43 protein-coding genes and 2 tRNA genes are annotated in these 45,775 nt (G+C 45.9%); 26 read left to right on the top strand and 19 right to left on the bottom strand.

The window, feature by feature from the left end; genetic code table 11:
• Window positions 1-104 precede the first annotated feature (104 nt).
• A tRNA-Lys gene (locus HMPREF3027_RS07410) sits at window positions 105-177 on the bottom strand.
• 79 nt (window positions 178-256) lie between these two features.
• On the bottom strand, window positions 257-814 hold the full coding sequence (gene ruvC / locus HMPREF3027_RS07405) for a crossover junction endodeoxyribonuclease RuvC (protein ID WP_070707852.1): 558 nt from the start codon (window positions 812-814) through the stop codon (window positions 257-259).
• Between the two features lie 108 nt (window positions 815-922).
• Here ruvC and HMPREF3027_RS07400 point away from each other — a divergent pair, with 108 nt between their 5' ends.
• Window positions 923-2,161: an alkaline phosphatase family protein gene (locus HMPREF3027_RS07400; protein WP_070707851.1), complete on the top strand. Its 1,239-nt coding sequence runs from the start codon at window positions 923-925 to the stop codon at window positions 2,159-2,161.
• Between the two features lie 36 nt (window positions 2,162-2,197).
• A complete protein-coding gene (locus tag HMPREF3027_RS07395) occupies window positions 2,198-3,280 on the top strand; it encodes an acyltransferase (RefSeq protein ID WP_018027701.1) in 1,083 nt (360 codons plus the stop codon).
• 72 nt (window positions 3,281-3,352) lie between these two features.
• Here HMPREF3027_RS07395 and HMPREF3027_RS07390 read toward each other — a convergent pair whose 3' ends face one another.
• Complete coding sequence (locus HMPREF3027_RS07390; RefSeq protein ID WP_018027700.1) at window positions 3,353-3,982, bottom strand: peroxiredoxin; 630 nt, start codon at window positions 3,980-3,982, stop codon at window positions 3,353-3,355.
• Window positions 3,983-4,622: 640 nt separating this feature from the next.
• Here HMPREF3027_RS07390 and HMPREF3027_RS07385 point away from each other — a divergent pair.
• The 10 genes from HMPREF3027_RS07385 (at window position 4,623) to HMPREF3027_RS07340 (ending at window position 15,347) form a co-directional block, all read left to right on the top strand.
• Window positions 4,623-5,306, top strand: coding sequence for a PASTA domain-containing protein (locus HMPREF3027_RS07385; RefSeq protein WP_246830559.1), 684 nt, complete (start codon window positions 4,623-4,625; stop codon window positions 5,304-5,306).
• Window positions 5,307-5,322: 16 nt separating this feature from the next.
• Window positions 5,323-6,414 carry an RluA family pseudouridine synthase gene (locus HMPREF3027_RS07380; protein WP_070707878.1) on the top strand — a complete coding sequence of 364 codons (1,092 nt, stop codon included), beginning with the start codon at window positions 5,323-5,325 and terminating at the stop codon, window positions 6,412-6,414.
• Window positions 6,411-7,406: a D-alanine--D-alanine ligase gene (locus tag HMPREF3027_RS07375; RefSeq protein WP_070707849.1), complete on the top strand. Its 996-nt coding sequence runs from the start codon at window positions 6,411-6,413 to the stop codon at window positions 7,404-7,406. Before HMPREF3027_RS07380 ends, HMPREF3027_RS07375 begins: the two co-directional genes overlap by 4 nt.
• Window positions 7,407-7,408: 2 nt before the next feature.
• Window positions 7,409-8,587 (top strand): 1-acyl-sn-glycerol-3-phosphate acyltransferase, encoded by a 1,179-nt coding sequence (locus HMPREF3027_RS07370; protein WP_083317550.1) that lies wholly within the window; start codon window positions 7,409-7,411, stop codon window positions 8,585-8,587.
• 4 nt (window positions 8,588-8,591) lie between these two features.
• Window positions 8,592-9,149, top strand: a complete 558-nt coding sequence (locus HMPREF3027_RS07365) for an isochorismatase family protein (protein WP_021903504.1) — start codon at window positions 8,592-8,594, stop codon at window positions 9,147-9,149.
• Between the two features lies 1 nt (window position 9,150).
• Window positions 9,151-9,594, top strand: a complete 444-nt coding sequence (locus tag HMPREF3027_RS07360) for a DUF4494 domain-containing protein (RefSeq protein ID WP_018027694.1) — start codon at window positions 9,151-9,153, stop codon at window positions 9,592-9,594.
• The gene (locus HMPREF3027_RS07355; protein ID WP_070707848.1) at window positions 9,591-10,250 is read left to right on the top strand and encodes a YggS family pyridoxal phosphate-dependent enzyme; all 660 of its coding nucleotides are present in this window, start codon (window positions 9,591-9,593) and stop codon (window positions 10,248-10,250) included. Before HMPREF3027_RS07360 ends, HMPREF3027_RS07355 begins: the two co-directional genes overlap by 4 nt.
• Before the next feature lie 108 nt (window positions 10,251-10,358).
• Window positions 10,359-10,721 carry a hypothetical protein gene (locus HMPREF3027_RS07350; protein ID WP_070707847.1) on the top strand — a complete coding sequence of 121 codons (363 nt, stop codon included), beginning with the start codon at window positions 10,359-10,361 and terminating at the stop codon, window positions 10,719-10,721.
• Between the two features lie 20 nt (window positions 10,722-10,741).
• A complete protein-coding gene (locus HMPREF3027_RS07345) occupies window positions 10,742-11,419 on the top strand; it encodes a YiaD family glycine zipper/OmpA-like lipoprotein (RefSeq protein WP_070707846.1) in 678 nt (225 codons plus the stop codon).
• Window positions 11,420-11,540: 121 nt separating this feature from the next.
• Entirely contained in the window at window positions 11,541-15,347 is a 3,807-nt protein-coding gene (locus HMPREF3027_RS07340) for a DEAD/DEAH box helicase (RefSeq protein ID WP_070707845.1), read from the top strand.
• 126 nt (window positions 15,348-15,473) lie between these two features.
• Here the strand turns inward: HMPREF3027_RS07340 and rbr are convergent, their stop codons facing one another.
• The 6 genes from rbr to HMPREF3027_RS07310 form a co-directional block, all read right to left on the bottom strand.
• A complete protein-coding gene (gene rbr / locus HMPREF3027_RS07335; protein ID WP_018027689.1) occupies window positions 15,474-16,076 on the bottom strand; it encodes a rubrerythrin in 603 nt (200 codons plus the stop codon).
• Between the two features lie 196 nt (window positions 16,077-16,272).
• A tRNA-Gly gene (locus HMPREF3027_RS07330) sits at window positions 16,273-16,345 on the bottom strand.
• A 125-nt stretch (window positions 16,346-16,470) separates the two neighbouring features.
• Window positions 16,471-16,953: a 2-C-methyl-D-erythritol 2,4-cyclodiphosphate synthase gene (gene ispF / locus HMPREF3027_RS07325; protein ID WP_070707844.1), complete on the bottom strand. Its 483-nt coding sequence runs from the start codon at window positions 16,951-16,953 to the stop codon at window positions 16,471-16,473.
• A gap of 4 nt (window positions 16,954-16,957) precedes the next feature.
• A complete protein-coding gene (porV, locus tag HMPREF3027_RS07320; RefSeq protein WP_070707843.1) occupies window positions 16,958-18,115 on the bottom strand; it encodes a type IX secretion system outer membrane channel protein PorV in 1,158 nt (385 codons plus the stop codon).
• Window positions 18,116-18,117: 2 nt separating this feature from the next.
• A complete protein-coding gene (locus HMPREF3027_RS07315) occupies window positions 18,118-18,693 on the bottom strand; it encodes a hypothetical protein (RefSeq protein WP_070707842.1) in 576 nt (191 codons plus the stop codon).
• Window positions 18,690-19,340 carry a redox-sensing transcriptional repressor Rex gene (locus HMPREF3027_RS07310; RefSeq protein ID WP_018027685.1) on the bottom strand — a complete coding sequence of 217 codons (651 nt, stop codon included), beginning with the start codon at window positions 19,338-19,340 and terminating at the stop codon, window positions 18,690-18,692. Before HMPREF3027_RS07310 ends, HMPREF3027_RS07315 begins: the two co-directional genes overlap by 4 nt.
• 541 nt (window positions 19,341-19,881) lie before the next feature.
• Here HMPREF3027_RS07310 and HMPREF3027_RS07305 point away from each other — a divergent pair.
• From HMPREF3027_RS07305 to HMPREF3027_RS07270, 9 genes are all read left to right on the top strand, one after another.
• A complete protein-coding gene (locus HMPREF3027_RS07305; protein WP_070707841.1) occupies window positions 19,882-21,156 on the top strand; it encodes a sigma-54 interaction domain-containing protein in 1,275 nt (424 codons plus the stop codon).
• Window positions 21,157-21,160: 4 nt separating this feature from the next.
• The gene (locus tag HMPREF3027_RS07300) at window positions 21,161-21,676 is read left to right on the top strand and encodes an LptE family protein (protein WP_021903511.1); all 516 of its coding nucleotides are present in this window, start codon (window positions 21,161-21,163) and stop codon (window positions 21,674-21,676) included.
• A 17-nt stretch (window positions 21,677-21,693) separates the two neighbouring features.
• Window positions 21,694-22,416, top strand: a complete 723-nt coding sequence (locus HMPREF3027_RS07295) for a hypothetical protein (protein WP_070707839.1) — start codon at window positions 21,694-21,696, stop codon at window positions 22,414-22,416.
• Window positions 22,417-22,506: 90 nt separating this feature from the next.
• Window positions 22,507-22,881, top strand: a complete 375-nt coding sequence (secG, locus tag HMPREF3027_RS07290; RefSeq protein WP_021903513.1) for a preprotein translocase subunit SecG — start codon at window positions 22,507-22,509, stop codon at window positions 22,879-22,881.
• Between the two features lie 124 nt (window positions 22,882-23,005).
• Window positions 23,006-23,263: a 50S ribosomal protein L28 gene (gene rpmB / locus HMPREF3027_RS07285; protein WP_018027680.1), complete on the top strand. Its 258-nt coding sequence runs from the start codon at window positions 23,006-23,008 to the stop codon at window positions 23,261-23,263.
• A gap of 32 nt (window positions 23,264-23,295) precedes the next feature.
• Window positions 23,296-23,484, top strand: a complete 189-nt coding sequence (rpmG, locus tag HMPREF3027_RS07280; protein WP_018027679.1) for a 50S ribosomal protein L33 — start codon at window positions 23,296-23,298, stop codon at window positions 23,482-23,484.
• 49 nt (window positions 23,485-23,533) lie between these two features.
• Window positions 23,534-23,686, top strand: a complete 153-nt coding sequence (locus HMPREF3027_RS09445; RefSeq protein WP_021903514.1) for a DUF4295 domain-containing protein — start codon at window positions 23,534-23,536, stop codon at window positions 23,684-23,686.
• A 188-nt stretch (window positions 23,687-23,874) separates the two neighbouring features.
• Window positions 23,875-25,746: a YgiQ family radical SAM protein gene (locus HMPREF3027_RS07275; protein WP_070707838.1), complete on the top strand. Its 1,872-nt coding sequence runs from the start codon at window positions 23,875-23,877 to the stop codon at window positions 25,744-25,746.
• 184 nt (window positions 25,747-25,930) lie between these two features.
• A complete protein-coding gene (locus HMPREF3027_RS07270; RefSeq protein ID WP_070707837.1) occupies window positions 25,931-27,424 on the top strand; it encodes a Do family serine endopeptidase in 1,494 nt (497 codons plus the stop codon).
• Window positions 27,425-27,569: 145 nt separating this feature from the next.
• On the opposite strand, the gene HMPREF3027_RS07265 is transcribed toward HMPREF3027_RS07270, so the two are convergent.
• The 9 genes from HMPREF3027_RS07265 to HMPREF3027_RS07225 form a co-directional block, all read right to left on the bottom strand.
• The gene (locus tag HMPREF3027_RS07265) at window positions 27,570-30,953 is read right to left on the bottom strand and encodes a glycoside hydrolase family 2 TIM barrel-domain containing protein (RefSeq protein WP_246830558.1); all 3,384 of its coding nucleotides are present in this window, start codon (window positions 30,951-30,953) and stop codon (window positions 27,570-27,572) included.
• Between the two features lie 182 nt (window positions 30,954-31,135).
• Window positions 31,136-32,335, bottom strand: coding sequence for a glycine C-acetyltransferase (kbl, locus tag HMPREF3027_RS07260; protein ID WP_021903619.1), 1,200 nt, complete (start codon window positions 32,333-32,335; stop codon window positions 31,136-31,138).
• A 264-nt stretch (window positions 32,336-32,599) separates the two neighbouring features.
• Window positions 32,600-33,499 carry a DUF4249 family protein gene (locus HMPREF3027_RS07255; protein ID WP_070707835.1) on the bottom strand — a complete coding sequence of 300 codons (900 nt, stop codon included), beginning with the start codon at window positions 33,497-33,499 and terminating at the stop codon, window positions 32,600-32,602.
• 2 nt (window positions 33,500-33,501) lie between these two features.
• Window positions 33,502-35,712 carry a TonB-dependent receptor gene (locus HMPREF3027_RS07250; protein ID WP_070707834.1) on the bottom strand — a complete coding sequence of 737 codons (2,211 nt, stop codon included), beginning with the start codon at window positions 35,710-35,712 and terminating at the stop codon, window positions 33,502-33,504.
• Between the two features lie 11 nt (window positions 35,713-35,723).
• Entirely contained in the window at window positions 35,724-36,854 is a 1,131-nt protein-coding gene (locus tag HMPREF3027_RS07245) for a porin family protein (RefSeq protein ID WP_018028289.1), read from the bottom strand.
• Window positions 36,803-37,405, bottom strand: a complete 603-nt coding sequence (locus HMPREF3027_RS07240) for an RNA polymerase sigma factor (protein ID WP_018028288.1) — start codon at window positions 37,403-37,405, stop codon at window positions 36,803-36,805. Before HMPREF3027_RS07240 ends, HMPREF3027_RS07245 begins: the two co-directional genes overlap by 52 nt.
• 180 nt (window positions 37,406-37,585) lie before the next feature.
• The gene (locus HMPREF3027_RS07235) at window positions 37,586-38,170 is read right to left on the bottom strand and encodes a hypothetical protein (protein ID WP_018028287.1); all 585 of its coding nucleotides are present in this window, start codon (window positions 38,168-38,170) and stop codon (window positions 37,586-37,588) included.
• Between the two features lie 3 nt (window positions 38,171-38,173).
• On the bottom strand, window positions 38,174-39,568 hold the full coding sequence (locus HMPREF3027_RS07230) for a C10 family peptidase (RefSeq protein ID WP_162138135.1): 1,395 nt from the start codon (window positions 39,566-39,568) through the stop codon (window positions 38,174-38,176).
• Window positions 39,569-39,918: 350 nt separating this feature from the next.
• Complete coding sequence (locus HMPREF3027_RS07225) at window positions 39,919-41,361, bottom strand: ATP-dependent DNA helicase (RefSeq protein WP_070707833.1); 1,443 nt, start codon at window positions 41,359-41,361, stop codon at window positions 39,919-39,921.
• A gap of 151 nt (window positions 41,362-41,512) precedes the next feature.
• Here HMPREF3027_RS07225 and HMPREF3027_RS07220 point away from each other — a divergent pair, with 151 nt between their 5' ends.
• A complete protein-coding gene (locus HMPREF3027_RS07220) occupies window positions 41,513-42,220 on the top strand; it encodes a hypothetical protein (protein ID WP_018028284.1) in 708 nt (235 codons plus the stop codon).
• An 18-nt stretch (window positions 42,221-42,238) separates the two neighbouring features.
• On the opposite strand, the gene HMPREF3027_RS09630 is transcribed toward HMPREF3027_RS07220, so the two are convergent.
• Window positions 42,239-42,418 carry a hypothetical protein gene (locus tag HMPREF3027_RS09630; protein ID WP_162138133.1) on the bottom strand — a complete coding sequence of 60 codons (180 nt, stop codon included), beginning with the start codon at window positions 42,416-42,418 and terminating at the stop codon, window positions 42,239-42,241.
• Window positions 42,419-42,477: 59 nt separating this feature from the next.
• Here HMPREF3027_RS09630 and HMPREF3027_RS07215 point away from each other — a divergent pair, with 59 nt between their 5' ends.
• The 4 genes from HMPREF3027_RS07215 to cobA all read left to right on the top strand — a co-directional run bounded on the left by HMPREF3027_RS07215 (window position 42,478) and on the right by cobA (window position 45,436).
• The gene (locus HMPREF3027_RS07215; RefSeq protein ID WP_168165884.1) at window positions 42,478-43,320 is read left to right on the top strand and encodes a DUF3822 family protein; all 843 of its coding nucleotides are present in this window, start codon (window positions 42,478-42,480) and stop codon (window positions 43,318-43,320) included.
• Window positions 43,308-43,862: a 16S rRNA (guanine(966)-N(2))-methyltransferase RsmD gene (rsmD, locus tag HMPREF3027_RS07210; RefSeq protein WP_070707831.1), complete on the top strand. Its 555-nt coding sequence runs from the start codon at window positions 43,308-43,310 to the stop codon at window positions 43,860-43,862. The genes HMPREF3027_RS07215 and rsmD overlap by 13 nt, the downstream gene beginning before the upstream one ends.
• A gap of 13 nt (window positions 43,863-43,875) precedes the next feature.
• Window positions 43,876-44,124, top strand: coding sequence for a GlsB/YeaQ/YmgE family stress response membrane protein (locus tag HMPREF3027_RS07205; RefSeq protein WP_070707830.1), 249 nt, complete (start codon window positions 43,876-43,878; stop codon window positions 44,122-44,124).
• Between the two features lie 82 nt (window positions 44,125-44,206).
• A complete protein-coding gene (cobA, locus tag HMPREF3027_RS07200) occupies window positions 44,207-45,436 on the top strand; it encodes a uroporphyrinogen-III C-methyltransferase (protein ID WP_070707829.1) in 1,230 nt (409 codons plus the stop codon).
• Window positions 45,437-45,775 lie beyond the last annotated feature (339 nt).

Raw genomic sequence — 45,775 nt, 5'->3', positions numbered from 1 at the left:
AACGCCGCAGATCGCCTTCGTGCAACAGTCTCTTTTTGGTATCACTGACGGGCATGTCATACTAAAGGAAAGCGTGGTGAAGTGCTAGCACTTCACCACGCCTGTGACCTCGGAGGGGCTCGAACCCTCGACCCATTGATTAAGAGTCAATTGCTCTACCAACTGAGCTACGAAGTCATTTGCTTTGGGAGGTCGTTACCTCTCGTTTGCGATTGCAAAGGTAACACAAAATATTTATTTGACCAAAATATTGGACTTATTTTTTCACTTTATCCGGATTTCGCTTAATATATTCGCTCCAAGAGCTGCTTCCAGAGCTTTTATGCGGACGAAGTTGCTGCAGATGATGGGTCAATGCCACCGCCACCGCATCTGTAGCATCATTTTTCTCCATCATCGCTTCCGCCGGTATCTTTAGCATATACTGCAGCAGAGCCGCCACCTGCTCCTTGCTTGCATTTCCTTTGCCTGTAACCATACGCTTTATTGTACTCGGCGCATATTCGGTAACTGGGATACCCGCCTTAAGGGCAGCCACCATCGCCGCTCCTTGTGCACGTCCCAGCTTCAAGGTTGTCTGTATATTAACCCCATAAAAAGGGGCCTCTAATGCCATCGCCGAGGGAGCATACCTCGTGATCAGTGCTTCTACCGCCTCTTGTATCTTCAGGAGACGAGAGTAGTGCGACTTATAGCGGTCAAGCCGAAGGATTCCCATCGCCTCTAGTGCTGGCTTATTGCCCGACACTCTTAGCACCCCGTAGCCCATCACGATCGTACCAGGGTCGATGCCTATGATTACTTGTTGATCCATTATCTAATTGTTCTCCTACAAAGTTAAGTATAAATGAGCAATCTACCTCAAAGGGTTTTAGTAACTTTGCCCATATTTAATTGACACCTATTAGATTAATAAAAAGATATGACGCGACGCAAAACAACATTTTGGGCACTTCTAATCCTCACGCTCTCCGCCATCTTTGTAGGGATAAAGCTGTACCAACAGTCTTCAAAAGCAAAGACACAAGAGAGATACGCAGTGATCCTCTCGCTAGATGGCTTTAGGTATATGTACCTAGACGAGATACCCACCCCGTTTCTCGACGCAATGGCAGCAGAAGGGGTATCAGGCTCCCTACAGCCCTCCTACCCCAGCAATACCTTCCCCAACCACTATAGCATGGCCACAGGACTTTATCCCCAAAACCACGGCATTGTCAACAACCGTTTTTGGGTCAATGAACTCAACGACTATTACCGTCTCGGTGATAGCACTCGAGTATACAATCCAGCCTTTTATGGGGGTGAACCCATCTGGAATACCGCCGAGAAACAAGGGATAAAAGCAGGCTCCTACTTCTGGGTAGGCTCTGAGACAGCTGTGCAAAATATGCACCCTAGCTATTGGAAAAAGTATGATGCCAATACCTCCTTTACAGCTCGTGCAGACTCCGTGATAGCATGGTTGCAAAAGCCGATTGAAGAGCGTCCTCGCCTTATCACCTGGTATCTCCAAGAGCCCGATCACACGGGTCACACTTGTGGTACCGAGAGCGACGAACTCAAGGCGATGGTTGCCAAGGTGGATAGTGTAGTAGGCTATTTTAGGAGTAAACTAGCCAAGCTTCCCATCGCTTCACAAGTTGATTTTATTATAGTCTCCGACCACGGGATGAAAGATTATGAGCCCGAAAAACTCGTCAACCTTTGGGACTACCTTCCAGCAGATAGCTTTAGCTATATCGTTGATGGCACCCCCACCCTCCTCTACACCAAGCGCCCAGAGTATATTGACGAGGCTATGTCGGTGCTTGAAAAGATTCCAAATATCACCGCCTATCGAAGGGCCGATGTACCTGCACGCTTCCACTTTAGCGAAGGAGAGCGACTCGGAGATATCGTCGTGATGCCCGAACTCGGAGGCTATATCTTCTTCAGAGAAGAGCCAGAGCTCAAGCTTGCTGCCGGTCACGGGTTTGATAATTCAGTGCCCGAGATGCAAGCCATATTCTTTGGTGTAGGTTCCTCATTTGCCAAAGGCAAAAAGGTGAGTCAAGTCCCCAACGTAGCCATCTACCCACTCCTCTGCCACCTACTCCAGCTAACACCAGCCTCCAACGATGGCACCGAAGCGGATGTGCAGAAGCTCCTAGGCCACTAAGTATCTCATCAACTATTTGCACCACAAAAGAAAGAAATGGATAATACCCAACACAGCAGTCACACCATAAAGGAAAGAATCACCACCCGAGATTCCAATATGGAGCTACTACGTATTGTAGCTACCCTATTGATCCTCGTAGTCCACGCTAATTACTTTAGTCAGGGGTCCCCACAGTGGGAATGCTTCACACAGAACACCTATTATTCCATTTGGATGGTGCTCTGTCAAAGCCTATCCATTGTATGCGTCAATCTCTTTGTACTTATATCTGGATGGTTTGGGATCAAACCCAGGCTAAAAGGGTTCTTCAACTTTATCTTTCAGTGCCTCTTTTACTCCACAGCCATCTATATAACGGCTCTCTTATGTGGGTTTTCCGATCTTACTTTCAAAGGAATTGCACAGGTATTATATGCCACCAAACTTGGTTGGTTTATTAAAGCCTATATTGGGCTCTATATCTTATCTCCAGTTCTTAATCTCTTTATTGAGCATAGCTCTAAACGGGTTTATGAAATAGTACTGATCGTATTCTTCATATTCCAATCCACTTATGGTTGGTTAGGCAATGCTTACTTCTTTAATGAAGGTTATTCAACACACTCATTTATAGGTCTCTACCTACTCGCTAGGTACATTCGTATCTATAAGCCTCGATTTTCTCAGTTACCCAAAAGCATAGACCTCCTTACTTACATTGGCATTTCACTCATCGTCACCACCCTTATCGTCTCTTTGCCCATTATTGGGGAGGGATGGGGCAATTTAGCAAGGGTTGCTAAAGCCATCTATAATAGACACCACTACCTTTTTGACTACTTAGCTCCAACTGTCATTATCTCATCAGTTGCTTTACTGCTATTCTTTTCAAAACTAAATATTCAATCCAAGCTGATTAATTGGAGTGCAGCCTCCTCCTTCTCTGCCTACTTAACTCACGCAAACCCCAATATCACTCCCTACTATACCACCGCTGTTCTTTACTTCTATGCCACCTACAGCCTTCCAGTGGCTATATTATACACTGGACTGATGATTCTTGGCATATACCTTGCTTCCACTCTGATTGATCAGATTCGTATCGTTGCTTGGAATTATATTTCAAGGAGAGTATAAAAAAAGTGGCTAGTGAACAGTGTCCAACACTAATCACTAGCCGCCTACTTTTACCTACTAAATTATTAACGATTAGTGGTGAGATAGATAGTTAGCTACGCTATCGTGGCTCTCCTTGATCGCCTCCTGGCCATCATTCCAGTTGGCAGGGCACACCTCACCATACTCCTCATAGTGCTTCAGGGCATCTACCATACGAAGTACCTCATCCACATTACGTCCGAGTGGCAGGTCATTCACCAGCATATGGCGTACAATACCCTCCTTATCAATCAGGAATAGACCACGGTAAGCTACAGGATTACCCTCAAAGATCAGGTTACCCTCCTCATCATAATCCTCCTCACCAGCCAAAACGCCGAAGTTCTGAGAGATCACCTTTGAGAAGTCGGCAACAATTGGATACTCTACTCCCTTGATACCACCCTCCTTACGATCCTGAGAAAGCCAAGCAAAGTGCGAGAATTGGCTATCCACTGAGCAACCAATCAGCTGCACATCACGCTTCTCAAACTCCGCGAGCTTTGCCTGGAATGCGTGTAGCTCCGTAGGACACACAAAAGTAAAGTCCATAGGGTAGAAGAAAAGGACTACATACTTCTTTCCCTCAAATTGCGATAGGGTAAAGTTCTCGATAAACTGACTACCCTTCACAGCCGTTGCACTAAAATCAGGTGCTTTCTTTCCTACTAATGTAAACATATCTATTTGTAAATCTTAATCCATCACGCACCTACAGAAAGAGCTTTGTGACGGGGTGAATAAAAAAAAACAACTTTCTAAAGAAGGAAAATCTTCTCCTCCTCTATTACCAATAACATTCATCACCCCCGAAATGTTTAGAAAACAAATCTTGACATCGGAAAATTATTATCGCCTGCAAAAAAATACTAGCCACGACACTCCTATACCACTTTTTCCATTGACTATTACCCCATAGTGTAAGTAGCCAAAAGTGGAGTTGCAACTAAGCGATCGGCGAGTTGCAACTAAGCAATTGCCGAGATGCAACTAACCGGTTGCTTAGTTGCAACTCAATTAACGCCATCATATCACACTGAAAAACAATGGGTTACAAAATCACTTCCAACGCCCTAAAATAAGGCAAAAAACACCCCAATCTCCAAGTCAAAAGAAGTACAATAAGCCTATTACTCCGCACGAAACACTCAGCAATTGTGGTTAAATAAAAGCTAAATAACAGACTCCTCAATACACAGGGCTAAGGGTACATCTTTGCTACTATCGTGGAATTGTGGTAATTTTGAATGGTAATTGACAACGTGGCGGCACTATACCTTACGTATGGAAGTGCCAATAATACTACCTTATCACATAGCAAATGAGTAACAAAGAAACCGACGAAAAAGAGCTAAAACTACCATGGAGCAATAAACGACCATGGTGGCTTAGGCTTTTGATACATATAGGACTGATTGTATTAGCTGGATTATTGCTTCTTTGGGGGTCAATGTTTTTCCTCAAAATATACACCCGTCACGGCAAAGCCATAGAGACACCCGATATCATTGGGCTTTCGCAAGTCGAAGCCTCTGAGATGCTGGGGCGGTCGCACCTAAATATGGAGGTGGTTGACTCCGTCTATGTAGAGGGTCAGACCCCTGGCATCATACTAGATACTACTCCCAAGGCGGGCTCACGCATCAAGCCCCACCGCACGATCTTTGTGACGGTCAATACGATGAACGTCAAGAGCATCAAGATCCCTGAGTTTGAAGAGCTATCGGAGCGCTCAGTGGAGATGATGCTAAAGGGTGCTGGTTTTAAGAATGTCACGATAGAATATGTACCAGGGCCACACCATCTACTGGTGTTGCATCTCAAGGATAGCACTGGCAGGTACCTCAGTGCAGGCGAGCGTATCCCCTACAACACCCACTTGATTATGGAGGTCTCCTCGACCGAAGAGTACGAGACAGCGATGATGGATAGCCTTCAGAATAGTTCGCTAGACCTTCCGCTTGACACCCCAATTGAGGAACCCTCTGGAGAAAACTGGTTTTGAGTAAAGCCCCATGGCGATAGATAAGTACATAGACTACGAAGCAACGGAAGAGGAGGACCTTCTAGAAGAGGAGGAGCCGACCCTAGAGGAGCAGCTCTACGAGCACTTCTCTTGCGTGGTAGATAAAGGGCAGACGCCCCTACGCATTGACCGCTTCTTGGTAGATCGTATGCCCAAGGTTAGTCGCAATCGCATTCAGCAAGCCGCTGAGGCGGGTGCCCTCTTTGTGGATGATAGGGCGGTGAAATCTAATTACAAGGTGCGCCCTGGCGAAGTAGTCTCACTGCGGTTAGAGCGACCTCCCTACGAACTAGAGATTATCCCCGAGGATATCCCTCTCAATATTCTCTACGAAGATCCTTACCTAATGGTGGTCAATAAGCCAGCAGGTTTGGTGGTTCACCCAGGTCACGGCAATTATACGGGCACCCTTCTCAATGCCCTTGCCTATTATCTAAAGGACGACCCTAAGTACGACCCCAACGACCCCAATGTGGGGCTCGTCCATCGCATTGATAAGGACACGAGTGGTCTGCTATTGATAGCCAAGGAGCCTACGGTTCGGACAGCTCTTGCACGGCAATTCTTTGAGAAGAGTACTCGTAGGGAGTACCAAGCAATCATTTGGGGGCGTCCAAAGGAGCGGGAGGGGACGATCCGCACCAACCTAGCACGTGATCCTCGGGATAGGATGATTATGACCACCTTTCCCTACGAGGGAGAGGTCGGAAAAACAGCCGTCACCCACTACAAGGTGGAGGAAGAGCTGGGATATGTCTCACTCATTAGGTGCCAGCTAGAGACTGGTCGAACTCATCAGATCCGTGCCCATATGAAGAGTATTGGGCATCCGATCTTCAATGACGAGCGGTACGGTGGGAATGAAATACTTAGAGGCAATCGCTTTGCCAATTACAAGAAATACATTGAGAATTGTTTTGCTCTCTGCCCCCGACAGGCACTACATGCCCAGACACTTGGCTTTTATCACCCTGTGAGGAAGGAGCAGATGGATTTTACTTCACCTTTGCCAGAGGATATGTCGGCACTACTAGAGAAGTGGAGACGATATGTAGAGGCTGGCTCCATTGAACCTATAGAGGTATGAATCAACACCCTAAGATAGCTCTTGTAGCAGGTGGCTACAGTAATGAATATGAGGTCTCCCTCAAGAGTAGAGAGGGCATCCTCCACTTTTTGGAAGGGGCACCACTGGAGATTTTCCCCGTGCTCATCACTCACGAGAAATGGGTGGTACAGCTAGAGGGAAAGGAGTACCCCATTGACCGCAACGACTTCTCCGTTCAGATTGATGGCACCAAGGTAACCTTTGACTACGCCTATATTACCATCCACGGTACGCCTGGGGAGGATGGGCTCTTCACCGGCTACCTAGATATGCTACGGATCCCCTATAGCTGTTGCCCCACAGCCATCGGTGCACTCACCTTCAATAAGTACCTCTGCAAGCACTTTCTCCATAGCTTCGGCATCAAGATTGCGCCAAGTGTAAGGTTGCAGAAGGGCGATCCTATTCGTCCTATTATCCTTGCGGTAGAGCCCGGCTTGCCCGCCTTTGTAAAGCCTAATGCTGGAGGGAGCAGCGTAGCTACTACCCGAGTGGACGAAGTGAATGACCTTCTACCAGCGGTGGAACTAGCCTTTAGCGAAGCCGATGAGGTGCTGATCGAGGGATTGATTACCGGCACTGAGGTTACCTGCGGAGCCTACAAAGATGGTGAGGGACTGCATATCCTTCCCGTGACGGAGGTGGTGCCGAAAAATCAATTCTTCGACTACGATGCGAAGTACAATGGTGCAGTGGAGGAGATTACTCCCGCCCGCATTTCACCCGAGATGACGGCTGAGATTCAGCAACTCACTCGTGAGATCTATGGATATCTCGGGGCGTCGGGAATTATTAGAGTAGACTTTATCATTGAGGAGGGGGTACCAGTGCTCCTCGAGGTCAATACCACTCCCGGCATGACAGCCACCAGCTTTATCCCTCAGCAGGTACATGCCGATGGCAAGAAGGTGGGCGACGTATTGATGAGTATTATCCAGTATCATTTAGAAAACCATAAGAGAGATAAATAGCCATGATGAAGACCGACGACATATATTTTGAGAGCATACGCCCTTATATTGATAGCGAGGTACAGGAGGTGGTAGCACACCTAGTCCAACAAGAGGAGGTTCAGGGTATCCTCCATCACTTCTATGGGGATATCACTAGGGAGCAATTAGATAAGATGGTGGAGAGATCGACCTCCATCTACAACTTCAAGGAGACTTTCCTCAAGCCAGTGATTGAAGCAATCCTCAAGGACTCTACCTTTTCGCTCACTATCTCAGGCAAGAGCAAGTTGGTAAAGCGTGGTGAGGAGAAGCAACTCTTTATCTCGAATCATAGAGATATCATTCTCGACTCTGCCTTTCTCAACTACCTACTCTACAGCTCGGGACTAGGATTTCCCCGCATCGCCATTGGGGATAACCTACTTATTAGCGAATGGATAAGGGTGGTGGTGCGATTGGCCGATGCCTTTATCGTAAAGCGAAGCCCCTCCATGCGTGAGATGCTGATAGAGAGCAAGCGACTCTCTAATTATATCCTAAGCTCAGTGGCTGGTGGTGAGGCTTCTGTATGGCTGGCACAGAGTGAAGGGCGACGCAAAAACTCCGATGACCGCACCCAGACTGCGGTACTCAAGATGCTTACCCTCAGTGCCGATCGAGGAGAGAGTGAAGCAGAGCTCCTCAGCAAACTGCACATTACGCCTGTGGCGATCACCTACGAGTACGATCCTTGTGACTATCTCAAAGCAAAGGAGATGCTGGCTAAGAAGCTGGATCCGTCGTGGAAAAAGGCGCCACTAGACGACCTCATCAATATGCAGACAGGGCTAGAAGGGCAGAAGGGGAGAGTACACTTTGCCATCGGCGAGACCCTCTACGACCTTTCTACTATCACACAAGCAGCTGAGACGAAGCAGGAGGTTCTGAAGCTAGTAGCCGAGGAGATTGACCGACAGATATTCACCCTTTACCGCTTCTACCCCAATAATTACGTTGCTTTTGATGCACTCCATGGCGGTGAGCAGTTTGCCAAAATGTATAGCGAGAAGGAGAAGGCAACCTTTGAGAAGTACCTAGCCCAGCAGATAGCTAAGGTAGAGGCAGCGCCGGAGCATCACCAGTTTTTGAAAGAGAAGATACTGGAGATGTACGCTACACCACTAAAGAATCACTTGATTACCACCAAGCAATATAGATAGCATTATGAAAAGAGCTTTAATTATAGTAGACCCTCAATTGGACTTCATCACAGGTACCCTCCCAGTAGGAGGTGCCTCGGAGGCAATGGATCGTTTGGCTACAGCACTGCCAAAGATCGCAGCCGACCAAGTCTTTGTGACCATGGACGCCCACCCTATCAAGCATTGTAGCTTTGAGCCCAATGGTGGCATCTGGCCTACCCACTGCGTAAAGTATAGCACGGGAGCTGCCATTTGGGAGCCTCTAATGGAGGCACTCATTGCACTTCCCTGCCCTATCAGTTTTATAGAGAAAGGGTGCGATCTAGACCGCGATCAGTACAGTGCTTTTGAGGATAGCTACCCTAAGGAGCTAGAGAGTGCCGAGGAGATTCTACTCTGCGGTCTAGCGGGGAATGTCTGTGTGCTCAATAGCCTAAAGGATCTAGTCCGCCATGGACTAGCGAGTAAGATCACAGTCCTCACGGATGCCTCCCCTAGCCTCGACGATGGCACAGCCCTCAATGAAATCATAAGAGAGACCAAAGTAAAATCTGTAACATTAGAGAATCTAGATAAATAATATGAGTTGGTTTGACTGCAAAATAACATACGAAAAGGAGATTAATCAATCGGGAAAGATGCGCAAGGTAAGTGAGTCTTACCTGGTAGATGCAGAGTCCTTTACAGAGGCAGAGACCCGTATCTCTGAGGAGATGCACAGCCGAGGAAGCTACATTGTAGACAGCGTCCGTAAGGTACGCCTGTACGAGCTTTTCCTTGATGATAAGAGCGAGCGATATTACAAGAGCAAGGTGGGCTTCATCACCCTCGACGAAAAGGCAGGGGTGGAGAAGCGGAAGTTTGTGCAGATAATCGTACAAGCCGATGACCTCGATGAGGCACTTGAGAACCTCCACAAAGGGATGAAGGATACGCTCGGAGACTACGAGGTGGCAAGTATCACAGAGACCACCTACATGGACGTATTTAAGTACCAAATAAATACTGGGGAGGAAGCAAAGTGAGTATCAAAGAGCGGCTAGAGACACTCCGACGAGAGCTCCCAGAGGGTACAAAGCTCATTGCGGTATCTAAGTACCACACCGAGGCAGAGGTGATGGAAGCATACGATGCGGGTCAACGACTTTTTGGTGAGAACCGTGTTCAGGAGCTACTCCCTAAGGAAGAGCACTTACCCAAGGATATAGAGTGGCACCTCATCGGTACGCTACAGAGGAATAAGGTGAAGTACGTGGTGCCCTTTGTCTCTATGATACACAGCATCGATAGCCTTCGACTACTACAGGAGGTGGAGAAGCAGTGTGTGAGACTAGGGCGTGAGACGTTGCCAGTACTTCTACAGATACACATCTCAGGCGAAGAGACTAAGCACGGCTTTACCGAGGATGAGCTTCAAGAGTTCCTCCAGAGTGGTGAGATAGAGGAGCTTAAGCATGCCCAGATTTGTGGGCTGATGGGTATGGCCGCCCTCACCGATGATATGAGTGTGGTGGAGGGGCAGTTCGCACACCTACAGGAGTTATTCCAAAGCCTCAAGGAGGGAGCATTCAAGGGGAGTCCACACTTCTCTGAGCTCTCTATGGGGATGACTCACGACTACCCTTTGGCACTGAAGCACGGAGCTACCTTCATCAGAGTAGGAAGTGGTATTTTTAGTTAAATCAAAGGAAATAAGTGGCTTGTATCATTTATTTACCTACTTTTGTGTAAGAATGTAAAGGGGAAGCACCCCGCTAGGTAATGACTAATTCTATAGAGATAAAGGGCTATGAAGGAGCAAGATTATGACTCAGAGAAAGACCTCGACTTAGAGGACTACGAGGATGATGACGAGCTCGATTGGTACGATGAAGAGCTACTGGACTACGTTCGAGAAGAGACTAAGGATATGGAGCGTATCAATGACCTCCTAGACCAAGACCTCCTATATCTCTTTGAGCTATGGGATGAGTACACCGAGGACATTGAGGGTGATGAAGATGAGGTGGAGATAGATATTGACGACCTCTATCAATTCGTACAAAAGACAGCTGCTGAAGATGAGCAAGACATAGATATCAGTCAGGAGGACTTGGTACTGCTGCTACAGCTACAGCAAGAATTTGATGAATCATTGGGGGAAGAGGATTAACCATTTAACAGAAGAGAATTATGACAAAGTTTCAATCTATTTTAGGAGTAACTACAGTATCATTAGGTCTGCTACTGAGCGGATGCGGGGCATCTAATTCAGTAAAGGGTCTCGGCATTGGTGCTGCCGCTGGTGCAGCTATCGGAGCCGGTATCGGTAAGGTGGCTGGCAATACCGCTATGGGTGCCGCAATAGGTACCGCCCTGGGTGGTGCTGCGGGTGGTATCATCGGCGATCAGATGGATAAGCAAGCTAAGGAGCTAGAGGAGCAGATACCAGAGGCCACTGTAGAGACAGTGAATAATGGTGAAGCGATCCGCGTTACCTTTGATAGTGGCATCCTATTCGCTACTAGCTCTAGCACACTCAACCAAGCATCGCGTGACGCTCTCCGCAAGTTTGCAGAGAATATGAATGCCAATCCTGATACCGATATCAAGATTATTGGCCACACCGATGCCACTGGTAGGTATGAGTACAATATGAAACTCTCTGAGGAGCGTGCCATGAGTGTTCGCAACTTCCTACGTGGCTACAATGTAGATGTCGCTCGTATGACTAGCGAAGGGGTAGGACCAGACCAACCTGTAGTGGACAACTCAACCCCAGAGAATAGAGCTAAGAATCGCCGAGTAGAGATATTCATTCTGCCTAATGCCAAGATGATCAAGGAGGCAAAAGAGGCAGCCGGTAAGTAAGTAGTCGTAAAGACAATATGTCCCGAGGGGTAGACGAAGTGTCGTCTACCCCTTTTTGCATCTATTACGGTAGAATTGGGTACCTTTACAGAATATATAAGAATAGGTTTAATGAGTTCGTATGGCAGATAGAGCAATTCACCCACTTCAAGAAATAATTACCAAGTACATAGCTGATAATAAGATTGATGAGGAGACCATCTCAGAAAGCTTATTCCTCACAGCTCTCCCGAGCTATGCCTTTCCTTTGCCTAATGATAAATCCGTGGTGTCTTTTATTCTTTCGATTACACTGACTGGTTATTCTAGTGCTGAGCTAGGTGAAAGAATGGTAGCCGCCACCGTCAATTTCACCAATAAAACCATCCAATTTGAGGACCTTCCTAAGAACCTATTTGGATTCGACCAAAAGACAACACAGATGTCTATCCTACGGGCTCTCTATTTTATGATCCCTTCAGAGCAAGGCACCTATCACGACTCTCCATTACTTAAAAATAAGAAGTCACCCATATCTCAAGGTCTGCACATTCCACTAACAGAGAGCTACCAAATCGATGAACTGACGATGGATCTAGTCTGCACCCGTAAGAGATCGGATACAATAAGCTACAAAAAGATAGATATAGATAACGGCAAAGTAAAGACTACTGTTCACGACTCTATTCAACTACAGCAGCAGGATTTTGAGGTTGATATCCCAGCCCACTTCATTACAGCCACCTGCACCTGCACGGAATGTAAGTCTTATGAGGAGTGGTCCCCCTGCAGGCATATTGAAGTAGCATTGACCAGCATCAAGGAGACCCTTCCCGAGCTCTTCTTCAATCCAGACTACGGAAGAGACCAACTCATTGCCGACCTACAAGCCAAGCTTCCTGAGGAGGATCCACTTCGCACAGAGGGACAACTTGCCTACGACCAGGATGGGCATTATATGCTGATGCAACCCGATGACCTTTGCATCTCAGACCCCGCAGATACTCTAAAGGCACTAGGTCTCAACTTTAAGAGTACTGCATCCAAAGTAGACCCCGAGCTCTCTCGAAAGTTGGCACAGAATAGGTTTCAACTATTCTTCTATATCTCTCCTATCTCATATCGCTTTAATAGCAATATCAATCGGTGCTGGCTACCGTTACCAGCTCGTGGCAAACTAGCTGCCTCGGGTAAGCTCAATCTCAACTTCGTCACCCTCCAAAATATTGAGAAGCTCACCCTCCAGCTCTCCAACCTCACCGATGAGGAGGCACTACACGCTACTTCCTACCTACAGCTTAGCAATACGATAGACGAGCGCTCGTGGGAATACAAGCCCTCCGTAGAGTCTGTGGCTACCATACATCAACTCAGGGGTATCCTAAAACAACACCCCCTCTATCTATACATTGACAAGTTCGATATTCAGAAATTCGAACAAAAGGGGCTTGAGCGACTTACGCAGTTAGAGCTTCACGACGAACTAGCAGAGGTTCGCCTTGATCTTATCCAGACCGACTTTAATCAGCAATTGATAAAGCTTCGCCCCACCCTACATGCAGGCGACCAAGAGATAGAGATCAACCCCGACACCATGATGATCCACCAAGCTTTTGTGATTGTTGACTACAAGGAGGTCTACATCTTCAGGTCGGCAGGGGACTATCAGATGCTTAACTACCACCTACAGGTACTCAATAGAGAGAAGCCGATGATCCTCTACCAACCAAAGGATCTACCAAAGCTCTACGATACGGTCATCAAACCCCTCGGCAAGCTCTTTGAAATCAATTCAGAAGTACATAATAAGCAACAACTGCAAGCAGAGCAAGCCACAGCTCAACTCTTTCTCACCGATACTGATGAGGGGACTATCCGCCTCACCCCAGCAATACAGTACGGTGAAGACTCAATACCTCTAACTGATAGAGCCCCTCTTTACGACCGTGAGACCAATACACTACTAGAGCGTGATGCCGACTTCGAGAACCAGTACCTAGAGTACCTCCGCAGTCTGCATCCCTCTTTCGATGACGCAGCTATCGAATTCACCCTTACAGGAGAGCAACTGATGGAGGATAACTGGCTCCTCAATTCTAGCGAAAAATTACGTAATAAAGGGGTACAGATTTATGGCTCTGAGAGTCTGAAAAACTTCCGTTACAACCTCCATACCCCCACCATCTCCATCTCCACTTCGAGTGGGATAGATTGGTTTGACCTCAAGATCAATATCAAGTTTGGCAAACAGACAGCTTCGCTACAAGAGGTACGGAAGAGTGTGATGAATAAGAGCCAATACATACAGCTCTCCGATGGTACCGTCGGAATCCTCCCCGAGGAGTGGCTAGAACGGTATGCCCGATACTTCCAAGTTGGCCGACTACGCAAAGACAAGTTAGAGATCTCCAATTACCAATTCAATATTATTGATCAGCTCTACGACGACCTCCCCAAGCGACCTAAATACATAGAGGAGATGATGGAGCGCCGTCGCCGACTTCAAAACCTCACTAAGCTCACTCCCCACCCTATCCCAAAAGGAATCAATGCTGAGCTGAGAAGCTATCAGCAGAGTGGCTTCGATTGGCTACTATTCCTCAACCAAAACCAACTAGGAGGCTGCCTTGCCGACGATATGGGACTAGGAAAAACCCTACAGGTCATCACCCTACTCCAGCACCTCAAGGAGCAAAGTGGCAAAAAGCCACTACCCCCACACCTCATCGTGCTACCCACCTCACTGCTATTCAATTGGCAAAAAGAGCTAGATAAGTTTGCCTCCTCCCTCACCTATCTAGTCTACCGAGGAGGCGATAGAGCCTCCCTAAGAGAGCTATTCTCACAGTACGACATCATCCTCTCCACCTATGGAGTGGTCTCCAACGACATTGAGGAGCTCTCTCAAATCACCTTTGAATATGCTATACTCGACGAAAGCCAAGCGATTAAGAATCCACTCTCCAAGCGATACAAGGCAGTGCGTCTTCTTCAAGCGAACCATCGCCTTGCCCTCACAGGTACTCCGATTGAAAACAATACCTTCGACCTCTACGCCCAGATGAACTTCCTCAATCCAGGTATCTTTGGTAGTATGGACCATTTCCGTCAAAACTTTGCCAATGCGATTGATAAGCAACGCGATGAGCGAAGCACTCACCTACTTCGGGATATGACACAGCCCTTCCTCCTTCGTAGGACAAAGAAGCAAGTAGCCACCGAACTGCCCGATAAGACAGAGACAGTCCTCTATTGCGAGATGAAGGAGGAGCAGCGAAAGGTTTACGACAGTCACAAGGAGCACTTCCGCGAGCAGCTCCTTAGCGAAATGGAGAACTCTAGCGAAGGAGAGGCACAGATGATGGTACTCCAAGCTCTCACCAAGCTACGACAGATCTGCAACTCCCCAGCTCTCATCTCCACAGAGAGCGAGGACTACGGGACACAGTCGATCAAACTAGATATATTGATGCGTAACCTCCGCGATATTGAGTCAGAGCATAAAGCCCTCGTCTTCTCACAATTCACCTCTATGCTCGCACTCGTCAAGAAGCGACTAGAGCTAGAGGGCATCCCCTACGTCTACCTCGATGGCTCCACCACCAATCGAGAGGCGGTGGTCCAGCAGTTTCAAGAGGATGATGAGATACGGGTCTTCCTCATTTCCCTCAAGGCGGGTGGCACAGGGCTCAACCTCACCGCTGCCGACTACGTCTTTCTCATCGACCCTTGGTGGAACCCTGCAGTAGAAAACCAAGCCATCGACCGAAGCTACCGCATCGGGCAAGAGAAGCACGTCAATGCCTATCGCCTAGTCTGCAAAGAGACCATTGAGGAGAAGATCCTACAGCTACAAGAGAGCAAACGCTCCCTCTCCGAAGATATTATCCAAACCGATAAGATCCAGAAGAGCTTCTCCCGCGACGACATCGCCGACCTCTTCAAGTAACCTGAATAAGTACAGACCCACGAAGAGAGAGAGAGTTGCGACTTTCGACTAACTACGAATAAAGGCGGATAACCCATAGGTTACCCGCCTTTATTCATGTCAATAGCAATCTATTGAATCACCCAATTAAAGGGTTGAGATAGGTGCAATAGGTGCATCGCTATGTCTCTGGAAGTGATCCCTTGGATGCTCACATGCAGGGCACTTAGCTGGAGCTTTAAGTCCCTTCATAAGGAAACCACACTTACGGCACTGCCATACCACTTCCTTATCGCTCTCAAACATCTTATCCTCGCGGATACGCTTAGCAAACTCACTGTACACTCTAGAGTGCTCGCCCTCTGCAACAGCAATAGCTCTATAAGCAGCAGCAATAACTGGGAAGCCCTCCTTCTCTGCAGTCTCAGCAAATCCAGGATATACGCTCTCCATCTCCTCATGCTCTAGCTTAGCGGAAGTCTCTAGATTTTCAAGAGTAGTACCAATAGTACCTGCTGGGAACTCTGCATTTACATTGACCATTCCACCCTCAAGGAACTTAAAGAATCTCTTAGCGTGTGCCTTCTCTTGGTCTGCAGTTTGCTCAAAGAAAGCTTGCACCTCTACGAAACCATCTTTCTTCGCCTGGCTTGCAAAGAAGCTGTAACGAGCGTGTGCTTGGCTCTCATTAGCAAAAGAAAAGATTAGGTTCTTCTCGGTCTGTGTACCCTTCAAACTTTTTGTTGCCATACTTTACCTTTTATTTATAATTAGTTATTTCTTTGGAGCACTTAGCCCCTCATTCGTTACAAAGCTAATCATAATTAGGGAAATAAACAAGCAATAAAAGCATAAAAGTACCTACAAGTAGGTATATGCTCGTAAGAAGCTCTCCAAAAGAAGAAAAGCTTCCTTGTAAAACTACAAAGAAGCTTTTGGACAAAAGAGCGGAAAACGGGACTCGAACCCGCGACCCCAACCTTGGCAAGGTTGTGCTCTACCAACTGAGCTATTTCCGCAGATGTTTTGCAATCTTAGGAGCATCTCTCCTCTTTTGCTTTGCAAAGGTACGACAATTATTTCAAACCACCAAATATCTAGCCAAGAAAAATTGTTTTGCTCATCCAGTATGGGCTCAAGCGCTTCAATCCCTATAGACTAAAGCGGTAGCAAGTGCCAAGATCCCCTCCTGACGTCCTGTAAACCCCATCTGCTCATTAGTCGTTGCTTTGATAGATACCTGATCAACGTCTACTGAGAGCAGCTGTGCAATTACCTCCTGCATTGCGGGCACATGCGGATTTATCTTGGGCTGCTCGGCCACAATCGTGGCATCAATATTCCCCACCTTATAACCTTTTTGGAGCACAAGCCTCGCCACTCCCTTCAGCAGCTGCTTCGAATCAGCTCCCTTATACTTAGGGTCATTATCGGGAAAGTGATAGCCGATATCCCTCAGTGCCAAAGCTCCAAGCAATGCATCACTAATCGCATGCAGTAGCACGTCGGCATCGGAGTGCCCCTTCAGCCCCAAAGGGTATTCGATCTTCACCCCTCCAAGCCATAGCTCTCGTCCCGACTCAAAACGATGGACATCATACCCTTGGCCTACTCTAAATGGTACCATAGAACTAAAAATTAACTCCTACACCCAGTCTGAATGTATTATTAAGAGGTGAATTGGTCTGAGTAGCTAGGAAATAGGAAAGGTCCACCTTTGCCCACTCATAAATAAATCCTAACCCCAAAGTAAAACCACTATTAGTTCCCTTGGTAGGGTGCTGATAATGATAGCCTGAGCGAACAAAGAAGCGGCTGTCATAGGTATATTCTGCACCCACCAACCACATTACTTCATTGAACTCCTCCGAGGCGCCACCAGTAGCATCACCAAATGAGCTCCCCATAGCTCGCCACATATTCATCTTATTGTAAGCGTCAGGAGCTTTCCGATCACTAGGATTGAAGGTAGGAGCTAATAATTTATTGGCCTCCAGATGTAGCCCTACCTGATGCTGTGGTGCGACATCGAGATCGAGCCCAACCCCCACTCTCATCTTGGCGGGAGCGAAAAGAGAAGAGCGACCACCATCATAGCTCATCTTACCACCCACATTATTGAGGGCCACAGCCGCTCTAAGTGCCCCCTTCATATCATTTGAGAACGTAAGACCTGTCTGATAGGTAGCCGAAATATCTACGAGGAAGTTATTGATCAACCCTTTGACCTCGCCCACTGAGTAATTATAGTCACTCCTCAAATAACGCATAGAAGCCCCCAATGCCCAGTGTTGATTAAGGGCAATTGAGTAACCTAGATCCACAGCCAATTCGTATGGGACAATAGTCGTCGGGATCATAAATTCACGCTGAAAAGCCATCGCCTCTCCGATATGGAAATATCTGAGAGAGGCCGACATCGCATGATTGATCTCGCCTGTATTTCCCCAAGAGTAATACCCAGTGAGGGTGGAGAGATTGATATCCTTAGCCACCTCAGAGAGCCAAGGGGTATAGACAAATGAGACGCCCCACTCCTTATCTATATAGGCAAGCTTAGAGATATTGTGATATATAGAGTGCGCATCGGCTGTTGTCGTCAACCCCACCTCTCCCATTCCGGCACTCCTGGCATCGGGAGTAATCGATAAGATAGGTGCTCCAGTTAGCACAGGGCTATAGGTCTTGGCACTTCCAGTCTCTTGAGCACTGGCATTATTTCCCCACACCCATAATAGTAGGGCGGTACTCACCAGTAGACTTTTGCCCCAAATCAGTAATTGTCTCATACTCACTTAATCCTTAAGAATACCAATTCTTCGTTTTGCTCATTACAAATAAATAGGCCCTGCTCTCGCTCCATCTCCCACACCTGCTCCATAGCTGGTATAGCCACTAGATCGCCTATCTTGAGGAGGTAGTACCGACTGAGCTCAGTGATGACGGCCTCTATCAAAGTCCTCTCAGGGAGCATCAATTGATGCGCCTCCTCGAGGTGATCAGTAGTTAGCATCTTCACACCTTTCATAGAGTGCTGGCTCATCTCGTCATACGTTAGCCATTCACTCCACCGAAAGAGGGAGCAATCGAAATCCTCCTTCATACTCTCAGGCAAGCTACTATCCAACTCCTTGGCTCTCAGAGAGACCCCCACCGACAGATTTTCGTAATATCTACTGGCAAAGGCTGGGTCAATACACTTAGCGACCTTGCTGATACGGACAAGCCACATAGCCTTGGCTTCCACTCCTCGCATCCAATCGGGTTGGTAAAAATCCTTACCCGAATTACTCAATACATTGTCGGGCCGTGCCACAAAGTGCCTTATCTCCGCAGCTCCAGACACCCACGAGCTAAAGAGTTTCATAACCCACTAATAGCCTCATCAATTCTATGAAACATCACAGCAAGGTGTGAGTAAATAGAGGTATTCTGCACCACCACATGGTCTGGCACCATAATTCTAAATGGGGTAAAATTCCAGATAGCACTGATCCCACACTCCACCAATTTATCGGTCACCTCCTGGGCGACATCCACTGGCACGGTTAATATCCCTATGGATACCTCCTTATCTCGCCGCTCCTTAAGCTCCGATAAGTGATAAACTGGCGACCCACCTATCACCTCACCTACCACTTCATCTCGGATATCAAAGCCCCCCACAATATCCATACCAAACTGAGAGAGCCCTCTATCGTGCATCAAGGCGGCACCTAGATTGCCCACTCCAAATATATAAGCTTTGTGCGATAGATTGAAGCCCAAGAAGCTCTCCAGTACCTCCACCATCTCAGCCACATCATATCCCACACGCGTTTTTCCCACGATCGAAACATAGGAGAGGTCTTTAGCCACGAGTGCCGAATCCACCCCTGTACTCTTGGCAATATGAGTAGAAGAAACCACCTTCTCACCTTGAGCCTCTAATAGTTTGACATACGCTAAGTACCAAGGGAGTCGCCTCAATGCTGGCTCTGGCACAATACTACCACCACTTATTTTTCTCTTCATATACTAATATATTCTCTGTACGTATTGCAAACTTATAAATAAATTTTGAGATTAATACCCCAGCCGACCTAAAAGCTCCCTTCTTGGCTCATCCTAAGATGGCTATAGAATAGGATAAAGATGCTATTTTTTGCCTAATACAAGGAAGGAAAATGGAACGTTGCAACAAGATATTTACTTCAATATAATCAGGTAAAATCCTTCTTGCAACTAAGCAATCGGCGAGTTGCAACTAAGCATTTGCCGAGTTGCAAGAAAGCTTTTGCTTAGTTGCATCTCGCCGATCGCTTAGTTGCATCTCGGCAAACGCTTCCGTATAACATTGAATTACAGCTAGTTATAAAAGGGGGGGGTTCACAGCCCTCTTTTAGTTAGTTTTTCCACCTTATTTAGCCATTTGAAACTCTGGGTGAATGGGGATCCCCACGATTGACATCTCTAATGCATAACCCTCGCTTTTGATGCCACACATTTTAGATATTAACTAAAAAGAGGTACCTTTGAGGAATACTAAATAAGAGAGGACTGGTATAATATATATATGAATAAGTACAGCGACAAAGTAGGAGAAGCCAAGCGCCGGCTTGGGATTGTGGGGCACTCGGCAGGGCTCACTCGTGCGATAGAAGTGGCTTTGCTCATCGCCCCGACCGATGTAAGCGTCTTGGTTACTGGAGAGAGTGGCGTGGGAAAGGAAGCTTTCCCGCAACTCATACATCAAAATAGCATTCGCAAGCATGGCCCGTATGTAGCGGTCAACTGCGGTGCTATCCCTGAGGGCACGATTGATTCCGAGCTATTTGGTCACAAGAAGGGATCCTTTACCGATGCCGTCACCGAGCGTCGAGGCTACTTTGAGGTGGCTAATGGAGGGACTATTTTTTTGGACGAAGTAGGTGAGCTCCCTTTGGCCACTCAGGCAAGGCTATTGCGCGTGCTGGAGTCGGGAGAATTTATGAAGGTAGGCTCTTCGGAAGTTCAGCGTACCGATATCCGAGTGGTTGCTGCCACCAATGTGGACCTAGCAGAAGCCGTAAAACGTGGTCGATTTAGGCAAGACCTCCTCTATCGTCTCAATACGGTCACGATAGAGTTGCCACCGCTAAGGGCGCGGGGCGATGACATCTCTCTACTCTTCCGAAAATTTGCTGGCGACTTTGGAGATAAATACCAGATGCCACCTATCCGCCTTAGTGAGGATGGGAGGGAGCTACTAGAGACCTACTCATGGCCTGGCAATATTCGTGAATTGCGCAATCTTGTGGAGCGACTAAGTGTTTTAGTGGAGGATAGAGTGGTGACCTCCGAAGTGCTGCTTGCACACCTACCTACCAATGCGCTTGTACGCCACCCAGCCATCATCTCTGATTACTATAGGGGAGGAGACGCTCCACACCAGCCAAATGGTCAAAACTTCGACAATAGAGCCGGAGGGGATACACTTGAAAACAATGCCACTCTAGGAGCACTCTATACGATGCTGCGAGATGTGCAGGGCAATGTAGGGGAATTGACTCAGCTCCTCTACAGACTGCTACAAAGCCAGCACATGGCTACCCAGCCTATCCAAAGCCTAGCCGCTCCAGCTCACAACCCCATTACCGACCTAGGGATACAGGAGGAGGAGAGCGAGCTAACTCATGCGGAGGACTTCCACGACCTGCTAGAAGATGGCAAAGTAATAACGCTCAAGGAGATGGAGGAGAGGTACATTGACTATGTACTGAAGAAAAATCACGGTGCTAGGCGACAAACAGCCGAAGATCTGGATATATCAGAGCGAACGTTATACCGTAAACTAAATAGAGAGGGCTAAAATAATGAAGAGCAGTATTCACTTTATAGGAGTAGGCACCATCTTGGCAATCATATTGGCGGGATGCAAGGTTTCATATAGTCTTAATGGAGCCAGTATCGACTACACCAAGGTAAAGACCATCCATATTTCTGACTTTCAAAACCTAGCCCCCATCGTCTACCCTCCTTTGGCGCAAAAGCTATCTGAGGACCTTAAGGATAGATTTCAAAAGCAGACACGGCTTTCGCAAACCAATCAGATAGGCGACCTCAACATAGAAGGGGAGATCGTAGGATATGACCTTACGGCAGAAGCGGTTCAGGCCGATGCTTATGCGGCTAAGACCAAGCTGACGATGAGGGTGAATATCAGATATACCAACACGGTAAATGAGGAGGAGAGCTTTGAGCGAGAATTCACCTCTTTTACCGTCTTTGATAGCTCGCAGATGTTTAATAACGTGCAAGACCAATTGATAGAGGACCTCACGAAGGATATTATCAATCAGATCTTTAATGCCACCGTAGAGAATTGGTAAATTGATGCCCCATAGATATGACCAAAGACGAGCTTAAATCAATCATCGAGCAACCGCATACCGCCGATAAACACCACCTACCAGAGCTACTGGAGCTGAGCAGGCAATACCCCTACTCGGCACCACTGCAGACACTAATACTGCTACTCCTACACAAGGTGAACGACCTGAGGTATGCCAGCGAGCTCCACGAAAGAGCACTAGCACTACCAAATCTTCGAAGGCTCTATACCCAGCTCAATGCCAACCCTACTACTCTTATTCAAAACGATAAAACCCCTTCAATCGAAAGCAAAGACAGCAGCTTCGGACTCATTGATGCCTTTTTGGAGCAGCACCCAGAAGATAGCTCGGACATAGAGGAGCTACTCGATGCCACCCCTGCTACGCCACCAGCAACGCAGACCGTAGTTGAGCAACAAAATACAGAGGAAATAATATCGGAGTTCCTAGACCTGGGCGAGAAAGCAGAGGTGATAGGAGTAACACCCGACACTCCACAAACCTCCGAGCAATCTAATTTCCCATCAAAAAGTACTTCCGCAGACCACCCTATCGAAACAGAGGAAGAACTATTCACCGAAACCCTAGCTCGTATGTACATTCGGCAGGGAAAGTACCAACGAGCCGAACGCATATTAACACAAATAAATTTGGAATTTCCCAAAAAAAGTGGTTACTTTGCCGAACAATTAAACTTTCTCAAGAAACTAATTGAAAACAATTCGGAAAATAGGTAGCAAAAGCCATAAAGGGATGCTCAATTATAGGCACGCACCTCGGATATCCGAAGTATATAGAACAGCATAAAAGTATAGAAAAAAGAGCGTATGTATGTATTTCTTTCAATACTGATCGTATTGGCTTCCATAGCGATTGTCTTCGTCATCACCATCCAAAACTCTAAAGGTGGTGGACTAGCTTCAGGTTTTGCAGCAAGCAACAACGTTATGGGAGTGAGGAGGACCACCGACCTGATAGAGAAGATCACTTGGGGACTGGCAATTGCTATAGCCGTACTCGCAATTATTTCTGTGAAGTGGGCACCACGCAGCACAAGCACCCAATCAGAGAGTGTGATCTCTGACTATGTTGACCAGGCTACCCTGCCAGTAGCACCAGAGGCAGCAACACCATTTGGCGACACGCCTGCCGCTACCGAGGCTCCTGCAGAGCAAACTCCCTCTGAACCAGTGACTGAGTAACAGAGCTAAGAGGCTGAAAGAGATCGTTTTTGTAGACTCAATAGTTGAAAAACTTGGTAGTCTCGTCTTTTTTTGGTTACTTTGCCAATCGTAAGTATAATATATAAGCATTTATAAATAAGAGATGTCACGAATTTGTCAAATCACAGGCAAGAAGGTTATTACAGGTAATAACGTTTCTCACTCTCTAAGAAGAACTAAGAGGACGTTTAAGCCAAACCTTTTTGATAGAAACTTTTACTGGCCTGAGCAAGATTGCTGGATCAGAATCCGTGTGTCTGCAGCAGGGCTACGCCTTATCAATAAGATCGGCCTCAATGCAGCACTTGAGAGGGCTAACGCACAAGGACACCTGAAGGAGATAATTGTCCTGGACAAGTAACTAACAAACACAGCGTATAAAGCAAGGAAGATATGTCTAAGAAAGGTAAAGGCGATCGTGTACAAGTAATACTAGAGTGCACAGAGCATAAGGAGAGCGGTTTGCCAGGGACTTCAAGGTATGTTACCACCAAAAACAAGAAGAATACCACTGGTAGATTGGAGCTGAAGAAGTACAATCCTATCCTCAAACGTATGACAATACATAAGGAGATTAAGTGATAGGTCTACGCAAGGAATAGATTAACGTATAAAATAGAAGGAGCAAGCTATGGCAAAGAAAGCGATGTCGAAGCTGCAGAAAGGCGATGGACGTACTTTCTCAAAGGTTATCAAGATGGTGAAGTCACCTAAGACTGGGGCGTACATTTTCAAGGAGGAGATGGTGCCTAACGAGATGGTTAAGGAGTACGTGAAGAAGTAATCTATCTGCTTTCGACACAAAAATAACATTAGAGGGGGCTGACAATCATAAGGGAAAATAAAAGCGACACTGGTGAGATCAATTATTTCTCACTTCGTTGGATATAGGTAAGAGCTTAAAAGGACTTGATGCAACCTTTTAAGCTTTTTACTTTTATGCAATAATCAAGAGTGGCAAGTAATTAGTAGATGGAGTGGTTACCAATTTCTAAAAAGGAAGTAGAGCAAAGAGGATGGAGCGAGCTGGACGTCATCATCATGAGTGGTGATGCCTACGTGGATCATCCCTCTTTTGCCAATGCCGTTATTGGTAGGGTACTCGAAAGTGCAGGCTACAGGGTGGCCATCGTGCCACAACCCAATTGGCGTGACGACCTTAGGGACTTCAAGAAGCTCGGTAAGCCCAGACTATTCTTTGGTGTATCTCCAGGAAATATGGACTCCATGGTCAATCATTATACCGCTGCCAAAAGACGCAGGTCGGATGATGCCTACACTCCCGATGAGCGCTCCGATATGCGTCCCGACTATCCTAGCTTGGTTTATACCCGTATACTGAGGGACCTATACCCCGATACGCCTATCCTATTGGGTGGCATCGAAGCATCACTTAGGAGGCTTACCCACTACGACTATTGGCAGGATAAGCTACTGCCAGGAATGCCCTATATGAGTGATGCCGACCTAGTGCTCTATGGGCTGGGAGAAAAGTCGGTGCTAGAGATTGCCTCACTACTTGATAAAGGTGCATCGCTAGACAATATCAAACAACTCCCACAAGTAGCCTACACCATACCTGCTGCCCAGTTCACTCCAAAGGAAGATGATATCAAGCTACACAGCCACGAGGAGTGCCTTAAGAGCAAGATGGCGTATGCCAAGAACTTTCGCCACATTGAGGAGCAGAGCAACTCGCTCAATGCTCATAGGCTTTATCAAGAGATCGGAGAGGAGGTCATCGTAGTCAATCCACCCTACCCTCTCCCCACCACGGCAGAGGTCGATAGCTATTACGCACTCCCTTACACCCGACTTCCACACCCTCGATACAGGGGCAAGACCATACGTGCTTACGAGATGATTCGACACTCTATCAATATGCACCGCGGCTGCTTCGGAGGTTGCGCTTTCTGCACCATCTCAGCACACCAAGGGAAGTTTATCGTCTCCAGAAGCCAAGAATCTATTGTAGAGGAGGCAAAGAAGGTGACGAAAATGCCTGACTTTAAAGGGTACATTAGCGACCTTGGTGGACCAAGCGCCAATATGTATCAGATGCATGGAAAGGATATGAATGTCTGCCAAAAGTGCCTACGTCCCTCCTGTCTCTACCCCAAGATATGCCCCAATCTCAATGCCGACCACCGACCACTACTCAATGTATATAAGGCAGTAGATGCCCTACCAGGAGTCAAAAAAAGCTTCATCGGAAGTGGTGTAAGGTACGATATGCTTGTGCACGACTACAAGTCGCCCGACCTTAAGGAGGCGGCAAGGAAGTATACCGAAGAATTGATCCAAAATCACGTTTCGGGAAGGCTCAAAATAGCACCTGAGCATACCTCTACCAAAGTATTAGATATCATCAGGAAACCCTCCTTTGACACTTTCTACAAGTTCAAGAACATCTTCGACCAAATCAATAGCAAGTACCAGCTAAAGCAGCAGCTTGTCCCCTACTTCATCAGTAGCCACCCAGGTTGCACTGAAGCCGATATGGCAGAGTTAGCGGTCATCACCAAGTCACTCAACTTCCATCTAGAGCAAGTGCAAGACTTCACCCCTACTCCAATGACCGTTGCCACCGTCATCTACTATAGCGGTATACACCCCTACACACTCCAAGAGATTCCTGTAGCTAGAGGAAAGAAAGCCAAGGAGACCCAGAGACAATACTTCTTTTGGTATCAAAGAGAGAAGCGAAATGCCATCATCAACTCCCTTAAGAAGATAGGGCGAAACGACCTCATAAAGAGTCTATTTGGCGATCAAGAAATACCCAAGGGTAATAGAGTGCCCACTCGAAAAGGACAGTCTAAGAAGAGAGGACGACGGTCATAAAGCACTGCAATGATTATATGTTGCAAAATGACACCTCTCTCAAGTTAATCATCTATAAACATCAGAGCATACCCCGCGGGGTATGCTTTCTTATTGTTAAATAACCGCTTAGAGTGGTTGTAGATGTTCCATTTATTCCTTTAATTTGCAACTAGTCAAGTAATAAATAATAGCATAGAATACAATGAAAAAAGGATTAATGATTGCTGGAATAGCACTGAGTTGCTCCTTGATAGGAGCAATGGGAGGGGCGGCCGTTTACTCTAATAGCCTAAAGAGTGAAGACGCAACGTACGAAGCGAGGACGTCAGAAGCAGGTGGGGTATTCAAACAACCCAAGATGACCCCCGCACTTTTTTCATCTTCCAGTGGAGCCCCCGACTTTGTAGAGGCCGCTGAGAAAAGTATCAATGGAGTGGTCAATATTCGTAGTGAAGCAACCATAAGCCGGAGACAATCCTCAAGGTTTTTCGATCCATTTGAGTTTTTCTTTGGCATCCCTGGAGGACAAGGCGAAAGCGGTGAAGCTCCTACCCAAGTAGCATTTGGCTCGGGTGTAATTATCAGTACCGACGGATATATCATTACCAATAACCACGTAGTAGCAGGTGCTTCCAAGCTCACGGTAAGCACCAATGACAATAAGGAGTACGAAGCAAAAATCATCGGGACCGATCCCGCTACCGACCTCGCGCTCCTCAAGATTGATGCCACCAACCTCTACCCAATACCATTCGGTGATAGCGAAGCCGTAAGAGTGGGAGAGTGGGTACTTGCTATCGGCAATCCATTCAACCTACAGAGTACCGTCACCGCAGGCATAGTAAGTGCCAAAGGACGTCAAGCTGCACAGCAAGGCGACCTCCGAATCTCCTCATTTATTCAGCACGATGCAGCTGTCAACCCAGGGAATTCAGGTGGTGCTCTAGTCAACACCAAGGGAGAGCTGATAGGCATCAACACCATGATCTACTCACAGACCGGCAACTATGCAGGCTACTCATTTGCTGTACCAGTGAGCATCGCCAGCAAGATTGTCACCGACCTCAAGAAGTATGGCATAGTACAGAGAGCTCAGCTAGGAGTGATGGGAGGTAATATCAATAGTCAATTAAGCAAAGAGTACGACCTTAAGGTCACCGAAGGTGCCTTTATAGCCGATTTCGCTGGCACAAGTGCTGCCAAGCAAGCAGGTCTGAAAGTAGGCGACGTTATCACCTCCCTTAATGGCGTAAAGATACGCAGTATGGCAGAGCTTCAAGAGCAGGTAAGTAAGTACAACCCTGGAGATGAGGTCAAAATAACCGTTGATCGTAAAGGCACGTCACATACCTTCAAGGTAGTACTAAAGAATAGCGAAGGCACCACCAGCATCGTAGAGCAAAGCTCCTTTAGCTCACTCGGTGCCTCCTTCAAAGCATTGGACGAGAAGACTGCTAACAAACTAGGCATCAGTAATGGAGTGATTGTGACAGGGGTAGACCGCCAGGGCAAGTTTGCCGAAGCAGGCATTCCCAAAGGCTTCATTATCCTAGAAGTCAATAACCAACCTATTCGCTCAGAAAAAGAGGTGGTGAGCATCACCCAATCCATCCTTAATAGAGGCGAGGACAAAGTCCTCTTCATCAAAGGGATGCTCCCCAACGGTAGGATAAGATATATTGCAGTAGAGCTATAAAATAAAACTTGTGATCGAATAGTTTATTGTTTTTGTGATTCTGAATAAGCCTCAGTGCTGTGTAAGCACTGAGGCTTATTATTTTTGACAGAAAGTATAAGACTTACACATCTGCAAGTTAAGGAATTTCTTTCAAATACTATAACTATAGCACTGGTATTGATACGCGCTTTTCAGTGCCGGCTGGACGGATCAGCAGAGAGAAGTGACTACCGTCGCCCAGAATCCTATCTTCCGGCAATGGTGCCCCTTGACCACAAGAATTACCGCCTAGTCCTGTAACCCCTAGATCCAAATGGATATGAGTACCAGAGCTCTTAGGAAGTTGATGAGGGTGCGGTGCCAACATCAGCTCAAGCGCTGTCCAAGGGAGCACACTTGCCGACATCGCTTCCTCAGCAATAAAGGCGAGGCCATGACCATTGGCATCGGTCACTTCCGTCCATCTTACCCCCTCACGATTGCCCATACTCTGAGGCTTAGGGAAGGGAACAAACTGCTCCGCTACACTGCTCTTGTATAGCCCTACGTGAGCACCTGCATCTCGGTCGTTATAATTATTAAGCGGACCACGACCATAATAAGTGAGCTGGTCAAACTGTGGTGCCATTGCCAATTCATAGCCCAATCGAGCAAGATTCACCCCCTTCTTATTAGAAGTGATATTGGCGGTGAGTGCTATAGAACCATCGGGATAGACCGTCCATACCTGAGTGGTGACAAACTTAAAGTCCTGCTCCCCCTCGACTGTATCAATCTCAAAATGTCCAGTATATCCGCCCTTCAGCTGATAACGATTCGGTGCCTGACTCTCCACCACATAGAGGATCGAGATAGAGCCATCCTGATTGCGATGAACCTCCTTACTCATCGCCTTATGCGATAAGTTGTGCAGACCATTTTCAATCCAGCCATCCCTAGCCCAGTTATCATTATCCACCGGTGCTCTAAAGGCCGAAAGGCGAGGTCCATTGCCAGCAGTAATCAGTGCCACACCATCATAAGTGTATTGCTCTATCGAACCCGTAGCCTCATCAAATGAGAGCTCAAACTTATCCCCCTTGAGGGTACTTCCCTTGAGCTGTAGAGGCGATGCCCCAGCAGATAGGTCTGATAGCTGTAGATAGTGGTCTCGCTCCTTCAGAAGGAGTTGCTCCTCCATCTGTACAAAACCCGCTTTTGCCCACGGACGATCCTGCTTCAGACGAAGCTCGAAATTAAGGAAAAACTCCTCCGGCTGCTCCATCACTTGTGGACGATTAAAAGGTAGTTCGATAGTTGCCTTGCTCCGTGGCTGGATGGTAGGCATCGGCACCACCTTTTCGGCTACAGCCTCACCCTCACGCATCAACTTCACCACCAGCTCCAGGTCATTCAGAGTGGTAAAATACCGCTTATTAAAGATAGAGATCAGCCCCTTCCCCAAGTCCACCTCCTCGATAGCCACATTCTGGTACACCTTCTTCACCTCCTGATACTCAGGCTTCGGGGTAAGGTCGGGGAGCATTACCCCATTCATACAAAACATACCATCATTCGGCGTGTCTCCGAAATCCCCACCATACGCCATATACCGCTCACCAGTAAGGGCATCGTAGGTGTAGATAGATTGGTCCACCCAATCCCAAATGGCTGCTCCGCAGAAGAAGTTGGTACTCTCCATCGCCTCCCAATAGTCGGCCAAGTTACCCCCAGCATTACCCATACTGTGGGCATACTCACTGATATGGAAAGGGTATTTGATATCGTAGGTACCCTTTACCGCCTCCCTCGTCCATGCAATAGAGGGGTATTGATTAGAGCCCATATCCACGATGCTATTATTCCGCTCGTATTGCACGGGTAGGCTAGGATCAAATTGGTGTAGAGCCTCGTAAGCCGCCTTGAAGTTATCGCCAGGACCACCCTCATTACCCAGTGACCAGATTACGATGGAAGGCGAATTGACCGTAGCAGCCGCCATCTCCATCACCCTTGCCACATGCGCATCTCTAAATTCAGGCACATGCGAGAGCGACGCATCGCCATAGTAGTAGCCATGGCTCTCCACGTTGGCTTCATTCTCTAGGTAAAGCCCATAGAGATCGCAGAGGTAATACCAAATAGGCGTATTGGGATAGTGCGAAAGCCGCACATGATTGATATTGCCTCTCTGCATCAAAGCGATCTCCTGTAGCATCCGCTCCTTGGAAATCGTCTGACCCGTCTCGGGATCCGTCTCATGTCGGTTCACCCCCTTCAGCTTCACCGTCTTACCATTCACATAGAAATACCTTCCGGCAAGACCAAATTCATCCTCCTCGGCGGGTGTCTCCTTGATCACCACCTCTCTAAATCCAGTGACGATAGAGGCGGTCTGCATCACCCTTCCACGGCGGTCCAAAAGCTCCACAATAAGCGTATAGAGATGAGGCTCCTCGGCACTCCAAAGGGCTGGCTCCTTGAGCTCCAACTTCCCCGTCACCACCTTGTATTCATTGGCCTTTACATTTGGCACATCGATAGCAAGCGAGGCACCAGTAAGGTGATTGTTCTGCGAATAAAGATCATTCCGATAGAGTGTGTAGCGGAGTTGATACCCCTTCAAGCTCCTCTTGCTCTGATTGCGAAGCTCCGCCGTCAATTGCAGCGCTCCCTCCTTATAATCATGGCTCAATGAAGGAATGGCGATCAAATCCCTAATATGTGCCTCGGGCTGAGCTGTGAGGTAAACCGAACGGAAAATGCCTGGCAGACGGAACATATCTTGTGCCTCGAGAAACGATCCATCACTGCTACGATATACCTCCACCGCCACCTTATTCTCCCCCTTCACTAGATAGGAAGTAATATCAAAGGCAGCACGATTGCGTGAGTTTTTGCTAAAGCCTACATACTGCCCATTAATCCAAAGGTAAAAGAAGCTATCTACCCCATCGAAATTGAGCATCACCCGCTCCCCCTGCCAATCTTCGGGTAGCGTGAAGCTCCTCACGTACGAGCCCACCTCGTTACGATGCTTATAGGTGGTCCAAGTAGGGTCCGGCTCCCGCATCACCCCACCCTTCCAATCGCCTACCTTTACGGTATGATGAAAGATAAAAGGCTGATTGACATAGATCGGTGTACCATACTTCAGGGAGCCATCCTTTTGGATCCCCTCCACATTCCACGCACTCGGCACCTCGATATCATCCCACGTAGAAGTATCAAAGGTCGTTTTGTAAAACTCCATGGGCCGCTCCGAAGGATTGCCCACCCAGTGAAACTTCCAGATCCCATCAAGGCTCTTGTAGTAAGCACATTCCTCCGAAGGGAGGTAGGCACGAGCCCCCTCGTGGCTCTTAAAGCTAAAAAAGTAAGCCCTCGGTTGCTCCTTATTATAGCTCAGCTGAGTAGGCGACTCCCACTCACGCCCTGTAGGGCTTTTCATATTCCCATATTCAAAGCCCGCAATCTTGTGGAGCTGCTGGGCACCCACTTCTCCTCCCCACATAGAAAGAGCAAGGAGTAGTAGGGCAAGCCTAGTCATTCGAATAGTCCGCATCATTCCTTTTTAATCCTTATACCCAACCGTTCCGTTTCACGTATCAAACAGTTTCGTTTCACGTATCAAATAGTTCCGTTTCATATATAAAAAGAAGTGGCAGGCATGCGTCCACTGCACACCCACCACTTCTCCTAATGATCACATTATAGGCCAATATTATGGTCTATCCTTTCAAATTCTGCTTACTTAATAACGCCAAGTTCGCGACCCACCTTCTCAAAGGCAGCCACCGCTCTATCAATATGCTCAGGCTCGTGGGCAGCAGAGAGCTGTACACGGATACGTGCCTCGCCCTTTGGTACCACTGGATAGTAGAAACCAGTCACATAGATACCCTCCTCTAGCATACGAGCAGCAAACTTCTGGCTCAGTGGGGCATCGTAAAGCATCACAGCACAGATAGCACTCTGAGTAGGCTTGATATCAAAGCCCAGCTCCAGCATCTTGGTGCGGAAGTGCTCCACATTGCCCATTAGCTTAGTGTGGAGGTCATCACTCTCCTCTAGCATCTTGAAGAGCTCGATACCAGCACCCACCACTGCAGGAGGTAGAGAGTTACTAAATAGATATGGACGGCTTCTCTGACGAAGGAGCTCAATAATCTCCTTACGACCAGTAGTAAATCCACCTACCGCACCACCAAACGCCTTACCAAGGGTACCAGTGATGATATCAATGTGTCCGTAAAGGTCGAACTTCTCCGAAACACCTCTACCGGTCTTACCAACCACACCAGCGGAGTGGCACTCGTCCACCATCACAAGGGCATCGTACTTCTCAGCCAAAGCACAGATCTTATCCATAGGAGCCACATTACCGTCCATGGAGAAGACACCATCAGTCACGATGATACGGAAACGCTGTGCTTGAGCCTCTTTCAGACGCTCCTCTAGCTCCTTCATATCGCCATTGGCATAGCGGTAGCGCTTTGCTTTACATAGCCTTACACCATCAATAATAGAGGCGTGATTAAGGCTATCACTAATTATGGCATCCTCATCCGTGAGAAGTGGCTCAAATACACCACCATTGGCATCAAAGCAAGCAGCATAAAGGATGGTATCCTCAGTGTGGAAGTAGCGACTGATCGCAGCCTCAAGCTCTTTGTGAATATCCATAGTACCGCAGATAAAGCGAACTGATGATAGTCCAAATCCACGTCTGTCCATTGTCTCCTTAGCGGCCTTAAGAAGTCGCTTGTTGTTGGAGAGCCCTAGGTAGTTATTGGCACAAAAGTTGAGCACTTTCTTATGCTCCCCATTTTGATCCACAGTAATTTCTGCAAACTGCTCACTTGTAATGATGCGCTCCTCCTTGTAGAGACCAGCTTCTCTTGTCTCCTTTAGCTCTTTCTGAAGGTGTGCTTTGATAGATCCGTACATAATATTAATACTAATTTTATAGTTAGATGTGTGGTAATGAATACCTATTATTTTTCGTTCCCTCAAAGATACCTATTATTCTACAATTCACCTCAGCAACCACCCATATTTTTATTCAATCACAGCAATGCTGTTATTGAACGGAAACATTATGCTTCGTTGATTAAGATATAGAATTAACCCAATATGACTTTGACTCTTTCGCACAAAGCCTCAGCACATTTACCAGAATAAGTAGAGGAATGTTACCACCTTCAGAACGATCTACTTCATTAGTATGGGAGTTGTCAGAGGTGTGTATATTTCAAAAATACCAAACCCTCCAATAATATTCGAATGAATCTTTATAGGGTTTTCAAAGGCATTGTTATTTTCACTATCCATACAAGTGAGTAAGTAAAGGTAATAATCTTTTGAAATCCGCTGTAGCTCAACTTCTGCCGAATACTCCCAATCCATTTTCACTGGTGCATCTGGTGAGTTTTCAAGCTTTACGTCATAATAGCTAAAAGTCACGTCCGACTCATTTTTCAAAGATAAGAGTGCAAAAGGAGCATTGTTAACTTCATTAAAGAGTTGATCTTTTTGCTGAGGAAATAGAGGATTACCTAATGTAACTATTTTTCGCTCTAATAAAGTTCCTGGTGACACTCCTAAGCTTTCTGAATACCATTTGCTACGTACAATAAGTCGATAATATGCAACCTCCTTTGTTGGCTCAATGCTAAGCTTTACTTGCACTCTACTGCTACCTTCATCAAAATGAACCCATTCTCCTTTAGCTCTGAGTAGTTTAGGAGCATCAAGTACCCTAGCAACAGTTGAAATGGAGGGGATTCCCTCTGATGTAGCGATTAAGGATATCTCATCATTTGCATTTAGTTCTCTATCAAGCTTTATAATAAAGCTTGCTCCATCCTTCTTTACCACAATAGGGGTGCTATTGTGGTGAGCACTCAACTCTATATCATTTTCACTATTACCATTTGCTCCTATTAGAGGTATAGTAATTCCTGCTTTAACTCTGAGCTCAGTGGAAGATGCTGGAGAGATTGAATTGATATAAATATGCTTGCTTTTAGGCACTTCCAATTCTCTACTTCCGTTGAAGCAACTAGTAAAAAACAGCACGACGAGTCCCAATAGTATTGTTATTTTATTCATAATCAAAATGAGTACTTGATGTTAAGTCCAGGTATAATCGGCAGAAGTGTCATTCCCTTGATTCTCTTTGAATCATTTTCGTCGGTATCAATTACTGCTCTATACACATTTTGTCTATTGTATGCGTTGTAGACAGAAAGAGCAAAAGACCAACCCCTGTGTTTATAGTTTACTGCTATATCCAATCTGTGATAGCTAGGTAATCGATAATTGTTTTTCTCAGAAACTTGCTCTATTCGATGTGTCAACTCATTAGGATAGGACAGTGCAATGGGCAGTACCTCCAATGGAACCGTTTGGATACTCCCTGAGCTATAATTCCATGCTGCAGATAAAAGCCACTTATCATTTATTTGATAGCTTGTAGAGAGTATTAATCTGTGAGGACGGTCGTAGTATGGCCTATACCATTCACCACCATTGATTTCACTAAAAAGATGCTTCACCTTCGTGTAGCTGTATGAAATGTTCGTTGCTATACCCTGCCACTTAGCTTCTAACAATATCTCTAGTCCATACGAATAACCCTTTCCTGCTGATAATCTATCGTGTATCTGTTTGTAGTTATCCAATCTTACAAATCCCTCCTTATACTCTACCAGTCGGTTCATATTGATGTAGTAACCTCCTAATGAACAGCGAAGCCATCTGAGTGGATTACTATATACTGTGACCCCAATTTGGTCTGAAATAGAAGGTGGGAATTGACTACTTGTAGCAAACCAAATATCTGACTGTAGAATGCTATTATTAGTTGTTGCTGTCAGCATACGCTGTGATGTTCTGCTATATGTCACCTCTGCATTGGTTTTTGGGTTTATATCTGCAGAGATAGCTACTCTTGGAGAAAGGACAGAATATGGATATTCTAATCTTAATCCTCCTTGAGCTCTCAACCAAGCAGTGATATTCCAATACAGATCAAACGAGACGCTCCCCTCCCAAAAGCTTACTTGGTCAGCCTGAGCTATTGACGCTAGTCGATATATTGCACCTATGCCAGTATGTAGTGTAAGCTGATTATATAAGTAAAACTTATTGCTCCAATTTGCATTAAATTCAGACACCTTATTTTTGTGCTTTTGCTCTAGAGGCATTTTATCATTTTTCCCTTGTACAGAAATCTGTTCTTGTCTCCAGAATTCTGAAGCTGACACGGTTAATTGACTACTCCATTTTGGTGAAATAATATAATTGGCATTGAGGCTACCACCGTAGGTACCCCATCTCCAATTCTGATTATTAGACTTATTGGCGTATTTATCCATAGACTGAGACCACAATTTATCCCCACTTAATAATCCGCTAAGTGCGATTGAAAGTCTGCTATTAGGTTTATAGGAGACTTTCATATTTGAATCATAAAAGAGAAAGTTCGTTTTGTCCTCCTGATCTTTAGTGGCTAAAGGGATAAATAAGTCTATGAGTGAGCGTCGCCCTGCCAGACTAAGGCTCAATTTATCTTTAATAATCGGCACCTCTATATTAGCTCTTGCAGAGATGACTCCGACCGATATGTTGCCTCTCAGATTTTGCAAGTCTCCATCCTTTGTTTGAATTTTGATGACACCACCCATCCTTCCTCCTAGCGATGCTGGCTGATATCCATTGTAAAAAGTCATATCTTTCACGGCTTCGGCATTGACCGTAGAGAGTAAGCCCATAGCATGATTGCTATTGTAAATATTAATCCCATCTATAATAAGCAGTGTTGCTTCTGGCGCTTGACCTCTAATAACACTATTACTTTGTCCCTCATTAGCTGGCTGTATGCTTGGTAGATACTGAAACACCTTTATCGGGTCAGCTTCAGCAAGTAAGGCAGGAGTAGTGTTAATTGTAGATGAGGGTATATGGATTCTACCAATTTCTCTTTTTGAAGTAGTCTTCTTTACAACCACTTCAGGTAACACAACTAAGCCTTCCTCCAGCTCTACATTCATCAACTTATCCTCTAATAGTTGCAAAGAGTAAATCTTTGTTTCATACCCTAAAAAAGCATATTCAACCACAACAACGTCAGCTGTATTTAGGTGCAAGCTATAGAAGCCATATTGGTCTGTTGCAACACTTATATCACCGCAACTAACCACAGCACCAATAAGAGGCTCTTTGCTGTTACTATCAACCACCTTTCCATACAGCACTCCTTGAGCTAATGCTACAGAAATACTTGTAAAGCTCAATACTACAAGTATCAGTATCCTTTTCATACTTGTTTTACTTATCTATTTATATTAAATCTGATACCAGCTTCAACCATTCCATGCCATCTAGATATTTCAGCACTAGGCAAATTACTTTGCAGTTGAAGCAAATCGTATGTGACACCCAAAGAGGTATATAGCCCAATCTGATGAGTTATATTATACTCCATTCCAAAAGCGAGTGATGTATCAAGCGAAACAGTAGCACCTCCTTCGCTTACCGCTGAACCAGTAATAGTGGATTTGAATGGAATATTTATCCCAACACCATATTGACCATACATTCTCCATGTTTTTGCATTGTAAATTGTGTATTGTATATCCAAAGGAATTCCTAGAGAGTGGACATCTAAAATATAGTCGTCCTTAGAGCCAAAACTGTTATCCTTGATCTCAATACGGTACCACGAATAATTAAGACCAGTTTGAAGTGACCATCGTCGAGTGATGGGGAATAATACAGAGCTTCCTACTTCAAACATCGGAGTCTCGCGAACAGAATAACTATCTTGTTGTCCTTTAAATATCCCATCACCCACTCTTGGCATAGTGACTGTATTAGTATTCAAAGACAAACCAGATGTAAATAGAGATAGCCTAATAGGCCTTTTTGATTGAGAGGAAAACCTAAGGTTATTGCCCAATAGTTTCTCTGATGACCTATCGAGTAAACCACCAGCACTGCTATCATCTTTTGTATCAATATCATCGTTCTGTACAACAATTTCTTTCGCCTCCTCAGTCCATATATTGTTATGGTCAGTTTTTTCAGAGACAACGGTTGTCATCTCACGATTACTCTCCGATCTTGGTCTATAGCTTCCAATAGGAATATCAGGATATTGTCTACTAGAAGAAGCCACAATCTTTCTTTCCTCATTATTCATAGCAACCACGCGAGAAGTAGGTAAGGTGTCATGTAGAATATGTGGCTCTTGAGTGTTTTCTCTTATCAAGAACAAAAAGAAAATAATAGCAGCTACTACTGATGTAGCTGTCGCCACCCATCTCCACTTAAAAAGAGAATACTTTTTTGGGGGAAAAGATAATGGAGGTAATTCAGAAATAGGTGGCTCAAAGTTTTGGAATCGACGACTTAGGGCTTTTTCCCAATCACCCCTTTTGTCTGTTCTCTCTCTTTTTTCCATCTCTCAACTCTTCTAATTAATTCTTGTTTAGCACGGTGATACCTAGATGAGGCTGACCCCTCTTTAATTCCCAATATAGCTGCTATTTCCCTATGGCTATAACCTTCAATGGCATACATGTTTAGCACTACCCTATAACCCTCAGGAAGTTCAGCAATTAATCCAGATAGTACATTTATATCTATTTTATTAATAAAAGCAACATCATCACTACTATCCTCGTCACTTATCGAGTTGATCGTCTCTTCTTCGTAAGAGCTCATCATCCTCACATTAAAGCTATTTAGGTAGTTAAGGGATTCATTTATTACAATTCTTTTAAGCCAAGCAAGCAATCCTCCTTTTTTCACATGGTGATAAGAATCAATCTTATAGAATGCTTTCATCATAGATTCCTGCAGTATGTCTTGAGAAATGTCAAGGTCAGCGACATAGCGATAAGCTACCCCTAAGAGTAACTTACCATACAAACTATAGAGTTGTACAAAAGCCGCCTCTAAATCATACTCTAATAGCTCTACTATCTGACTCTCACGATCATCTCTTCTCATACTAGCTTGTAAGTAGCTTTGCCGTTGAGACCATAACAAAGCTATGAAACAACATACACATAGATATTAAAAGACTATATGTAGTTTGTGTTACGTGCGATTTTATTTTAAGGAAACGAGAGGATTGGAGGCGCATGAGCATATTTTTGAAGTAATACAGTTCATACACCTCCAATACTATTACTTAGGTAATTTACAAACGATACTCTTGCCACCGACCGATTCAATTACTGCTACAAGATTTGAATACTCCGTCTTCTTCCTTTCCGTTATAAAAAATCTACAATCAATAAGCCACATCAAATCATCTTTGGAAACCAAACTTAACTGGGTTTTAAAACTGGTAGGACGAGGTTCTTCCTCTTTAATAACAGTTCTCACAGTCTCAAAAGAAATGTCGAAATTCTCAGAAACATCATTACCGTCACTCATAACAGAAATCCTTATTACATTGTAAGGGACGGCATAGGTCCTTGCTGTTCTAAACTTTTTTCTTCCATCTTCTCCATGCTCCATCGCTAAGGACTTATAAAGTTCTGGAAAACTTTTGAGAGTGACTCTTTTTTGTGGATATAATTCTACACCCCACATTGTCGCATCTGAGTTAGCTCTAGCTGAAGCATCTGCAATAGTGTAATATTCAGATATGAAGTAATTAACTCTCGCAAGTGGATCAAACTCTTCTTTCTCATTACATGAGACTAGTATAATCCCAAAATATACGACTAAAAGACCTAGTACCGATAAGAATGACAACTTTTTCATAAATTACTTATATACATTAACTATGTTCTTAATCATATACTTGAAATATCCTGGCGTACTTTCATTAACACCTGTACTCCTAAGGTTAACAGAATTATATGATTCAAACACGCCAGGATAGAAGTAACCATCTCTATAACCTCCCCAACCCCAGTTGCAGTGAACTAACAATCTTGTTTCCCTATTTTCTGAAATCGTCTCATTAGTCTCCCTATTAATTACCTTTCTAGTCCTTTCTTGGGTTATATAACCATCAACTAACCATGCATGCCCTTCTCTATACCCTGTATGAGTCTTTTTGAAAATCCACCACCCCTTCTTATAAGTATACTTTTCGCTATAACCCTCCATAATAGCTGGGCGCAAATGTGCTAGACTATTTATCAAAGCACCTTCCTCGTAGTCTGTCAAGGATGAAGGATTCGAATATCCCATTGATTTTAACATCAACACAATATCTTTTGTCCACGCACCAGTAGCACTAACTCCCCAAGAATTCTGAAGAGTATTGCCAATTTCTCGTAAATATTTCGAGACTTGCTCTTCAAATTTACTTCGATCCGTTCCCTGATACTGCCAATAGCTCGGGTACCTAGTTAGTAAGTTCCAATCGAGTGATATGCCATTATAATACGAAGGATAATTGTGATATGCTGTAAGCTGTGCAGCAGCAATAGAAACGCAACCTGCTAATGCCCTCTGACCGTCAATGAGTGGTGCCTCATTGTTAAATGGCAAACTTTGCTCCCATTGGACGGGGACCAAAGGACCGATTGAATTTACTGTTTTCCATTCACTGTACTCAATCTTTCGCTCAGGAACATTGGGGGCGGGGGCGTCTGGCTCAAATTCTTTTTCATGTTCAAAGTCCTCACGTCTTCTGTTGGGATCTTTCTCAAATCTCTCTAATTCTGAAACATAGAATGAAGGGAGTCGTGACAAAAAGACGGCAAATCCACTGTTGTCATCTATCTCCTCATTTTTAAAAAGATTACCTGAGCTGGAAGTAATTAGTATATCGGGAAGTCGTTTATCTCCTGCAATCACAGAAAACCCCTTTTCCCCTTGTATATTTACAATATAAAGTACAGTATCAACTGCCTCTACACCTTGTTCGCCAAGTGTTGTTCTTAATGACCCCGTATTGAGAACATAATCAACTATAGCATCAGTAGCGACCAACGAGCTTCTTAACCCACTTTCCTTAACGAAGTCTTGAACGATCTTAATAGCTTCAGAAGAACTCCTCTGAAAAGTCTTTGAAGTGACTACTTCAGTAGTCTTATCTAGGTTATACTCATTGGGTCGTTCTTGAACCCTTTGATTGCAAGAAGTTGTTGTTAGCATTAAAATTGCTAGTAATAGAAGCACTGCTTGCTTCAGCATCGTCTTTTTCATACTCTTCATACTTTGTTTTTGTTAGATGATTAGATGAACTTTAAGTGCTCAATAATTTCCACTACAAACACTAATTTAATATTGCTCTATATAACTATAACAAGGCAAAACACAAAATCCTGCACTTTTATTTATTAATAACAAAATTCCAACACCTTGACCCTTCTTTATTTCACACTCATATGATACTTTTTTTTGCTTTCCCGTAGAGAGAAAAACTGAGTTGCAACTAAGCAATCGGCGAGATGCAACTAAGCGATCGGCGAGTTGCAACAAAGCAAATGCTTAGTTGCAACTCAGTTTTCGGGTTGATAGCTAGGTGAAAATCAAATAGTTATGAAGGGGCTATTTCAGAGTTCTAAATTGCCGAAAATAAAGGCCGGTGGTTGGATAATGTAGAGCTTTTCGGTAGCACGTGTCATGGCGGTATAGAGCCAACGACAAAAGGAGAGGTCAATCATCTCGGGGGTGAGATAACCAAAGCTTAGGTAGACCTCCCGCCACTGTCCGCCTTGTGCCTTGTGGCAAGTCATCGCGTAAGAGTACTTTATTTGCAAGGCATTGAGATAAGGGTCTTGCCGTAGCTTTTGATAGAGCATCCGCCGTGAGGTGCAATCGGGATAGTCTTGGCACACCCCTTGATACAATCGCTCCCGCTGCTCTGGGGTAAGACTTGGGGCCTGCGTGAATAAGCTATCAAGCAGCACCTTGGCGGAGACAAAGCCACCATGGGTATCACGCAGCTCGGCATCTCTAAAGGTAAAGCCATAGAGCTCCTGCTCCCTTCGGCTATTGAGCACCTTTAGGATCTCCCCATTGGCAATGAAGGTGCTTGTTGCCTGCCCCTTTTCATCAACGGGAAAGTGAAGGTAGTTATTGCGCACCACCATGAGGTTTTCTCCTGGCACCACCTCTTCGTCGTAGTAAAGGGTGTGGTACCTAATCGACTTATTATATTCCTCGGCATCTCTATTGGAGCGGGTGATGAGCAAGGTCTCCTCCTGCCCCACCCTCCGATACGAGTCCTCCATCAGCTCGGGGAGGTCGTAGCCCGAGATGATCTCTACCTCGCCCTTCACCTCGGGCAGAGGGAGCAGGGGCTCGTGCCAATCCTCGCCACTCTGTAGGTCGAGGATCCGCCCACGCAAGAGATAACTAAGATAGACAATCTCCCCGCCCTCCTCCTGACGGACAATATCCTTGAGGACACCTTGGTATAGTGTGGAGCAAAAGCCTACAAGATACTCCGGCATTAGTGCAGGACTCATCTCGGTACCGACAGGCGGAAGCTGGGCATCGTCGCCGATCAGTAGCAGCTTGCTCCCTTCGATGCTAAAGCAGAAGTCCACTAAGTCGTCGAGCAAACGATTACTTCCAAAGGAGCCGTACCCATCATTGGCATTATTGATCATCGAGGCCTCATCTACTATATATATGGTACCAGGCTGGTGCTGATTGTACCCCACCTCGTACGAGACTCCATCGCCCGAAATCCTCTGCCGGTAGATGGTTCGGTGAATGGTATAGGCGGGCAAACCACAATACCCCTCTAGCACTTTAGCAGCACGACCGGTAGGGGCAAGTAACATCTGCGGGTAGAGGAAGCTTTGGAGCATGTGAGAGAAAGCCCCTACAAGACTACTTTTACCCGTTCCCGCGTACCCACGCAATAAAAAGATGGAGTGCTCGGGAGCTTGGGCAAAGAAGTTTTGTAGCTCCTTTATCACTTCGTTTTGGCTAGAAGTGGGGGTAAAACCAAAAAAATCTAATATCTCAGGGCGATTATTACTCATATTGTCCGAAAATAGCTATATTTGAACGCCGATTCGTATGGCAGTCTGAATAAAAGTTGCTACTTTTGTAGAGACTACATACAAGTAACCTATATTCAAGAAGCTTGGTACGTTTAATGTTGAATGCAAAATAACAAATATATTTGAAGGTATGAAAATTTTATCGAGAGTTTTATTGGTCCTAGCTATTATTGGACTTGGTTGGGCGGTATACAACAGCATCCGTGTACCTGTTAACTTTGAGAATACAAAGACCCAAAGGGAGAAGGAGGTCATCAAGGAATTGATAGATATCCGTACAGCACAGGTGGCATACAAGCAGGAGAATAACGTCCATGCTGCCAACTTTGAGGAGCTTCGCAATTGGCTAGAGAACGGCAATGTAAGGTCGGTACGTAAGGTGATGGAGCTCTCAGAGAAGCAGCTTCAAGATGGTATGACTGAGCAAAAGGCGTGGGATATCGTAAAGAAAGCAAGAGCCACTGGCAATTGGAAGGAAGCTGAAGAGGCTGGTCTATCCTCTATCGTTAATGGTGAGCGTGTATCCTTTACTCGTGACACCACATTCGTAAATGCTAAGGAGGCAATTTTCGGTGCCGACTATGATACCAGCAAGCTGGGTATTGTCCCATTCTCCAATGGTGCTACCTTTGAGATGGATACCGCTAGTGTAAAGACTAGCTCCGACATCTTTATTAGGATATTCGAGGCCAAAGTAGATTACGACACCTATCTTGGCGACCTCAATCAGACTGAGCTCATCAACCTTAAGGATCGTGTGAATCAGATCGGTAAGTATCCTGGGCTAAAGGTTGGCTCACTCACAGAGATCAATAATAACGCAGGTAACTGGGAGTAAGCTATATACCCCACTCATTCATAAAGCACACTCCTCTCTATCTACATAGCTGAGGAAGTGTGCTTTTATGAGACTGTTGCACGAAGGCGATCTGCGGCGTTGCTTTCGGGATTCGGGCTCGGTCACGTACGCCAGTACGTTCCCAGCGCCCTCACCCTCAGCTCCTTGCATCTCATCCTTCGTCCAAAGTCTCAGCACATTTATTCAAATGTGCGAGAATGGCACTTCGTGCAACACTCTCTTTTTTTGCAACCCTTATGAGAGAGATAAAGGAGATCCACGAAAGTGAAGGAGATAAGAGCTTATCAGCAGATGAAGCTCTTGGCATTGATGCACGCATTACTCTAGGGAGCGAGATGATATTTGTCTTGGCTACGACCCAAGAAAACGACAAGCCCATCTTGGCCACGAGTATTTCCTTAACCAGCTCCGAAGAGGGTGGTATGCAAAAGCTATTTTGGGATCATCCACTTTTATCTCTTCCCTTCAGGAGCTCTACTATTCTGGTGGAAGATGGGTCGCCTTTTGCCATTGTCCCTGAGGATCTATTTGATAGTGCCTCACCAGAGAATTGGCTATCTCTGACCACTGAGCTAGAGGGGCGAAAAGTATTGACGAAAGCGATTGAGGAGGAGCACCTTTACATTATTTATTCGGTCAATAGAGAGCTATTTGACTTTTGCCAAAGGTCCTTTTCCCTCCCCACTTTTGAGCACCACATCTCCACACAAATCACCTATACCCTACGCAAATCTCGCCGAGAGCACCCTCAGGTCGTTACCGCTTACATCAGCAAAGGATTCATCCAAGTGGCGGTAGCAAAGTCGGGGGAGCTGCTACTGGCAAATCTCTATAAGATGGTCTCCGATGCAGACTGTCTATACTACATTACGGCATTGTACCGACAATTTAAGCTTGATCCTCACGCAGTGCCCCTATACTTATTCACCTACAATCCCGAGCCAAGTATCAAGCAACTACTTGAGGAAAGTCTTGGAAACATTGTCCTCAACGACTACTCCACCGACGGTAGTAAGGAAGTAAATAAGAATGTGGCAGTACACCCCTTGGAGCGATTACACATACTATGCGGATTATAAGCGGGAAATATGGGAAGCGTCGCTTTGAACTTCCCAAAAACTTTAGAGGTCGACCCACGACAGAAGTGGCAAAGGAGGCTCTATTCAATATCCTTCAGAATCGAATTGATTGGGAGGAGACTCGCTTTCTCGATCTCTTTGCAGGTAGTGGAAGTATCGGTCTGGAGGCACTCTCAAGGGGGGCTAAGGAGGTGCTGGCCATTGAAAAGAATCCTCGGCATACCTCGTTTATCAACTCTGTTGTGGAGCAACTTTCGGATGACCACTACAGTGTCCAGACAAGAGATGTCTTCGCTTTTATTGAAAAGAGCGAATCTTTTGGTACCTTTGAATTGATATTTGCTGACCCTCCTTATGATCTGCCACTACTAGCAGAGCTACCTAGGCGGATAATGAGTAGCCAGCTACTTTCGCCAGAGGGCTGCTTGGTAGTGGAGCATCCAAAGGAGTACAACTTCAGCAAAGAGGAATATTTTGTGGAGATGCGCAGATATGGGACGGTACACTTCTCATTCTTTGCACATAATATTAATAACATATAAAAGTAATTGAATTATGCTAATCACAATCATTACAGGTTTTATCGCTGGTAGTATAGCCGCATGGCTTATGCCAGGTGGAGGCAACTCTTGGATCGTAGACATCATTCTTGGACTACTCGGTGGCGTAGTAGGTGGTTGGGTACTTAGCTTGCTCGACCTCTCTGCAGGCGATAGCTGGTGGGCAGGGCTAGTGGTAGCGGTTATCGGTGCCTGCATCCTCATCTTTATTGGTCGCCTATTCACCAAAAAAGGTGGCAAATAAATAACTATTGACTAAGGAACTAGGGTGGGTGCTTTTTGTATCCACCCTATTATATATTTGTGCAATCAATCATTGATACCTTATGAAAAAGACATTATTACTAACCCTTGCACTCTTGCTTACTATCCCGAATCTCTTAGCCCAAAGTGGGAAAGTATATCTGGTGGGTGCTGGCCCTGGCGATCCTGACCTCGTCACCGTGAAGGGGGCGAAAGTGCTTGGCAAAGCCGATGTAGTGCTGTATGACGCACTCGCCAATCCTTCTATTCTACTCCACTGCAAGGGAGATGTGAGGTTGATTCCCGTGGGGAAACGAGCTGGCAAACCTTCGCCAAAACAAGAGGAGATCAATCAACTACTCATTAATGAGGCACTGAAGGGAAATACTGTGGTAAGGCTGAAGGGTGGTGACCCTTTTGTATTCGGACGTGGCGGTGAAGAGCTACTCGCCCTGCTTGATAAGGGCATTGATACCGAGGTGATCCCTGGCGTGACAGCAGCAATCGCAGCACCAGCCTATGCAGGAATACCTGTGACGCACCGTGCACTAGCAAGGTCCTTCACCCTTGTTACCGCAAGCACCAAAGATAGCAACCTTGCTGAGTCGGTGAAGTGGAAGTCTCTTGTTGAGCAAGAGGGTACCATCGCATTTTATATGGGGGTACGAGTAATCCCCGAGATCTGCCAGCAACTGATCAAGGCAGGAATGTCGCCCGATACCCCTGCCGCTATTATTAGTAAGGGAACTCTGCCCGAGCAGAAGGCTTTTCGCGGAACACTCAAAGACTTCACCCCTAATTACACCGACTACACGAAGCTCACACCTGGTCTGCTCCTCGTGGGAGAGGTGGTTAATGTGACGGAGAATTACCAACCCTCTAAGGACGATAATGGTATGAAGGTGCTCTCTATCACCCTCAATAGAAAGGTGAGCGAGCTCACGCCAAGGATAGAGGATGGCGTAGCTGTGGCGACAACTATTGCTAGCAAAGACCCTGATAAGTATAGCAACGACTACCTAGAGATGCTCAAGGAACTAGAGTTTACCCACATTGTCTTTTCAAACACAAAGAGTGTTGAGGCTTACTTTAAGCTCTGCGAGGTAAAAGGCATCAATGTGATTACCCCCAAGGCAACTATCATCACTCTTGGGAAGAAGATCACCGACCTCCTCAGCACCAAGGGCTACAACGCCATTACCCTTGGCTCCTATAACGAAGTGGCTAGCTACCTACTGGGCGATAAAGCGAAAGCGATGTCCAGCAGTGTTGACGCCGTGACCGGCGCCTCCAAAAAGCCCAAAGCCCACTAACTGCCTATCTACCACAAGGATTACGTATTAGGAGTATATGCTTAAGTTAATGACCTAATATGTTTAGCTTGTGTTGGAGAAACGGATAAGGACCTCGGAGAGGTCCGATTTGTCGTAGCCCCCATTCATGGCTCGCAGAGCCATGAATGGGGGTAAATAAGACGAACAAAATCCACGACCCCTTGTGGGTCGGACAACCTATTCTAGGATTAATGTGGTTTCCTGAAAAAGGTTGACTCGGTTAATGTTACGTTGTTATTAATCCTGCTTTATGTTGACTTTCTAGCCTTTAGTCCTGTGAGGGATTGACTGGAGGGCGTAGCCCGTAAGGAAACCCCT

The sequence above is a fragment of the Porphyromonas sp. HMSC077F02 genome (assembly GCF_001815465.1).
Classification (GTDB): domain Bacteria; phylum Bacteroidota; class Bacteroidia; order Bacteroidales; family Porphyromonadaceae; genus Porphyromonas_A; species Porphyromonas_A somerae.
Note: the sequence above shows the minus strand (reverse complement) of the source record. Positions and strands in the feature narration are given on the sequence as shown.

What these genes read in the sequence shown, in the direction of transcription:
- HMPREF3027_RS07310 (WP_018027685.1), bottom strand. Translation starts at nt 19,340, where the DNA reads ATGAAGAGAAAAATAAGTGGTGGTAGTATTGTGCCAGAGCCAGCATTG.
- ruvC (WP_070707852.1), bottom strand. Translation starts at nt 814, where the DNA reads ATGGATCAACAAGTAATCATAGGCATCGACCCTGGTACGATCGTGATG.
- HMPREF3027_RS07395 (WP_018027701.1), top strand. Translation starts at nt 2,198, where the DNA reads ATGGATAATACCCAACACAGCAGTCACACCATAAAGGAAAGAATCACC.
- HMPREF3027_RS09445 (WP_021903514.1), top strand. Translation starts at nt 23,534, where the DNA reads ATGGCAAAGAAAGCGATGTCGAAGCTGCAGAAAGGCGATGGACGTACT.
- rsmD (WP_070707831.1), top strand. Translation starts at nt 43,308, where the DNA reads ATGCGGATTATAAGCGGGAAATATGGGAAGCGTCGCTTTGAACTTCCC.
- HMPREF3027_RS07370 (WP_083317550.1), top strand. Translation starts at nt 7,409, where the DNA reads ATGATGAAGACCGACGACATATATTTTGAGAGCATACGCCCTTATATT.
- HMPREF3027_RS07305 (WP_070707841.1), top strand. Translation starts at nt 19,882, where the DNA reads ATGAATAAGTACAGCGACAAAGTAGGAGAAGCCAAGCGCCGGCTTGGG.
- rpmG (WP_018027679.1), top strand. Translation starts at nt 23,296, where the DNA reads ATGTCTAAGAAAGGTAAAGGCGATCGTGTACAAGTAATACTAGAGTGC.
- HMPREF3027_RS07375 (WP_070707849.1), top strand. Translation starts at nt 6,411, where the DNA reads ATGAATCAACACCCTAAGATAGCTCTTGTAGCAGGTGGCTACAGTAAT.
- HMPREF3027_RS07300 (WP_021903511.1), top strand. Translation starts at nt 21,161, where the DNA reads ATGAAGAGCAGTATTCACTTTATAGGAGTAGGCACCATCTTGGCAATC.
- kbl (WP_021903619.1), bottom strand. Translation starts at nt 32,335, where the DNA reads ATGTACGGATCTATCAAAGCACACCTTCAGAAAGAGCTAAAGGAGACA.
- HMPREF3027_RS07215 (WP_168165884.1), top strand. Translation starts at nt 42,478, where the DNA reads ATGAGAGAGATAAAGGAGATCCACGAAAGTGAAGGAGATAAGAGCTTA.
- HMPREF3027_RS07295 (WP_070707839.1), top strand. Translation starts at nt 21,694, where the DNA reads ATGACCAAAGACGAGCTTAAATCAATCATCGAGCAACCGCATACCGCC.
- HMPREF3027_RS07275 (WP_070707838.1), top strand. Translation starts at nt 23,875, where the DNA reads ATGGAGTGGTTACCAATTTCTAAAAAGGAAGTAGAGCAAAGAGGATGG.
- HMPREF3027_RS07400 (WP_070707851.1), top strand. Translation starts at nt 923, where the DNA reads ATGACGCGACGCAAAACAACATTTTGGGCACTTCTAATCCTCACGCTC.
- secG (WP_021903513.1), top strand. Translation starts at nt 22,507, where the DNA reads ATGTATGTATTTCTTTCAATACTGATCGTATTGGCTTCCATAGCGATT.
- cobA (WP_070707829.1), top strand. Translation starts at nt 44,207, where the DNA reads ATGAAAAAGACATTATTACTAACCCTTGCACTCTTGCTTACTATCCCG.
- porV (WP_070707843.1), bottom strand. Translation starts at nt 18,115, where the DNA reads ATGAGACAATTACTGATTTGGGGCAAAAGTCTACTGGTGAGTACCGCC.
- HMPREF3027_RS07265 (WP_246830558.1), bottom strand. Translation starts at nt 30,953, where the DNA reads ATGATGCGGACTATTCGAATGACTAGGCTTGCCCTACTACTCCTTGCT.
- rbr (WP_018027689.1), bottom strand. Translation starts at nt 16,076, where the DNA reads ATGGCAACAAAAAGTTTGAAGGGTACACAGACCGAGAAGAACCTAATC.
- HMPREF3027_RS07315 (WP_070707842.1), bottom strand. Translation starts at nt 18,693, where the DNA reads ATGAAACTCTTTAGCTCGTGGGTGTCTGGAGCTGCGGAGATAAGGCAC.
- HMPREF3027_RS07220 (WP_018028284.1), top strand. Translation starts at nt 41,513, where the DNA reads ATGAAAATTTTATCGAGAGTTTTATTGGTCCTAGCTATTATTGGACTT.
- HMPREF3027_RS07240 (WP_018028288.1), bottom strand. Translation starts at nt 37,405, where the DNA reads ATGAGAAGAGATGATCGTGAGAGTCAGATAGTAGAGCTATTAGAGTAT.
- HMPREF3027_RS07385 (WP_246830559.1), top strand. Translation starts at nt 4,623, where the DNA reads ATGAGTAACAAAGAAACCGACGAAAAAGAGCTAAAACTACCATGGAGC.
- HMPREF3027_RS07230 (WP_162138135.1), bottom strand. Translation starts at nt 39,568, where the DNA reads ATGAAAAAGACGATGCTGAAGCAAGCAGTGCTTCTATTACTAGCAATT.
- ispF (WP_070707844.1), bottom strand. Translation starts at nt 16,953, where the DNA reads ATGGTACCATTTAGAGTAGGCCAAGGGTATGATGTCCATCGTTTTGAG.
- HMPREF3027_RS07245 (WP_018028289.1), bottom strand. Translation starts at nt 36,854, where the DNA reads ATGGAAAAAAGAGAGAGAACAGACAAAAGGGGTGATTGGGAAAAAGCC.
- HMPREF3027_RS07270 (WP_070707837.1), top strand. Translation starts at nt 25,931, where the DNA reads ATGAAAAAAGGATTAATGATTGCTGGAATAGCACTGAGTTGCTCCTTG.
- HMPREF3027_RS07350 (WP_070707847.1), top strand. Translation starts at nt 10,359, where the DNA reads ATGAAGGAGCAAGATTATGACTCAGAGAAAGACCTCGACTTAGAGGAC.
- HMPREF3027_RS07255 (WP_070707835.1), bottom strand. Translation starts at nt 33,499, where the DNA reads ATGAATAAAATAACAATACTATTGGGACTCGTCGTGCTGTTTTTTACT.
- HMPREF3027_RS07250 (WP_070707834.1), bottom strand. Translation starts at nt 35,712, where the DNA reads ATGAAAAGGATACTGATACTTGTAGTATTGAGCTTTACAAGTATTTCT.
- HMPREF3027_RS07390 (WP_018027700.1), bottom strand. Translation starts at nt 3,982, where the DNA reads ATGTTTACATTAGTAGGAAAGAAAGCACCTGATTTTAGTGCAACGGCT.
- rpmB (WP_018027680.1), top strand. Translation starts at nt 23,006, where the DNA reads ATGTCACGAATTTGTCAAATCACAGGCAAGAAGGTTATTACAGGTAAT.
- HMPREF3027_RS07235 (WP_018028287.1), bottom strand. Translation starts at nt 38,170, where the DNA reads ATGAAAAAGTTGTCATTCTTATCGGTACTAGGTCTTTTAGTCGTATAT.
- HMPREF3027_RS07205 (WP_070707830.1), top strand. Translation starts at nt 43,876, where the DNA reads ATGCTAATCACAATCATTACAGGTTTTATCGCTGGTAGTATAGCCGCA.
- HMPREF3027_RS07225 (WP_070707833.1), bottom strand. Translation starts at nt 41,361, where the DNA reads ATGAGTAATAATCGCCCTGAGATATTAGATTTTTTTGGTTTTACCCCC.
- HMPREF3027_RS07340 (WP_070707845.1), top strand. Translation starts at nt 11,541, where the DNA reads ATGGCAGATAGAGCAATTCACCCACTTCAAGAAATAATTACCAAGTAC.
- HMPREF3027_RS07345 (WP_070707846.1), top strand. Translation starts at nt 10,742, where the DNA reads ATGACAAAGTTTCAATCTATTTTAGGAGTAACTACAGTATCATTAGGT.
- HMPREF3027_RS07360 (WP_018027694.1), top strand. Translation starts at nt 9,151, where the DNA reads ATGAGTTGGTTTGACTGCAAAATAACATACGAAAAGGAGATTAATCAA.
- HMPREF3027_RS07365 (WP_021903504.1), top strand. Translation starts at nt 8,592, where the DNA reads ATGAAAAGAGCTTTAATTATAGTAGACCCTCAATTGGACTTCATCACA.